The organism is Vibrio rumoiensis, assembly GCF_002218045.2.
GTDB lineage: Bacteria > Pseudomonadota > Gammaproteobacteria > Enterobacterales > Vibrionaceae > Vibrio > Vibrio rumoiensis.
The window spans coordinates 1-53,872 of the sequence record NZ_AP018687.1 but is presented as its reverse complement, the minus strand read 5'-3'; the positions used below and the strand labels follow the sequence as shown (position 1 = coordinate 53,872).

68 protein-coding genes and 4 pseudogenes (1 of these 72 cut by a window edge) are annotated in these 53,872 nt (G+C 48.8%); 59 read left to right on the top strand and 13 right to left on the bottom strand.

The window, feature by feature from the left end; genetic code table 11:
* The 3 genes in view from VRUMOI_RS18115 to VRUMOI_RS18105 are tightly spaced (at most 23 nt apart) and all read left to right on the top strand, a layout consistent with a single transcriptional unit that may run on beyond the window.
* A protein-coding gene (locus VRUMOI_RS18115; RefSeq protein ID WP_011787805.1) for a type II toxin-antitoxin system Phd/YefM family antitoxin crosses the window boundary here: on the top strand, positions 1–213 show its 3' portion. The gene continues 48 nt to the left of window position 1, outside the view; 213 of the gene's 261 nt are visible here — the last part of the coding sequence; its start codon lies beyond the left edge, outside the window; it ends in the stop codon at positions 211–213.
* Entirely contained in the window at positions 213–524 is a 312-nt protein-coding gene (locus VRUMOI_RS18110) for a type II toxin-antitoxin system RelE/ParE family toxin (RefSeq protein WP_011918375.1), read from the top strand. The genes VRUMOI_RS18115 and VRUMOI_RS18110 overlap by 1 nt, the downstream gene beginning before the upstream one ends.
* Positions 525–547: 23 nt before the next feature.
* Positions 548–3,628 (top strand): Tn3 family transposase, encoded by a 3,081-nt coding sequence (locus tag VRUMOI_RS18105; RefSeq protein WP_011787830.1) that lies wholly within the window; start codon positions 548–550, stop codon positions 3,626–3,628.
* Positions 3,629–3,686: 58 nt separating this feature from the next.
* Here VRUMOI_RS18105 and VRUMOI_RS18100 read toward each other — a convergent pair.
* The 3 genes and pseudogenes from VRUMOI_RS18100 to tnpA all read right to left on the bottom strand — a co-directional run.
* Positions 3,687–4,421: pseudogene (locus VRUMOI_RS18100) on the bottom strand (transposase); the annotation flags it as partial.
* 76 nt (positions 4,422–4,497) lie between these two features.
* Positions 4,498–4,830 (bottom strand): IS66 family insertion sequence element accessory protein TnpB, encoded by a 333-nt coding sequence (gene tnpB / locus VRUMOI_RS18095; RefSeq protein ID WP_003121550.1) that lies wholly within the window; start codon positions 4,828–4,830, stop codon positions 4,498–4,500.
* Positions 4,827–5,222: an IS66-like element accessory protein TnpA gene (gene tnpA, locus VRUMOI_RS18090; protein WP_006217728.1), complete on the bottom strand. Its 396-nt coding sequence runs from the start codon at positions 5,220–5,222 to the stop codon at positions 4,827–4,829. The genes tnpB and tnpA overlap by 4 nt, the downstream gene beginning before the upstream one ends.
* Before the next feature lie 62 nt (positions 5,223–5,284).
* On the opposite strand from tnpA, the pseudogene VRUMOI_RS18085 reads away from it, so the two are divergent.
* A pseudogene (locus VRUMOI_RS18085) lies at positions 5,285–6,025 on the top strand (LysR substrate-binding domain-containing protein); the annotation flags it as partial.
* A 126-nt stretch (positions 6,026–6,151) separates the two neighbouring features.
* Here VRUMOI_RS18085 and VRUMOI_RS18080 read toward each other — a convergent pair.
* A complete protein-coding gene (locus tag VRUMOI_RS18080; RefSeq protein WP_055396461.1) occupies positions 6,152–7,681 on the bottom strand; it encodes a catalase in 1,530 nt (509 codons plus the stop codon).
* A 52-nt stretch (positions 7,682–7,733) separates the two neighbouring features.
* On the opposite strand from VRUMOI_RS18080, the pseudogene VRUMOI_RS18075 reads away from it, so the two are divergent.
* The 8 genes and pseudogenes from VRUMOI_RS18075 to VRUMOI_RS18045 form a co-directional block, all read left to right on the top strand.
* Positions 7,734–8,690 (top strand): annotated as a pseudogene (locus VRUMOI_RS18075) (IS630 family transposase); the annotation flags it as partial.
* A 57-nt stretch (positions 8,691–8,747) separates the two neighbouring features.
* Positions 8,748–8,872, top strand: a pseudogene (locus tag VRUMOI_RS19555) (IS481 family transposase); the annotation flags it as partial.
* 239 nt (positions 8,873–9,111) lie between these two features.
* A complete protein-coding gene (locus VRUMOI_RS18070) occupies positions 9,112–10,152 on the top strand; it encodes a DNA-binding protein (RefSeq protein WP_022635565.1) in 1,041 nt (346 codons plus the stop codon).
* Positions 10,152–10,430, top strand: coding sequence for a hypothetical protein (locus VRUMOI_RS18065; protein WP_071681580.1), 279 nt, complete (start codon positions 10,152–10,154; stop codon positions 10,428–10,430). Before VRUMOI_RS18070 ends, VRUMOI_RS18065 begins: the two co-directional genes overlap by 1 nt.
* 8 nt (positions 10,431–10,438) lie before the next feature.
* Positions 10,439–11,950 (top strand): UvrD-helicase domain-containing protein, encoded by a 1,512-nt coding sequence (locus VRUMOI_RS18060; protein ID WP_071681578.1) that lies wholly within the window; start codon positions 10,439–10,441, stop codon positions 11,948–11,950.
* Between the two features lie 110 nt (positions 11,951–12,060).
* Positions 12,061–13,101: a conjugal transfer protein TraF gene (traF, locus tag VRUMOI_RS18055; protein ID WP_071681576.1), complete on the top strand. Its 1,041-nt coding sequence runs from the start codon at positions 12,061–12,063 to the stop codon at positions 13,099–13,101.
* Between the two features lies 1 nt (position 13,102).
* Entirely contained in the window at positions 13,103–14,536 is a 1,434-nt protein-coding gene (locus tag VRUMOI_RS18050; RefSeq protein ID WP_022635567.1) for a conjugal transfer protein TraH, read from the top strand.
* Positions 14,537–14,548: 12 nt separating this feature from the next.
* Entirely contained in the window at positions 14,549–18,166 is a 3,618-nt protein-coding gene (locus tag VRUMOI_RS18045; protein ID WP_022635568.1) for a conjugal transfer protein TraG N-terminal domain-containing protein, read from the top strand.
* 34 nt (positions 18,167–18,200) lie between these two features.
* Here the strand turns inward: VRUMOI_RS18045 and VRUMOI_RS18040 are convergent, their stop codons facing one another.
* A complete protein-coding gene (locus VRUMOI_RS18040) occupies positions 18,201–18,563 on the bottom strand; it encodes a permease (RefSeq protein WP_089140473.1) in 363 nt (120 codons plus the stop codon).
* 719 nt (positions 18,564–19,282) lie between these two features.
* Between VRUMOI_RS18040 and VRUMOI_RS18035 the strand changes: the two genes are divergently transcribed.
* Genes VRUMOI_RS18035 through VRUMOI_RS18020 form a run of 4 tightly spaced genes read left to right on the top strand, consistent with a single transcriptional unit; the run spans position 19,283 to position 21,256 of the window.
* The gene (locus VRUMOI_RS18035) at positions 19,283–19,555 is read left to right on the top strand and encodes a helix-turn-helix domain-containing protein (protein ID WP_023043913.1); all 273 of its coding nucleotides are present in this window, start codon (positions 19,283–19,285) and stop codon (positions 19,553–19,555) included.
* Entirely contained in the window at positions 19,555–20,088 is a 534-nt protein-coding gene (locus VRUMOI_RS18030) for a transglycosylase SLT domain-containing protein (protein WP_071681572.1), read from the top strand. Before VRUMOI_RS18035 ends, VRUMOI_RS18030 begins: the two co-directional genes overlap by 1 nt.
* An 11-nt stretch (positions 20,089–20,099) precedes the next feature.
* Positions 20,100–20,708: a transcriptional regulator gene (locus VRUMOI_RS18025; RefSeq protein ID WP_071681570.1), complete on the top strand. Its 609-nt coding sequence runs from the start codon at positions 20,100–20,102 to the stop codon at positions 20,706–20,708.
* A complete protein-coding gene (locus VRUMOI_RS18020) occupies positions 20,705–21,256 on the top strand; it encodes a FlhC family transcriptional regulator (RefSeq protein WP_071681630.1) in 552 nt (183 codons plus the stop codon). Before VRUMOI_RS18025 ends, VRUMOI_RS18020 begins: the two co-directional genes overlap by 4 nt.
* 59 nt (positions 21,257–21,315) lie before the next feature.
* On the opposite strand, the gene VRUMOI_RS18015 is transcribed toward VRUMOI_RS18020, so the two are convergent.
* From VRUMOI_RS18015 to VRUMOI_RS18005, 3 genes are read right to left on the bottom strand one after another with little or no spacing between them, the layout of a single operon-like run.
* On the bottom strand, positions 21,316–21,735 hold the full coding sequence (locus VRUMOI_RS18015) for an H-NS family histone-like protein (RefSeq protein WP_071681568.1): 420 nt from the start codon (positions 21,733–21,735) through the stop codon (positions 21,316–21,318).
* 1 nt (position 21,736) lies between these two features.
* Positions 21,737–22,030 carry a hypothetical protein gene (locus VRUMOI_RS18010; protein WP_071681566.1) on the bottom strand — a complete coding sequence of 98 codons (294 nt, stop codon included), beginning with the start codon at positions 22,028–22,030 and terminating at the stop codon, positions 21,737–21,739.
* A 16-nt stretch (positions 22,031–22,046) separates the two neighbouring features.
* Positions 22,047–23,030 (bottom strand): ParM/StbA family protein, encoded by a 984-nt coding sequence (locus tag VRUMOI_RS18005; RefSeq protein ID WP_036845016.1) that lies wholly within the window; start codon positions 23,028–23,030, stop codon positions 22,047–22,049.
* A gap of 498 nt (positions 23,031–23,528) precedes the next feature.
* Here VRUMOI_RS18005 and mobI point away from each other — a divergent pair, with 498 nt between their 5' ends.
* The 3 genes from mobI to VRUMOI_RS17990 are packed head-to-tail and all read left to right on the top strand — an operon-like array spanning position 23,529 to position 25,445.
* Complete coding sequence (mobI, locus tag VRUMOI_RS18000; protein WP_161783458.1) at positions 23,529–24,068, top strand: conjugative transfer protein MobI(A/C); 540 nt, start codon at positions 23,529–23,531, stop codon at positions 24,066–24,068.
* A gap of 4 nt (positions 24,069–24,072) precedes the next feature.
* Entirely contained in the window at positions 24,073–24,360 is a 288-nt protein-coding gene (locus tag VRUMOI_RS17995; protein ID WP_041573997.1) for a hypothetical protein, read from the top strand.
* Positions 24,345–25,445: a RepB family plasmid replication initiator protein gene (locus VRUMOI_RS17990; RefSeq protein WP_022635569.1), complete on the top strand. Its 1,101-nt coding sequence runs from the start codon at positions 24,345–24,347 to the stop codon at positions 25,443–25,445. The genes VRUMOI_RS17995 and VRUMOI_RS17990 overlap by 16 nt, the downstream gene beginning before the upstream one ends.
* Before the next feature lie 979 nt (positions 25,446–26,424).
* Here VRUMOI_RS17990 and VRUMOI_RS17975 read toward each other — a convergent pair.
* On the bottom strand, positions 26,425–26,859 hold the full coding sequence (locus tag VRUMOI_RS17975) for a hypothetical protein (RefSeq protein ID WP_041573998.1): 435 nt from the start codon (positions 26,857–26,859) through the stop codon (positions 26,425–26,427).
* A gap of 17 nt (positions 26,860–26,876) precedes the next feature.
* A complete protein-coding gene (locus VRUMOI_RS17970) occupies positions 26,877–27,992 on the bottom strand; it encodes a phosphoadenosine phosphosulfate reductase domain-containing protein (RefSeq protein ID WP_089140471.1) in 1,116 nt (371 codons plus the stop codon).
* A gap of 265 nt (positions 27,993–28,257) precedes the next feature.
* On the opposite strand from VRUMOI_RS17970, the gene VRUMOI_RS17965 reads away from it, so the two are divergent.
* The 20 genes from VRUMOI_RS17965 to VRUMOI_RS17870 all read left to right on the top strand — a co-directional run bounded on the left by VRUMOI_RS17965 (position 28,258) and on the right by VRUMOI_RS17870 (position 39,315).
* The gene (locus tag VRUMOI_RS17965) at positions 28,258–28,866 is read left to right on the top strand and encodes a hypothetical protein (protein ID WP_162598458.1); all 609 of its coding nucleotides are present in this window, start codon (positions 28,258–28,260) and stop codon (positions 28,864–28,866) included.
* A 4-nt stretch (positions 28,867–28,870) separates the two neighbouring features.
* The gene (locus tag VRUMOI_RS17960) at positions 28,871–29,392 is read left to right on the top strand and encodes a hypothetical protein (protein WP_089140470.1); all 522 of its coding nucleotides are present in this window, start codon (positions 28,871–28,873) and stop codon (positions 29,390–29,392) included.
* A 2-nt stretch (positions 29,393–29,394) separates the two neighbouring features.
* Positions 29,395–29,916, top strand: coding sequence for a hypothetical protein (locus VRUMOI_RS17955; RefSeq protein WP_071681555.1), 522 nt, complete (start codon positions 29,395–29,397; stop codon positions 29,914–29,916).
* Positions 29,917–30,014: 98 nt separating this feature from the next.
* Entirely contained in the window at positions 30,015–30,488 is a 474-nt protein-coding gene (locus VRUMOI_RS17950; protein WP_013141668.1) for a hypothetical protein, read from the top strand.
* A gap of 10 nt (positions 30,489–30,498) precedes the next feature.
* Positions 30,499–30,792 (top strand): hypothetical protein, encoded by a 294-nt coding sequence (locus tag VRUMOI_RS17945; protein ID WP_162598457.1) that lies wholly within the window; start codon positions 30,499–30,501, stop codon positions 30,790–30,792.
* 4 nt (positions 30,793–30,796) lie between these two features.
* Positions 30,797–31,648, top strand: a complete 852-nt coding sequence (locus VRUMOI_RS17940; protein WP_071681552.1) for a hypothetical protein — start codon at positions 30,797–30,799, stop codon at positions 31,646–31,648.
* Positions 31,648–32,607 (top strand): signal peptide peptidase SppA, encoded by a 960-nt coding sequence (gene sppA / locus VRUMOI_RS17935; protein WP_162598456.1) that lies wholly within the window; start codon positions 31,648–31,650, stop codon positions 32,605–32,607. The genes VRUMOI_RS17940 and sppA overlap by 1 nt, the downstream gene beginning before the upstream one ends.
* A 15-nt stretch (positions 32,608–32,622) precedes the next feature.
* The gene (locus VRUMOI_RS17930; protein ID WP_071681551.1) at positions 32,623–33,483 is read left to right on the top strand and encodes a DsbA family protein; all 861 of its coding nucleotides are present in this window, start codon (positions 32,623–32,625) and stop codon (positions 33,481–33,483) included.
* A gap of 32 nt (positions 33,484–33,515) precedes the next feature.
* A complete protein-coding gene (locus VRUMOI_RS17925) occupies positions 33,516–33,944 on the top strand; it encodes a hypothetical protein (RefSeq protein ID WP_089140469.1) in 429 nt (142 codons plus the stop codon).
* A gap of 56 nt (positions 33,945–34,000) precedes the next feature.
* Positions 34,001–34,363, top strand: a complete 363-nt coding sequence (locus VRUMOI_RS17920; protein ID WP_089140468.1) for a hypothetical protein — start codon at positions 34,001–34,003, stop codon at positions 34,361–34,363.
* Entirely contained in the window at positions 34,356–35,354 is a 999-nt protein-coding gene (locus tag VRUMOI_RS17915) for a hypothetical protein (RefSeq protein ID WP_089140467.1), read from the top strand. Before VRUMOI_RS17920 ends, VRUMOI_RS17915 begins: the two co-directional genes overlap by 8 nt.
* A 9-nt stretch (positions 35,355–35,363) precedes the next feature.
* Positions 35,364–35,810: a Fe3+-siderophore ABC transporter permease gene (locus VRUMOI_RS17910; RefSeq protein ID WP_000919345.1), complete on the top strand. Its 447-nt coding sequence runs from the start codon at positions 35,364–35,366 to the stop codon at positions 35,808–35,810.
* Positions 35,807–36,325, top strand: a complete 519-nt coding sequence (locus VRUMOI_RS17905; RefSeq protein WP_089140466.1) for a nitrite reductase — start codon at positions 35,807–35,809, stop codon at positions 36,323–36,325. The genes VRUMOI_RS17910 and VRUMOI_RS17905 overlap by 4 nt, the downstream gene beginning before the upstream one ends.
* A complete protein-coding gene (locus VRUMOI_RS17900) occupies positions 36,325–36,555 on the top strand; it encodes a hypothetical protein (RefSeq protein ID WP_089140465.1) in 231 nt (76 codons plus the stop codon). Before VRUMOI_RS17905 ends, VRUMOI_RS17900 begins: the two co-directional genes overlap by 1 nt.
* Complete coding sequence (locus VRUMOI_RS17895) at positions 36,542–37,399, top strand: hypothetical protein (RefSeq protein WP_071681537.1); 858 nt, start codon at positions 36,542–36,544, stop codon at positions 37,397–37,399. The genes VRUMOI_RS17900 and VRUMOI_RS17895 overlap by 14 nt, the downstream gene beginning before the upstream one ends.
* 25 nt (positions 37,400–37,424) lie before the next feature.
* Positions 37,425–37,613 (top strand): hypothetical protein, encoded by a 189-nt coding sequence (locus tag VRUMOI_RS19550; RefSeq protein ID WP_071681535.1) that lies wholly within the window; start codon positions 37,425–37,427, stop codon positions 37,611–37,613.
* Positions 37,614–37,628: 15 nt separating this feature from the next.
* The gene (locus VRUMOI_RS17885) at positions 37,629–38,156 is read left to right on the top strand and encodes a thermonuclease family protein (RefSeq protein WP_071681532.1); all 528 of its coding nucleotides are present in this window, start codon (positions 37,629–37,631) and stop codon (positions 38,154–38,156) included.
* A gap of 68 nt (positions 38,157–38,224) precedes the next feature.
* The gene (locus tag VRUMOI_RS17880; RefSeq protein WP_089140464.1) at positions 38,225–38,650 is read left to right on the top strand and encodes a P-loop NTPase family protein; all 426 of its coding nucleotides are present in this window, start codon (positions 38,225–38,227) and stop codon (positions 38,648–38,650) included.
* 9 nt (positions 38,651–38,659) lie between these two features.
* Positions 38,660–38,932, top strand: coding sequence for an HU family DNA-binding protein (locus tag VRUMOI_RS17875; RefSeq protein WP_013141679.1), 273 nt, complete (start codon positions 38,660–38,662; stop codon positions 38,930–38,932).
* 89 nt (positions 38,933–39,021) lie between these two features.
* Positions 39,022–39,315 carry a chromosome segregation protein ParM gene (locus VRUMOI_RS17870; protein ID WP_071681628.1) on the top strand — a complete coding sequence of 98 codons (294 nt, stop codon included), beginning with the start codon at positions 39,022–39,024 and terminating at the stop codon, positions 39,313–39,315.
* Between the two features lie 28 nt (positions 39,316–39,343).
* On the opposite strand, the gene VRUMOI_RS17865 is transcribed toward VRUMOI_RS17870, so the two are convergent.
* Together VRUMOI_RS17865 and VRUMOI_RS17860 are read right to left on the bottom strand one after the other, a co-directional pair.
* Positions 39,344–39,646, bottom strand: coding sequence for an XRE family transcriptional regulator (locus tag VRUMOI_RS17865; RefSeq protein ID WP_071681528.1), 303 nt, complete (start codon positions 39,644–39,646; stop codon positions 39,344–39,346).
* A 5-nt stretch (positions 39,647–39,651) separates the two neighbouring features.
* On the bottom strand, positions 39,652–40,002 hold the full coding sequence (locus VRUMOI_RS17860) for a type II toxin-antitoxin system RelE/ParE family toxin (protein ID WP_013141682.1): 351 nt from the start codon (positions 40,000–40,002) through the stop codon (positions 39,652–39,654).
* A gap of 439 nt (positions 40,003–40,441) precedes the next feature.
* On the opposite strand from VRUMOI_RS17860, the gene VRUMOI_RS17850 reads away from it, so the two are divergent.
* The 3 genes from VRUMOI_RS17850 to VRUMOI_RS17840 are packed head-to-tail and all read left to right on the top strand — an operon-like array spanning position 40,442 to position 41,481.
* Positions 40,442–40,636 carry a hypothetical protein gene (locus VRUMOI_RS17850; RefSeq protein WP_071681524.1) on the top strand — a complete coding sequence of 65 codons (195 nt, stop codon included), beginning with the start codon at positions 40,442–40,444 and terminating at the stop codon, positions 40,634–40,636.
* A gap of 10 nt (positions 40,637–40,646) precedes the next feature.
* Positions 40,647–41,018, top strand: coding sequence for a hypothetical protein (locus VRUMOI_RS17845; protein WP_071681522.1), 372 nt, complete (start codon positions 40,647–40,649; stop codon positions 41,016–41,018).
* Positions 41,011–41,481 carry a hypothetical protein gene (locus tag VRUMOI_RS17840; RefSeq protein WP_071681520.1) on the top strand — a complete coding sequence of 157 codons (471 nt, stop codon included), beginning with the start codon at positions 41,011–41,013 and terminating at the stop codon, positions 41,479–41,481. The genes VRUMOI_RS17845 and VRUMOI_RS17840 overlap by 8 nt, the downstream gene beginning before the upstream one ends.
* 14 nt (positions 41,482–41,495) lie before the next feature.
* Here the strand turns inward: VRUMOI_RS17840 and VRUMOI_RS17835 are convergent, their stop codons facing one another.
* Positions 41,496–41,837 (bottom strand): hypothetical protein, encoded by a 342-nt coding sequence (locus VRUMOI_RS17835; protein ID WP_071681518.1) that lies wholly within the window; start codon positions 41,835–41,837, stop codon positions 41,496–41,498.
* Positions 41,838–41,933: 96 nt separating this feature from the next.
* On the opposite strand from VRUMOI_RS17835, the gene VRUMOI_RS17830 reads away from it, so the two are divergent.
* From VRUMOI_RS17830 to VRUMOI_RS17735, 17 genes are all read left to right on the top strand, one after another.
* On the top strand, positions 41,934–42,437 hold the full coding sequence (locus VRUMOI_RS17830; RefSeq protein WP_071681517.1) for a DUF1643 domain-containing protein: 504 nt from the start codon (positions 41,934–41,936) through the stop codon (positions 42,435–42,437).
* 583 nt (positions 42,438–43,020) lie between these two features.
* The gene (locus VRUMOI_RS17820; protein ID WP_071681513.1) at positions 43,021–43,953 is read left to right on the top strand and encodes a hypothetical protein; all 933 of its coding nucleotides are present in this window, start codon (positions 43,021–43,023) and stop codon (positions 43,951–43,953) included.
* A 74-nt stretch (positions 43,954–44,027) separates the two neighbouring features.
* On the top strand, positions 44,028–45,491 hold the full coding sequence (locus tag VRUMOI_RS17815) for an AAA family ATPase (protein WP_089140463.1): 1,464 nt from the start codon (positions 44,028–44,030) through the stop codon (positions 45,489–45,491).
* A gap of 61 nt (positions 45,492–45,552) precedes the next feature.
* Positions 45,553–45,945: a hypothetical protein gene (locus VRUMOI_RS19390; protein ID WP_089140462.1), complete on the top strand. Its 393-nt coding sequence runs from the start codon at positions 45,553–45,555 to the stop codon at positions 45,943–45,945.
* A 48-nt stretch (positions 45,946–45,993) separates the two neighbouring features.
* Positions 45,994–46,188, top strand: coding sequence for a DUF2997 domain-containing protein (locus tag VRUMOI_RS19385; protein WP_038268709.1), 195 nt, complete (start codon positions 45,994–45,996; stop codon positions 46,186–46,188).
* Between the two features lie 44 nt (positions 46,189–46,232).
* Positions 46,233–47,369: a hypothetical protein gene (locus tag VRUMOI_RS19380; RefSeq protein WP_231897580.1), complete on the top strand. Its 1,137-nt coding sequence runs from the start codon at positions 46,233–46,235 to the stop codon at positions 47,367–47,369.
* 11 nt (positions 47,370–47,380) lie between these two features.
* Positions 47,381–47,671: a hypothetical protein gene (locus tag VRUMOI_RS17795; protein ID WP_089140460.1), complete on the top strand. Its 291-nt coding sequence runs from the start codon at positions 47,381–47,383 to the stop codon at positions 47,669–47,671.
* 10 nt (positions 47,672–47,681) lie between these two features.
* Positions 47,682–48,029, top strand: a complete 348-nt coding sequence (locus tag VRUMOI_RS17790; RefSeq protein WP_089140459.1) for a hypothetical protein — start codon at positions 47,682–47,684, stop codon at positions 48,027–48,029.
* A complete protein-coding gene (locus VRUMOI_RS17785) occupies positions 48,026–48,454 on the top strand; it encodes a hypothetical protein (RefSeq protein WP_089140458.1) in 429 nt (142 codons plus the stop codon). Before VRUMOI_RS17790 ends, VRUMOI_RS17785 begins: the two co-directional genes overlap by 4 nt.
* A complete protein-coding gene (locus VRUMOI_RS19295; protein ID WP_162598454.1) occupies positions 48,447–49,016 on the top strand; it encodes a hypothetical protein in 570 nt (189 codons plus the stop codon). The genes VRUMOI_RS17785 and VRUMOI_RS19295 overlap by 8 nt, the downstream gene beginning before the upstream one ends.
* A gap of 11 nt (positions 49,017–49,027) precedes the next feature.
* The gene (locus VRUMOI_RS17770; RefSeq protein WP_089140457.1) at positions 49,028–49,594 is read left to right on the top strand and encodes a hypothetical protein; all 567 of its coding nucleotides are present in this window, start codon (positions 49,028–49,030) and stop codon (positions 49,592–49,594) included.
* A 224-nt stretch (positions 49,595–49,818) separates the two neighbouring features.
* Positions 49,819–50,757, top strand: a complete 939-nt coding sequence (locus tag VRUMOI_RS17765; protein ID WP_022635571.1) for a ParB/RepB/Spo0J family partition protein — start codon at positions 49,819–49,821, stop codon at positions 50,755–50,757.
* A 431-nt stretch (positions 50,758–51,188) separates the two neighbouring features.
* Complete coding sequence (locus tag VRUMOI_RS17750; RefSeq protein WP_219921394.1) at positions 51,189–51,557, top strand: hypothetical protein; 369 nt, start codon at positions 51,189–51,191, stop codon at positions 51,555–51,557.
* On the top strand, positions 51,550–52,800 hold the full coding sequence (locus VRUMOI_RS17745; protein WP_071681507.1) for a DNA-methyltransferase: 1,251 nt from the start codon (positions 51,550–51,552) through the stop codon (positions 52,798–52,800). The genes VRUMOI_RS17750 and VRUMOI_RS17745 overlap by 8 nt, the downstream gene beginning before the upstream one ends.
* The gene (locus VRUMOI_RS17740) at positions 52,797–52,997 is read left to right on the top strand and encodes a hypothetical protein (protein WP_071681505.1); all 201 of its coding nucleotides are present in this window, start codon (positions 52,797–52,799) and stop codon (positions 52,995–52,997) included. The genes VRUMOI_RS17745 and VRUMOI_RS17740 overlap by 4 nt, the downstream gene beginning before the upstream one ends.
* Positions 52,998–53,034: 37 nt before the next feature.
* A complete protein-coding gene (locus VRUMOI_RS19290) occupies positions 53,035–53,217 on the top strand; it encodes a hypothetical protein (RefSeq protein ID WP_071681503.1) in 183 nt (60 codons plus the stop codon).
* A gap of 132 nt (positions 53,218–53,349) precedes the next feature.
* Positions 53,350–53,568 carry a hypothetical protein gene (locus VRUMOI_RS17735; protein ID WP_071681501.1) on the top strand — a complete coding sequence of 73 codons (219 nt, stop codon included), beginning with the start codon at positions 53,350–53,352 and terminating at the stop codon, positions 53,566–53,568.
* Positions 53,569–53,872 lie beyond the last annotated feature (304 nt).

The window sequence follows — 53,872 nt, the reverse complement described above, 5'->3', positions numbered from 1 at the left end:
TTGCTCAAAGCTCAACAAGCTCCAATCCAAATTAATAAAAATGGCAAGCCTGTGGCCGTTGTTATTTCAGCTGATGCATACCAAAGTATCGAGACACTAAAATTACATTTGCTTCAATCCAAAGCGGTGAAAGCCATAACTGACATCAAAATGGGCAATTTGGTTGATGGTAATACCTTTTTTGATGAGCTGGCCGCAGGGCAGTATGACTAATGCCGGTAACTTATCATTTAACGCCCGATGCACAATCTGATCTGATAGGTATTCACCGCTTTACGTTAGCCCAATGGGGAACGACTCAGTCGAAGACCTATTTATCAGGACTTAGACAAACGATTCAACTGCTGGCTGAAACACCCACCCTTGGGAAAAATAGACCCGAGGTACGCATGAATGTGTTTAGCTTCCCTTATTCAAGTCATGTCATCTATTACATCCAACATGAGCATCAATTCGTTGTATTTGGGATCTTACATAAAAGTATGGTTCCACTTGCACATCTCGCGGAGCGGGAAATTATTTGATGTAGTGAAATAGGGAGGGCACCATGAAAAATGATGTTCGGCGGCTATCTATTTTGTCAACTGATGAAATAGATGAACTGTTTGGATTACCTCATTTCTCAGATGATGATCGTCGATTATATTTTGACTTAAGTGCTAAAGAGCGCGAGCTATTCGACAATACCCGAACGTTTTCTGTGGCAGCCCATTTAGTATTGCAACTGGGCTATTTCAAAGCCAAACGGCAGTTTTTCAGTTATGAACAAGAATCGTCAGTACTAAATGACTTGGATTACATTGCCGCGCTGTACTTTCCCACCAAAACGCTTTCAAGACTGAAAAGTCCCTCAAGACCGATTAGGGCTGAACAACAACGAGCAATTCTTGATTTATTCCAGTATAAACAATGTGATAATGAGGTAAAAGTTGATTTGGAAGATAAAGCACAGCGGGTTGCGATGTTATCGACACAACCTATCTTTATCTTTCGTGAATTAACCCAATACTTAGCATTACACCGTATTGTCATGCCCAGTTATCGGTATATGCAAGAGATGATTGGTAGAGTGGTGGCTTATGAACGCACCCGTATTGCTCGATTACTTAGCACTTGCATGACTTCACTTATCGATCAGCAATTAGCGGCTTTGCTTCGGGCTGAGTCAGGAGTATTTCGCGTCAGCGCATTAAAACATGAAGCTAAAGATTTCAGTTATAAAGAATTGCGACATGAAGTCGCACGGCGGCAGTTTTTCCAGCCTCTACATGAGTTTGCCAAGCAGTTCCTCATAACAGCGGGGATCTCCAATGAAAGCGGCAAGTATTATGCTTCTATGGTTAAGTTTTATACCACTTATAAACTTCAACGCATGAAAAAAGAGACTGCACAGTTATATCTGCTGTTTTTTGCTTTTCATCGGTTTCAGCAAATTAATGACAACTTAATTGAAGCATTGCTCCATTGGGTCGATCAATACGAGAAACAGGCCAAGCGTGCCGCTGAAGAAGCAATGAATAATGCGGTTACCAATGCAGCGAAAAATTTACAGGCTGCGGGTCATGTATTGAGCCTGTTTACGGATGACACCATCACCGATGACACACCTTTTTCCATTATTAAAGAAAAAGCCTATGCATTGCTTGAACAAGAGAGATTCCCATTAGTTGCTGATTACTTACGCAATATTGCTTTCGACAAAACGGCATTTGAATGGTCACATTACACAAAATTATCCGCCACATTCAAACGTAACTTAAGGCAACTTTTTACTGATCTGGATTTTGCCGGACGTGTAGAAGACTCTCCTTTGCTTGAAGCTATCGCGTTTTTACAAAACTTATTGCGCACAGAAAAATCACCAAGGCAAACTGACCCTAATTCATTTCCGACTGAGATTATTCCTAAAGGTTTACGCCGATATTTGTTTAGTAAAGAGGGCAAAACATTTAAAACGCTTGATGTAGATCGCTATGAGTTTTTGGTCTATCGCCTACTACGCAACTCACTGGAAGCGGGTGATGTGTACGTTAAACATAGTAATGAATTTCGCCGCTTTGAAGATGACTTAATAAGCGATCTTAGATGGCAGGATAAAGAACGAGTATTGCAAGATATTGGTGCACCCATTTTATTGGCCCCTATCCAAGATACTCTGGCTGTATTTCATACTATGCTAGCAGCACGTTATAGTGCGATTAACCAACATATTTCTGATGGGGTCAACAAACATATTAAAGTAATTGGGGCTGCCGAAAAGCGTCGTTGGAAGCTGCTTTATCCGAGCAGTGATGAATCCGTTAATAGCGATTTTTACAGCCAGTTACCAGGAATTGGTATTGCGGATCTACTGTGGTTTGTTGCGGGTAATACTGGATTTTTAAATGCATTTACCCATGTATTAGATCGTTATGTAAAGCATGAAGCTGATCCCCGTGAAATTTTCGCCTGTATTGTTGCGATGGGAACAAACATGGGGTTAGCAAAAATGGCTGAGGTTTCAGGCCTTAGCTCAGCATCAATGGCGGGGACATCAAGAAATTATCTACGCTTGGAGACATTACGAGCGGCTAATGATGCGATTAGTAATGCGACCAGCCAGCTACCCGCATTTCATCTCTATGATATTCAGGACACACTTCATTCAAGTAGCGATGGTCAGCGGATAGAAACGCAAATTAACACCCTTAACGCTCGATATTCTCCCAAGTATTTTGGTTTACAGAAAGGTGTCAGCGCCTACACGTTGGTTGCAAATCATGTTCCTATAAATGCAAAGATTATTGGGACTCACGAACATGAAAGCCATTACGTTTTCGATTTATTGCATAACAATACCTCTGATATAAAGCCAGAACGGCATTCCACTGACACCCATGGCACCAATCAGGTTAATTTTTGGATTTTGCATGCATTTGGATATCATTTTGCACCTCGTTATCGTGATTTGCATAAGAAAATGGATACGTTAGTCGGCTCACAACATCCCAATGAGTGTGGTGACTGGCTAATAAAGCCTGCCCGAAAAACCAACGATGAATTGATTGAACGTGAATGGCCCAATATTCAACGGATCATGGCATCGCTAGCTCAAAAAGATGTTACTCAAGCCACGATTGTTCGCAAACTCTCGAGCTATTCGCGTCAGAATCAGACCAAGAAAGCATTATGGGAGTTGGAAAACATATGCCGAACGCTATACATTCTCGACTTTGTCGACGATGTTGGCTTACGTCAATGTGTACAAAAAGCATTAAATCGTGGCGAAGCCTATCATCGTCTTAGACGAGCAGTTGCATTTGTTAACGGTGGAAAATTCAGAGTAAAAACAGAAGAGGAGCAGCAAATATGGAATGAATGCTCTCGGCTCATCACCAACGCGGTCATTTACTACAACACAGTGCTGCTATCTCGTGTCTATGAACAGAAGCAAACAGTAGGAGATCAAAATGCACTGGCTCAGCTTCACAGTATTTCGCCCGTTGCATGGCAGCACATCAATATGTATGGCAATTTTGAGTTTAGTCCATCAACCTCAAAAATAGATATCGATGCATTGGTTGCTCGATATGCTGAACCAGAATATTGGAAGCAAGCGCTGATTGAGAACGAGAATTCAAGTGAGTGATTTTAGAATTTAAAGCTAACTTTACATTTTTGGCGCGTTGGGCAAATTTAGCCTCTGTCCTCATGGCGTCAACCAGTGGCTGCAACTGCACGCCACACGAGCCCACCCATTGCGCCAGCGTGGAGCGGGGGATGGCTAGGCCGGCGCGGCCGAAGATCGCTTCCTGGCGGTACAGCGGCAGGTGGTCGGCGTACTTGGCCACCAGCACTTGCGCCAGTAGCCCAGTGGTAGGGATGCCTTTGTCGATGATGTGAGGATCGACAGGCACCTGGTGAATCGTCTCGCACTGGGCACAGGCCCACTTGCCCCGGATGTGGCGCTCCACCGTGAACACGCCGGGCGCGTAGTCCAGCTTCTCGGCCACGTCCTCGCCGATGCGCTTCATCTGGCAACCGCAGGCGCAGGTGGTGGACTCGGGCTCGTGGCGGATCTCGCGCCGCGACAGGTTGGCCGGCAGGGGTGCGCGTTTGGGGACTTGCTTGTCTTGGCGGCCTGCCACTGGCGGCGTGGCCTGCTCGATCTCATCGGCCACCGCCTGCAGGTCCTCATCCAGCGATTCATCGAGCAGGCTCTTCTGCTCGGCGCTGAAGCGCTCCGACTGTGCGGCGAACTTCATGCGCTTGAGCAGTGCGTTCTCGTGCGTGAGCTTGTCGATCTGCGCCTGCTTGAAGACCGCCTCTTGGCCCTGGCGTGCGATCACGCCGTCTCGCTCGGCCAGCTCACCCATCAACGACAGCAGGGCCGCTCGCATCTGCTGCGGCTCCAGGGTGTCAAGGTGGTCTGCGGTGATCACGGGAGAAGATGATGCGGCTAACATCACATTCGCGCATCGGTGCAAGCGCTGATTGCCTGGCCAACGACCGGAGCACTCAAAGTACAGTGATGACTCCAGCCTCGCCGACGTTCTTCCAGGGCAGGCCCAGCACGAGCGCATCGAACTGCGTTCGGCTGAGTGTGGCGGTGGTGGCGGCATCGCGCGGCCAGACGAACTTGCCGCTATTCAGGCGCCGGGCCGCCAGCCAGACACCGATGCCGTCGTGCACCAGCACCTTCATGCGGTTGGCTCGTCGATTGGCGAACAGATAGGCGTGGTGTGGGCGCGCTGCGCCAAAGACAGCCACTACCCGGGCGAGCGCCGTCTCGGTGCCTGCTCGCATGTCCAGCGGCTCGGTGGAGAGCCACAGCGCATCAATGCGGATCATCGGAGCCAGTCGCGCAGCCACGCTGCACATGACGCTGCATCTTCCAGGGGCCAGTTCACGGTGACTACGCTGGCGCTGCGCCGAACATCAACGCGAATCGCACGCGACACGGGCGGCGAGCTGGTCTCGGTTGCTGGGAGCTGTTCAACTGGTGGAGGCAGATTCAGCGCAACGAACTCATTCCGGGGCGCTGGCAACAGGGAGTCTGCTTGCTCGCGCATCCAGCGATGAACGATGTTGGCGTTGATTCCGTGTGCAAGCGCTACGCCGGCCACTGACGCGCCGGAGACCTGGCATTCGGCCACGATCTGGCCTTTAAGTTCCGGGGAGTAGTAGTGCCGCTTGGGGCGCTGGGCGATCGTGTCGTTCGCCATAGTGTGCGTGATGTTCATCGTGCACACGATGCCTCGACACTGGGTCTATCTCAAGATGGGATTGCCGGACGCTTACGACGCTGTTTACCCGTTCGCAAACGGGGCTACTACCCACCGAGGCGGCGCTAGCGCTGCAGCCGTTTGCCCTGACCATGTACAGCGCTGCCGCTGCGCTGAAGCGCGCGGCCGAAAGCCAAGGCTCAGGTATCCAAGGCACAGTGCGAGTTACGGCCAGCGAGGTGATAGGGCAAGAGGTATTACCACCTATCCTGGCGAAACTGCAGGACACACACCCGGACCTGACGGTAGAACTGGTGCTGACCAACAGGGTGCAGGACCTCCTGCAGCGCGAAGCCGACATCGCCGTGCGCATGACACAGCCCAGACAGGAGCAACTAATTGCCCGATGCGTTGGAGTGATGCCACTTGGCTTTCATGCGCACAAACGCTATCTGGACAAGCACGGGACTCCCAGCTCTCTGGCTGATCTGGCTCAGCACGCGCTGATTGGCTTTGATGAAGAGACGCCGTTCGTGCGTGCCGCACGCAAGGCATTCCCAATCTGGAACCGCGAAAACTTTGCGGTGCGTACCGACAACGACATGGCACAGATTGCGCTGATCCGAGCTGGCTGCGGTATTGGCGTGTGCCAAATGCATATAGCGGCGCGCGACCTGAATCTGGTGAACATATTGCCTGGCAGCATTCCGCTGAGCCTGGAGACCTGGCTCACCATGCACGAAGATCTGCGCAATAACCCGAGCTGCAAGGTGACATTTGATGCACTGTTGAAGGGGCTACAAGACTACGTGACTCCCTAGCAAGTCGACATCGATCTGACCAGATGAGGTTGCTTGCCAATGACTGAAGAACCTGACTTAGTTGACGGTGTGAGAAAAGAGCCTTGGCGTCTACCAAGGCTCTTTTTCATACTTCCGGCGCTTTTACTACGCAGGCAGGGCGACCAGTGGGTTTCCGTACATAGGGTCATCCTTTTTTGAGGCCAGTGCCTTTTCAAGGTTGATGCCCAGGGCCTTGGCTACGCCTGCACCGTATGCAGGGTCTGCGGCGTGGCAATTGCGGATGTGACGGAACTTGATGAACTCTGGAGCGTCGCCCATGGCTCTGCCGGTGTTGCCAAAAAGCGCTTCCTTCTGACCGTCGTTCATTAGACGGAACAACTTGCCAGGTTGCTCGAAGTAGTTGTGGTCATCTTTGTCGTAGCTCCAGTGGGCTGCATTGCCGGTGAGCTTGAGCGGCGGCTCCGAGAACTGCGGCTGGCCCTGCCATTGGCCAAAGCTGTTGGGTTCGTAGTGCGGCAAAGCACCATAGTTGCCATCGACCCGCCCCTGACCATCGCGGTGGTTGCTGTGCACTGGGCAGCGAGCCTGATTGACAGGGATCTGGTGGTAATTTACGCCCAGTCGATAGCGCTGAGCATCGGCGTAGTTGAAAAGGCGTGCTTGCAGCATACGGTCCGGACTGACACCGATACCAGGTACCAGATTGCTAGGGGAAAAGGCCACCTGTTCAACGTCGGCGAAAAAGTTCTCGGAGTTTTTGTTCAGCTCGAACTCACCAACTTCGATGAGCGGATAGTCGCCCTTGTACCAGACCTTGGTCAGATCGAACGGATGCAAGGCGTACTTCTCCGCATCAGCCTCTGGCATGACCTGAATAAACATCGTCCACTTGGGATATTCGCCACGTTCGATGGCTTCATACAGATCGCGCTGATGGCTTTCACGATCCTGGGCGACCAATTCGCCGGCCTCTGCATCGGTAAGGTTCTTGATGCCCTGCTGGGTCCGGAAATGCATCTTGACCCAGAAACGCTCGCCGGCCTGGTTCCAGAGGCTGTAGGTGTGCGAGCTGAAACCGTGCATATGACGGTAGCTGGCAGGGATGCCGCGATCGCTCATGACGACAGTGACTTGGTGCAGAGCTTCGGGCAGAAGCGTCCAGTAATCCCAATTGTTGGTGGCGCTGCGCAAGTTTGTGCGAGGGTCGCGTTTGACGGCCTTATTCAGATCAGGGAACTGGCGAGGATCGCGGATGAAGAACACCGGAGTGTTATTGCCCACCATGTCCCAGTTTCCCTCTTCGGTATAGAACTTCAGAGCAAAACCACGGATATCGCGCTCGGCATCGGCCGCACCGCGCTCCCCAGCTACCGTAGTGAAGCGGGCAAACATCTCCGTCTTCTTTCCTACCTCGCTGAAAATCTTAGCGCGGGTGTACTTGGTGATGTCGTGCGTGACCGTGAATGTGCCGAAGGCACCCGATCCCTTGGCGTGCATGCGGCGCTCTGGGATGACCTCGCGCACAAAACCGGCCAGCTTTTCATTCAGCCAGACATCCTGAGCCAATAAGGGGCCGCGAGGACCTGCAGTGAGGCTGTCGCGGTTAGTGACCACGGGGGCGCCGAAGTCAGTAGTCATGTGGGTTACGGGGCACTTTTTGGTGTCGTCGCTCATAAATTTCTCCTAATTGGTTGTGGGGCCATCAACAATTATAGACTAGTCTGACGGCGAAGCCAACAGCTCGATCGCCGAGCGCCTGCAACTGACCAAGGCCACAGTGGGCAAGTGGCGCGCTCGTTTCATCGAGCGCCGCATTGCGGGGCTTTACGACGACATGCGTCCCGGCCCGCCGCGCAGCATCGACGACGAGCGCGTGGCCAGCCTGATCAAGACGACGCTGCACACCAAGCCGGCCGACGGCGCGACGCACTGGAGCGTGCGATCGGTGGCCGCTGAGACTGGCATCTCCAAGAGCAGCGTGCAGCGCTACTTCCAGCTCTTTGGGCTTCAGCCGCATCGCACCGAGAGCTTCAAGCTGTCCAACGACCCGTTCTTCGTGGAGAAACTGCGCGACGTGGTGGGCCTGTATCTGAGCCCGCCCGAGAACGCACTGGTGCTGTGCGTGGATGAGAAGAGTCAATGCCAGGCGCTGGAGCGGACGCAGCCGATGTTGCCCATGGGCCTGGGCTACGTCGAAGGCGTCACTCACGATTACAAGCGCCACGGCACAACCACGCTGTTCGCGGCCCTGAATGTGCTCAACGGCGCGGTGCTGGCCGCTTGCAAGCCGCGTCATCGCCATCAGGAATTCCTGTCGTTCCTGCGCGAGATCGACAAGGCCGTGCCGGCTGAATTGGACGTTCATTGCATCGTCGACAACTACGCCACGCACAGCCATCCGAAGGTCAAGGCCTGGTTGGCGGGCCGCCCGCGCTGGCACATGCACTTCGTGCCAACCTACAGTTCTTGGCTGAACCAGGTCGAACGCTTCTTCGCGCTGATCACCGACAAGGCCATACGGCGCGGCTCGTTCACCAGCGTCAAGCAGCTCGTCAGCCGCATTCACCAGTTCGTCACCCACCACAACACCCACTGCCAACCCTTCCGCTGGACTGCCACCGCCGATTCGATTCTTGAGAAGCTGCATCGACTTTGCTCACGTATCAGTGGGACAGGACACTAGGTGTTTGATCGCAAGTTTTGATGGTGCAATCTTTTACCTTGAATAGAAGGAAGCACTATGGGCCAGATTCTGCACGGAAGTGCCACAACGACAAAGGTTGTCCGTCGATCAATACAAAATAGTCAACGCTTTCTGCGCGCCATGAAATCAACCTGAAAACGATAGTGAGGTGGAAGAAACGGACCCCGATCACAGGTCGGCCTATAGGGTCGCATGACTGCTTAGGGTCGATAGCGCCCTCCTGCATGTCATGCCTCGCAGGTGCAGACTTGCACTGCTGCTAGGTAAAAGCCGTCGCGCGCCTTAGCGTGCTATTTTTCCCGTTTTCTGAGACGACCCCTATCTTGCTTTAATATATAATTACGATAATTATCATATTACGGTAATTATCGTAATTACCGAGAGAAAAAGGAACGTTATTATGGCTAGAAAATTAGTTGAGTACGACGATGTAGCAGCAGCGGCACAGCGGCTCAAAGACGCAGGTAAACGTCCAACTCTCATCGCGGTCAGAGATCTGATTGGCAAGGGAAGCTACACCACCATATCAACATTTCTAAAACAGTGGTCAGAGGAACATTCTCTCGATGATGAACCCGTAGAAGTGATTCTACCTGAATCGGTTATGAGTGATGCTCAGCTCTTTCTCCAGAAAATATACACTGTTGCAAAAGCCAGTGCTGATGATCAGCTTGAACGCGAGCGAGAGCTTCTGCGCCAAAAAGAGATTGAGTTCCAAGAAGACATGCAGCAAGCCGTGGATATGGCTAATGATGCCACAGAAAAATCTGAGCTTTTGGAAGAGCAGCTTGAGGCTATAACCAACAAAAAAGCAGAAAGTGATGCTGCTCTTGCTAAAACTGAGAGCTCGTTATCACTCAAATCTGCGGAGTTAGAACGCTCTCTAACTGACATAGAAAAACTAGAAAAGCGGATCATGGATTTGGAAGGAAAGTTGGAAGCGAAATCCACCGAACTTACCCGAGCTCAGGACCACTTAGAGCAAGCTGAAATCGAAAATCGCTCTTTGAGCCAAAAATTGGCAACTACAGAGGGTGAGTTAGCTGCTCAAAAAGGCAAAAGTATAGAGCAGACTGAAAAACTCCGGGCAGCTCACGAGCAAAATAAAGCGTTAAAAGAGCAGCTCGAAAATACACAGGCCAAATTGGCCCAATCACAGGACTCCCTCGCCACAGCCAAAGCTCATGGCGAATCCTTAGAACGAGAGTGCCAGCGTCTATCTGGTGATGTCCAAAAGCTGGAATCTAAACTCTCTAGCGCCGAAGCGGAAGCTCGCTCTCTTGTTCAAGACAAAGGCGTTATTGCTGGTCAGTTACAGGAAAAAGACCAGCAGACCAGGAACCTTGAACAGAGACTCAATGAGGCGCTGACCAAAATTTCGGGGTTAGAGTTAGAACTCGTTAAAGCTGGCAAGGGAGGGAAAAAGAAAGAGGAAAACTGATGGCGCGTAAGGCTAAATATTCAGAAGAGTGGCGAAGCAGAGCGGCTGCTCTTCAAGCCAATATCGAGGAGGCTATGAAACTAGCCTCTGCGTCTATTGGTGACGATGGCTGGTTACACCGGCTGCATGTCTGGGTTGCAGAAGTGGCCCAGGGTAACGCCCCAGACTGGTGGACAGATCTGGATTGTGAAGTATCACTCCCCCGAGAAGAAAAACGGGTCAGCACCTTCATCTCAACACAAAGGAAACGCATCACTTTTCAGATGTGTTTGGCGTAGGAGGTTTCATGAAGCAACTACCTCCTGATACACCCGAACAATCACTGATCACTCAGTATAAAGGGCCTCGACTTGTCGTTAAGGCTTACGCTGGTACGGGTAAAACAACTACGTTGGTTAAATATGCCCACAACAACCTCAATTCCAGAATCCTCTATTTGGCATACAACCGAGCCATCCGCGACGAGGCCAGAGAGAAGTTTCCTGCAAACGTGGACTGCAAAACATCCCATCAGCTTGCATACGCCACTATTGGAAGAAGCTATCAGCATAAACTCACCGGCAACCTAAGACTTACCGATATAGCGCAAGCGGTAAATACGAAGAACTGGACCTTTGCCAAAGACATTATTGACACGCTCAACGCCTTTATGTGCAGCGCTGACACGCGGATTCTTTATACTCATTTTGCTCGTGCTGACACTGGCAAGTTGCTTACATCCAAACAGGAGAGATACCAAATACAAGTGATTGAGGGTGCTGAGCTTATATGGAAGCGCATGACCAACGCCGAAGATCCGTTCCCTACTGTCCACGACTGCTACCTAAAGCAGTATCAACTAGGTATGCCAAATCTTTCTCGCCGGTACACGACTATTCTTTTTGACGAAGCTCAGGACGCAAACCCTGTCACAAGCAGTATCGTTTTGCAGCAGAACTGCAAGGTAATATTGGTTGGAGACCGCCACCAGCAGATCTATAGGTTCAGAGGAGCAAACAACGCTCTTGATAGCAAAGAGCTTATGAACGCCGATCAACTCTATCTCACTCATAGCTTCCGCTTTGGTCCCAACGTGTCGCTTGTGGCAAACGCTCTTCTTGAACTCAAAGGTGAAACTCGCCCAGTCATTGGCCGGGGGCCAGCAGATCAGGTAGTTATGTTTTTACCAGGCGATGTAGGCCATCGAGCAATACTTCACCGAACCGTAATGGGTGTCATTGAAACTGCTCTATCTGCTACCGAAGCAGGTTCACAAGTTTTCTGGGTGGGTGGAATTGACGCTTACCAGATTAACGAGCTCCAGGACTTGTATTGGTTCTCGATGGCTGAACCTGAACGGGTCAAAAATAAGAAACTGCTTGATGAATATGAAGACTACTTTGAGTATCAAGAAGTAGCCAAAGCGACAAAAGACCCCGAGATGATGAGAGCTGTCAAAATCATCAACAGCTACGATGAAATACCTGAGCGACTCACTGTTCTTCGACGAAATACAGTCAAAGAAGAGTTTGGTGCCGATATTACGGTTTCGACTGCCCATCGCTGCAAAGGGCTTGAATGGGACTTTGTTCAGCTCTATGACGACTTTCCTGATGTCCTTGACCCTGAACTCGACCCTATGGCTCGTGATGACGAAATAAACTTGCTCTACGTCGCCTCCACCAGGGCGATGCGTATCCTCGCCTTGAACAGCGCTGTAGAGATGGTTATCCGCTACATTACCCAAAAGCGATTAGTCGAAAAGCAGATAAAGATGGCTGCTGAGGCCAAAGAAGTTGAAGAGGACACGTCCAAATAGCTTGGTCAATTCTTTCACATGTGAAAGTTGACAAATAAAACGCTCTAAGCGCCCTAAATGGGCGCTTACACCTGCCTAATTTCACGCCGCCCACCTCTACCATAACCAACATGGGAAAATACGTGCGTGAGACTATGAAAAAATCACCTTTGAACTTACTGCTCCTAGCATCGCTCACGCTGGGGGCATCACACCAGGCTTGGGCTCAAGATAGCACTAGCTCAGGTTTTTATGAGCGAAAAGAAGAGGGTTGGTTCTGGTACAAAGAAGAGCCAAAAGAACCAGAGAAGAAACCCGAAAAGCCTAAACCGAAGCCGGTGGCAGAAGCGAAGCCAGCGCCGTCGAAGCCTACCGATCCACAGCCGAGCGGTCCAGAAATGTTTTCGGCAAAATGGTTCCGAGAGAACTTACCCAAGTACAAAGATCTAGCTTGGAACGACCCGACTGTTGAAAACGTCAGGACGTTCCTCTACTTGCAAAGATTTGCAATAGACCGCTCAGAGCAATTTTCTGATGCAACAGAGCTTGCTGTTGTGGGTGATCCCTTTTTGGATGAGATAACCAGACGCCCAGCGGCCACGTTTGCTTCACAGCAGGTGGATCGAGATGCTGGCAACGCCAAAAATATGCTGCTCAAAAGTGTTGCCGACCGTGTGGGGATATTCTTCTTCTACAAGTCAGATGACGACTACAGCGAATTACAAGCTCCGCTCATCAAAATGCTTGAACAAGGAGAAGGCTTCTCGATTATCCCTGTGTCTATGGATGGTAAACCTCTCCCCAGTGGAATCTTTCCTAATTACAAAACCGATGAAGGCCATGCCAAACAACTTGGCATCGTAACTTTCCCTGCTGTTTACCTAGCGTCTCCGGATGGTCAATTCGCCCCGATAGGACAAGGACCAATGTCACTTCCTGAGCTGAACCACCGGATTTTGGTCGCAGCTAAACGCAACGGCTGGGTATCAGACGAAGAGTTCAACCGTACTCGTCCGGTGCTCAACCTAGAAAACAACATAGCCGAACGCTTGGCATCACCAGAGTTGGGGTCTGACCTCCAACAGCTATCACAAGCGAGCGGAGACAAAGACAACTTCGTACCACCGGAACAACTAATGAAGTACATCCGGGACAAATTACAGGAGAACTAAAATGGTCACGCACAAGACATTAAAAAGGAGCCTGATTGCCCTAAGTGTGGCGACCAGTCTCTTTATTGCTCCAACAGGAGCTATGGCATCTAACGGCCTACAATCTCAGATGGACAAGCTGTTCAATGAAATGAGTAATACAACACCGCCTGGTGTTTATGAAAGCCAGCGGCGCGGTGTGTTAGCTGGTGGGCGATTCACTGCCAAGACTCGTATCTTTGACGAGAATTTGGTGAGTTTTGCACCTCCATCATGGAAAGCAGGTTGTGGTGGTGTGGACCTATTCGGTGGGTCACTTTCATTTATTAATGCCGATCAAATCGTCCAGCTTCTTCGTGCTGTCGCAGCAAATGCCAAAGGCTATGCCTTCCAGCTTGCACTGGATAACGTTTTCCCTGATGGGGCTAAATGGATAGAGAACTTCCAAAAGAAGGTGCAAGCACTCAACCAACATCTAGGAAATTCCTGCCAACTAGCGCAAGGGATCGTAAACGACCTAACCAGCAGTATGGACGTTAAGCACAAAACCGATGCTTCTATCACCGCCACAACTTCCGGCTTGTATGAAGACTTTTTCGGGTCCAAACAGGAAACCAGCGGTAAGAGCCCTCTGGAAGAACTAAAAGCCAACAAGCCTGATGAATACAACAAAATGATTGGCAACATTGTTTGGAAGCAACTAAAGGGCAACAACGCAAACACCTGGTTCCAGTACGGGGATAACACTCTGCTTGAAGCGATCATGTCTTTAACTGGCACGGTAATCATTGGTGATCTTGTCAACGACCCTAGCTCAACCGGAACTGGCGCAAAAACTACTCCTCTGACGACGCTACCTGGCAACAAGATTACCCTTTCAGACTTGATTTCAGGTGGCTCTGTTGAGATTTACTCTTGTGATAGCGATACGACCAATTGTTTGAATGCCGGAACCTCCAATAAAACGGTCGCGCTCAAAGGGATTAAGAACCAGATCACGGATATGCTGCTAGGAACCAGCTCTACTCCGGGAGTTATCTACAAATACGCAACCAACTCAGGAACCTTGACTGACCCGGAAAAAGCCTTTGTATCTAATCTTCCAGGAGGCATAGGCACCATTGTCCGTAACTTGTCTGTCCTTTCGCAAGACGGAGCTAACCTTTTCGCCACGGAGTCATCAGGAGCAATTGCTCTGGCAATGATGTATAGCTTTTCGGAAGAGTTTTTCCGTGCCGCTCGTATTGCAATGGCAAACAGCAACTCACCCTATAAAAAAGAGGCTCTAGATCTTCTCTCTCAATCACAACAGCAAATCCGTGGCGAGTACACAATCCTTGCCTCTCAGTATGGCGACCTAGCGAGCCAAATTGAGAAATATAACAACCTACTGGACAACATCCGCAAGCAAAAATACATGCTGGCAACTTTGTCCAATCCTCCTAGCACAAACTAAGGGGCAATAGGAATGGGAGCTTTTTCAATCTACTCTATTGGTGACTCTGCTTTTCTGGAGCAAATCCTGATTGCAGTATCAATGATCACCGGAACTGGAGACTTCGAGAAAATGGTCAGTATCGGCCTGCTTCTTGGTGTCTTAATGGTCTGTATTCAGTCTGTCTTCCAAGGCGCAAAGCAAATAAACATTCAGCAGGTTCTGGTCGGCTGGATTCTGTATGCTTGCTTCTTCGGCCCGACCACAACAGTGACTATCGAAGACGCTTATACTGGGCAAGTTCGGGTCGTAGCCAATGTACCTATTGGTGTAGGTTTTGCTGGTGGCGTCATATCCAATGTGGGATACACCATCACCAATTTGTTTGAAACCGGGTATGGCGTGATCGTCCCTAATGTTACGGAAAGCCATTTCTCCGAAACACTGAAACTGCTTAACGACGTCAGAAGGCGAGCCTATGACACAGGGGTGTTCACCGCTCTTAACTCTGCAAATGGCGGAGGCTACGTTGACGTGAGACGCTCTTGGAACAACTACATCAGGGAATGTACGTTGACTAAAGTCGATCTTAACCTCATGTCACTTGATGAGTTAATGAATCGTTCTACTGATTCTGCTTTACGTTTCAACTCGCAGCTCTACGGTACTCGCTTGTATTTATCTACGTCAGACCCAGATGGAGCAGATTACACCTGTACAGACGGATGGGTGGCAATTAGTTCTGCCACCGCAAACCTGAGCAGTCCCGTTGTTGTTGATGCCCTGAACAGCTTGCTTGGCATAGACACTTCAACCGGCGATAACGCACTAACGAAGCTGACTGATTCCCTTCAAGCTATGGGAGCCACCACTACATCATCAATCGACTACCTGAAAGCCGCCGTTCTGGAACCTCTCTATTACGAAGCCGCAGCAGGTCGCTATCAGGATCTCCAGGATTACGGTTCTGCTTTGATGGTCAACCAAGCGATCCAGCAACGTAACACTCAATGGGCCGCAGAACAGTCTATGTTTATGACGGTCGTTCGCCCAATGCTGACGTTTTTCGAGGGTTTCATCTACGCTATCACCCCGATAATTGCTTTTATCATTGTGATGGGCAGCTTTGGGCTCCAGTTGGCTGGTAAATATGTTCAAACCATACTCTGGATTCAGCTCTGGATGCCGGTTCTCTCGATTATCAACCTCTTTGTTCACACAGCCGCGTCAAACGAGATGTCTAGCCTCAGCGCTTCTGGCCTCAATTCTATGTACGCACTATCTTCGACTGGGGATGTGTTGCAACACTGGATAGCTACAGGCGGGATGCTTGCAGCGGCCACCCCTGTAATTTCACTGTTTATCGTCACAGGTAGTACCTATGCCTTCACCAGCTTAGCATCAAGAATTAGTGGCTCTGACCATGTTGATGAGAAGATGCAAACACCAGATCTCCTCAAGCAAGGTCCGGTCATGCAGAGTCAGCCAGCTTACAATCACAATCAGTTCAGTGGAGCGATGGCGAACGGCGCAGAAAGCATGATCAGCACCTTCTCTCTTGGTTCCACATTGGCCTCAGGAGTTAGTTCCGCTCAAGCGTTACAAAGTCAGAAATCAGAGGCATTCCAGAGCACCTTAGGGCGAGGTTTTTCTGATGGAGTGAGCCAGGATCAAGCATATTCGAGACTCTCCAATGTAGGGCGCAATGTATCTTCGCAAAACACAGCTCAGAGCCAGCTCGTCAACCAGCAAGCCAAGAACTTTATGGATAAGTTCCAGGTGGACGATACTCACTCCGATGCTGTAAAGGGTGCGTTTGCCATGCAGGCTATGGGCACTCTCGATGTTGACGAGGCGGCGTCCATGCTCATGCCTATGGTTGGCAAAGCGAGAGCAGCGATGAAGGCTGCTGCTGGAGTTAAATCTAGTAGTACAGCTCTTGTTCCCGCCGGAGGTGAAGGTCAGTCTGGTGGTGGCGGTAGTGATCTCCTTGACATCAAAGCACAAGCAAAGGGATCAACAGAGTCATCCGCGCAAGACTCTTCAAGCTGGTCTGCAAGTGATGTGTCTCAGTTCATGAAAGGTGTTAGTTATTCGCAGACCGATAGCCAAGCGTTAACGAATCAATTAGCACAGGGTTTCAGCCGCTCTGGTAGCGAATCATTTAAGCAAACATGGGGGGATAACCTTTCACAGAATCTGTCCAAGTCGGCTTCTGAGTTGGTTTCTGCGTCAGATACATTCACGACAATGAGCCAGCTCCAGAATCAAATGGGGTCCATGACGAACACCGACTTTAAAACTCTCGGTGGCGCTGTCGCGCAAACTCCAGCGGCTATGAATCAACTGAACGACTACTTCCGTAATGCTGCACCACAGTCTGTGAAAGACGAGGCTTCTTCACTACAACAAAGATACCAGTCTTACGGAATGTCCCCTCAAGTGGCTCAAGCAGCAGCGCGAATGACTGCAATGACTAACTCCAAAAACTACGAACCTGGTAAGGAGCTTGGTGGGTATCAAGCAGCACTACAGGCTATTAATACCGCATCAGGTCGCAATGGAGCGTTTAATGGCGATGCTTACGGAAATAACGGCATTGAAGGTCCTAATGTTCAAGGGCTGCCTTCCCAGGTTCAAGGAGCTGTTGGCAGTGGCCCCAACTTACAACCTGGATTTCGTGAGAATGTGGCGGGTATGGCAGGAACCAATCCTGCGTCAGAAGCCAGCCAGTTACCAACAGACAGTCCACTTGTTCAAAATGACAATGCTATCGGCTCAGCAGCTCTTAACAATAAAGCACAGCAAACTGAGCGTGATGTGTCAGCTCCTGAATTGAAAAAATCTCAGGACAACCTTATGAACTCGCTTCCAGAGATGTCCAAGAGCGCATCTTCATGGGGCGCGTGGGATAACTCCTCTGATTGGATGGGCCGTAGAGCTGAGCAAGCTGGCGGAGCTCTAATTGCTGGGAGTCAGGCTGGCGCAGATGCTTTTTCTAAAGCGATGGACCAAATGAGAACGATGACACCTGAACAGCGAGATCAATTCATTGCGGCGACTCAACGGGGAGATGAAGCGGTAAAAGAAGAGTTTGGCTGGGCCGGTGATGCTTTGGTTGGGATGGCTAAACTTGGCCGCAACGTCATGGGAGCTGCGGCCAGCGGATATGATGCAGCCAAAGAATGGTTAACAGGTAAATCCGACCTGTCAGAAGCGGCCAAAGGAATGAACATTGAGGAACGAGGAGCGTTCTATGCAGCCGCTCTTGCCTCAGCCTCAGAAGCAGGTGGTGGAGCGGCTCAGCAGTTTATGAGCCAGTACGGTGATGAGTTTAAAGAGACTATGCAGTCTATTGCTCAAAGCCGATACGGGCTGACGGAATCCCAAGCTGCTGTTTATGCTGAATCTTTTGATACCAACCAAGGGCGCATGGACCAAGCTGTTCAAAACCTGAAAATGGAATACGCAGAACGCAACCCAGATGGCTCACCAATGATGCAAGATGGTCAACCTGTTCTTTCTCAGCAGAACGAACAATTTACAGACAAGTTGGTAAACGTATTGCAAAACTCGACAGACGCCGGGGATCGTTCAGGAAGCTATCTGACAGCCATCAGGGGCTACAACATAGCAAACCAGCGGTTCTAAAAACAAGCAAACAATAAGGGGGCCATCGGCCCCCTTATTCGTCTCCAGCTCCAATATGATACTTCTGATCAAAGTCGTAGGAATCTTGAAAACCACCAGCATGTTTCTTTTTACGTCGAGTAGGCGGTGCCTCTTTGTAAGCTGACCGAGCAGATCGGACTAACCATGTCATTCCAAACAGGGCTCCGACCGCTAAAGCAACTTGCCACTGGAAGTAGGCGATCCCCCCCCAAAAAACCACAGCAGCCCAAAGGCTTTTGTGAATAAAAAATAGGAACCGAGCCCCCCAAACTGCAAAAGGAGCCAATGCCACACCAAGCCCCCAAGGGGTATCAGCCATCATAGCTATTCCAAGAAGAACCATTCCCAGTAGCAGAATATTGATCACATGCTTCATACAAAACCCCTCACTCAATCTTTAAATCAAGTTTACCACAGCATCAAAAAATGCAACTGTGAAAATTTGACTATTTTTTGCTAAGAAAGCATTTCATCAAGAAAATTTATGATTAAAATGCGCTCCGAAACTTTCACATGTGAAAGTCAGACCTTACGGAACAAGGCATTTGTTGACAAACCATTACATAGTTGAACATGTCAAACAGATCGCATAAACTATGCTACAGGCCATTGCTAACGTTTTGGTCCCTATCTGCAACATCGCAGAGTCTTTATTTCCAAATATCTCATTTTGTAAACTCCATCATCCTTGTGTGGTCGGGGCGCTCCTTTGCCTTCCCTGCCCTCCTCAGCTCCTGCTGTATTCGCAATTTCAGCCCTCGCTGTATCCATAAAATCACTTATACCAAAACGCTATTATATATCCCAAAATATCGCACCTCCCGTGCGCTATTTCCGTCATTCCATTGGCGCACTTTCTAATACTATTTCAAAATAATTTGTATCTTATTTATTACTAATAATATTGTAACTTTGTACTGTCGGTACAAAGTTAAGTGTATGTTTTTAAAGGTTTTCTATTGTTTACAGCATCATTATTTGGGCTTATAAAGGGCGCAAAATATGTCAGTTTGTGACAATAGAGAAACTCTAAAAGCGTTCATTTAATAACGCACTTTTAGTATTGGTAATAACGCAGTTTAAGGGGTGGCAACAATGGACAAATGCCAAGTAATAGACATCCCAATCGACCCGGAGAAAAAACGCGAATGGATCAAGTACAAATTAAAGATCCAGGGGCTTTCTCTGGCCGCATTGGGTAGAAAACACAAAACTTCTCGGCAGGTAGTGTCTACAGCACTCTACAAGCCCAGCCCACGTTGGGAGCACGAGATAGCGACAGCTTTGGGTATGAAGCCGTCTGAGATTTGGCCTGAGCGGTATGACGAAGAACACGAAATACCCATTAAACATAAGGAGGCAAGCTGATGAAGAACAAAGCAAAAGTATTGGTTCTTTCTGCGGCTCTCTTGTCGTCAACAGCAAATGCTATTGACCTGAGTGGGACGGTCTTCGACAAAGCTGCGAAAGCACATAACCTTGATCCTCTTCTGGTGTATTCGGTCGCATTGGCCGAATCTGCCTCTGGACGAGGTAACGGCGCTATAAGTCCTTGGCCTTGGACGCTTCGCGTTCCGGGGCTTCCTTTCTATGCCAAGTCGGAAGACCAGGCCAAGGCGAAGCTGGCTGAATTTCAGCAACAGTATGGACGGGCAATTGATGTTGGGTTCATGCAAGTGAACATCCGTTGGAATGGTCACAGAGTATCTTCACCAGCAGAACTTCTTAACCCTGAAACCAACGTAATGGTTGGTGCAGAAGTGCTTTCAGAAGCCATTCAGTCATCTCCAAATGATTTGGAGCTTGGTATTGGCCGTTATCATGCATGGGAAGACGAAATCCGAGCCAGAAACTACGGTAGTCGAGTCTTGGCTATCTATCGCAACCTTCGTGATTTGTGAGGGGGAGCGAAATGTTAGAACTAGACATTATTGGGGCTTGGGATGCTAAAGCGGTCAACCTCGATCAAGAAAAAGCAGACAGAAACGTCTACGAATTCGATCTTACACTTTGGAATCTGCTTTGCTCTCTGGCAAAAGAACGTCCAGAGGACGCGGCCTCACAATTTGCTTTGGGCATGGGCACGGTACAAAAATTATCACTGGCGACACCTTCCCAATTAGAAGCGCTTGCCTCTGGCGTACTGATTTCTTTCAAGCTGGAAACAGCAGAACAGAACATCTTAACGCGGCTATCAGGAGCCTATGATCCCGTTGTTTTCATCAATCATAGCGTCGATGAGTTTGATGCGGCCTATTGGTTGCTATTTAACCGCGTTGCTTCGAGAGACCCGGAGATGGCTAAAGAAGTTTTCGGTGTATCGAGAGAGCTTTCGGAGCTGGTGGCAAAAGCAACAGATAGTCAATTGCGTCATATGTCTGGAACAACAGTAACGCATTTTACACTGCGTTTCGCTCCCAGCATCATTGAAGAAATCCTTGATGATAGTCGGGATGAGGTAACACACCCAGTATTGAAAAAACTGCAACAGTCTCTACAGGGACGTGGGAGGTGGAGATGAACATTGGCAGCTCTGGTACATTGGGTCGGTGGGTTACAGCTAGACACATGGCCCTCGCCGGATACATCACAAAAATTATCATGATCGAGACAGGGCTGACCTATAAGCAGGTCCGACGGCTTTATCAAGATTTGGAAAGAGATGGATACACTCTGGAGCGAAAGTCCAGGACGTTCAGAGGTGGTGCGACACTTATCCATAGCCATACGTCCAAGATACAGGCATCACTTTTGATGCAGCTCTATTTCAACATTGGTGGGGAAGCAGTGTTACGTTCTGTGAACATAAAAGCCCTAAATAAGGCGTTCAGAATGTATCACGCTATTCGCAAAGAAGTGCCAGGAATGAAAGGTGCGCGATGGGCTCCGTTTGATATTACCGACGCTTGGTGTCTTGCTTCTGAGTTACGAAGTGGGGACGCAATGCTGGAAGAATGCGATAATTGCAAATGCACATACTTCACTTCTGTCAATCAAAGAACCTGCGTTGAGTGTCCGTTCTGCAAGGAACAAGGAAGGCATGGTGGTGGGGAGAAAGAGTGTGCTTGAGTAGCCTATGACATTTTCAACTAAAAGATGAGCGCCTCAACTTTGCGGCGCTCATTTTTTTACTTTTTCTGCGGTATACGAAAGCGTTCTAGCTCAACACGCCCCAACCCCTTAAAGGCATCGGGGCGACGGCCTTGACCGCTCCAGGATACGCCGTCTTTTGAATATTTCGCATTATCAGGTTCTGATTTGCTTGTGTACATCTCATTGAGAAGATTGATGTCCACTCCACATGATTCCATGTCACTCATTATTCGCTCGGCCTGAGCTCGCTTTTCTTTTTCTTCTTCTTCTCGCTTTTTGTACTCTTCCTCCAGTTCATTAAGAACACCTTTCATTCTGTCTATGATCTCCCGAACTTCATCCAGCGGGAGACCTCGTAATAGAGTGCGTATCCGGCTTTTTCGCTTTAACTCTGCGATTATTAATTCTCTACGTTCAGCCGCTGATAGCGTAGAGAATTCCTCGTGGTCTTTCATGTTATACGGAGCCCATCAGTTTTCCTTTAAGTTGATCACGCTTGGAGTCCAGTTTATCTTCAACCTGCAACTGCTCAGGTTGAGACTTAGCAATTTGATGCTCTGAACTCGGTTGCCCAAAAGACCCAATGTTGCCAGAAAAACGAAGAGAATAAAGCCCCAATAGAGCAAGTGCGCGCAGCCGATCACTACGCGCCTTGTGCTGCATCTGGGACAGCTCACGATATAACTCCGGAAATCCTTGCTCCGAAATATTCAGATTAGATATTTTCCCATCCCATTTGCTACCAGCCACTACGACCTCCTATCTATTAGCCGCAGTACCAGAAGCCTCTGGCATTGGATGCCACGGATTCTTTGGGTAGTACGATCCTACTCTTAGGAAAAAGCTCTTTGGCTGCATCCTGGTATGCTTCGGCACCACCACCAGCCAGCAGAACAACATCAGCATCCATCCCGTCTTCCCGCATTGACTTACGCATAGGGACTAATGCGTTTTGAGCCACCTTGGCTGAAGCCTTCTTAAAGTAATCTTTGATCGATACCTTCTCACCATAGAGAAAAATTTCAGTCTTACCGGCGCGAATTGCTTTTTCGATCTTTTCTATGCCAGGCGCACCACCGTGGTCTTCTTGGATGAGTCGATTAGTTTCTTGTAGCAACATCGACATGGCCTTTAGGCTGGTGCCAGATGAGTGATAACGAACTTCACCTTCTTCAAGCGCAACCCAGTCAACAGAGAAAAATCCGGGGTCAATAACAACAGTTTTCCCTCCCTGAATAATTTCGAGTAGGTCATCATCCTTTGTAGAGCTGACAATATCCATGTAAGCACCGGCAGGTTGAGGCACAACCACGACAGACTTAACCGTTACCGTTCGTTTAGGTGTGATCTGGTGCTCACCCTCCAGCCGAGCTTTCAATGCCTCTCTGAGTTCCGCTTCCATGTACTGGCTTACTGGAAGACCTGTCACCAGCACATCAATTTCCTTCTGTTCCGACATCAGAAGTGCAGCGTAAAAAAGAGCCTTATACGGTTTCGTTGATGGGTAGTCACCGTGAAGCTCTCGCTCCCACCCTTGCAGACGGTCAGGTTCAACACCAGCAACCCACTTCTCCCCATCAATCACAACCTGAATACAGGTCCCAGCGCCACCAGTTAACTGCTGTGGCATCAGTTCCAGTGGACCAGCGCCAACAGGCATAACAACAGTACGAGCTTCTTCACCTTTATGACCCATAGCCATTTTCAGGTTGGAGTAGCCAATATCCAAACCCATAACAAACTGATTCATGAAATCCTCCAAAGATTGCTTTTTGATTGCTTTTCGATTGTCTTTCTCTTGTTGGAGAGAGAATACAGCCTGACTAAGGCCTATATAGCCTCTGTAGTTGCCCAAAAGGGGCGTTTAGATTGCTTTTCGGTGGCTTTTGGGTTTTATAACCGGCCATACATGTGGGTATGCTGCACGGATAGATAAATTAATGACGACAGCACCCCACCACATATCAAGCACTCCTTTACCAGTACCCATAGTGATCTCGTAAATATTTGGAATCTTATGGTTTTTTATCCAATCTATCTGGAATCTTGCCTAGTGGATTCACATAGAAATTATGGGCATCTGAATTAAGGCTGTAAGATTCCAGATAGATAGAGGGGTATTTGACAAATTCCAAAGATGGGGTAGCCTAGTAACAGGATTAGATTCCAATATTGGAATAATCAGCTTTAAATTCCAGATAGATAGTTATGTGGATAGGAATTGGATAGGAATTGGGAGGGTTTTGAAGTGAGTCTACCAAAAGAGCGATGGTTGGATCTGCTAGATCCTAAGCTCGAAGAAGAACGATCCGAGATAACAGAAGATCTGCTTGAGGCAGAAGGTCGAGAGTTTGTCACGGAGTTACGGAGCAAGCTGGATCACGCTATAGCTGTTCTTGCTGTCGAAGCACAGCAGGAAGCAGATATGTACTGGAACGCGCACAGGTCTGCGCGTGAAGAAGCATCGGAGGACGAACAAGGGCGTGTTGGTACACGAGTTCGCATTCTAGGTGTATCACTCGTTGCAGAGTGGTATCGCAACAGATTTGTCGAACAGGTTCCAGGTCAAAAGAAAAGGGTTCTATCAACACATATCAAGAAGGGCCGAGGTCACGCCTACAGCATGTCGCACTTCAAGAAAGAGCCAGCTTGGGCACAAGAGCTTATCCAGCAAGTAGAAAGCAGGTATGCCGCGTTAAGACAAAGAGCGACAGCGTTAGCAAAAATTCGCCGGGCGCTTAACGAGTATGAGCGACTGCTAAACAAGACTCATAACGATGAGGTGTAATAACATGACAGTATCTGTAGCGGCCACTGAGCTGGCGAAGCTCGGCAAATGCGAAACGATGATAAAAAGATTTGCTAAGCATCCTCGCCCTGCCCCAGCAAAACGCCCACAATCGCCACAGGGAACCGATAACACCCTTAGAGGTGAGTTCGCCCATTTTCGGTATGAAGCTGCTGCCCTGCGCTTCATGAACAGTGCTGCGGGGGCTAAGCGTCGCATCTACCAGTTAGTGTTTGCAGCAACGGTAGCAGCGGGAGTATTGACACTGCTGGCGGCATGGACCACCAGCTAGATAGTATCGACGGAACAATCATGAGCAAGAGAACCAAAGACAAAGACGTGGAGAAACTAGACGTAATCAAAGACTCACCACAAATGAGCCTGTTTGAGATCATTGAGTCTCCGGCCAAAAAGGACGACTACTCCAACACCATCGAAATTTACGATGCGCTGCCCAAGTACATCTGGGACCAAAAGAGAGAACACGAAGACCTTTCTAACGCTGTAGTGACGAGACAATGCTCAATCAGAGGTCAGCAGTTCACAGTAAAAGTGAAACCAGCCATCATCGAGAAAGATGACGGTAGAACCGTTCTGATCTATGCAGGACAGCGAGAGGAAATCCTTGAGGATGCGTTACGCAAGCTCGCGGTGAACGGCAAAGGACACATGATCGAAGGCAAAGCCGGAGTTATGTTCACTCTGTACGAACTCCAAAAAGAGCTGTCAAAGATGGGTCACGGTTACAACCTGAACGAGATCAAGGAAGCCATTCAAGTTTGTCGCGGTGCAACACTCGAATGTATTAGTAATGACGGCGAAGCCTTCATCAGCTCCAGCTTCTTCCCGATGGTGGGCTTGACCACCAGAGGTGAGTTCCGTAAGAAAGGTGGTAACGCCAGGTGCTATGTGCAGTTTAACCCTCTGGTAAACGAATCGATCATGAATCTGTCGTTTCGTCAGTACAACTACAAGATCGGAATGCAAATCCGCTCCCCTCTCGCCCGGTACATCTACAAAAGAATGAGTCACTACTGGACTCAAGCATCCCCAGATTCGCCATACACGCCATCACTTATCAGCTTTCTGACCCAGAGCCCTCGTGAGCTCAGCCCACGTATGCCAGAAAACGTCAGGGCCATGAAGCTCGCGCTGGAAGCTCTCATCAAACAAGAGGTCATAAGTGATTACGACGCGAACCAGATTAAGGATGGCCGCAAAGTCATCGACGTGCGTTACGTCATAAGGCCTCACGAGAACTTCGTGAAGCAGGTAATGGCATCCAACAAGCGTAAGCAGCAAACAGAACTAAGAGCCATTAAGCAAGGCATGATTGATCACGACATCATTGATGAGCGCCAGCGTAAGGGACGATAGCTGCCAGCATCTCCTTGCTGAGGGATCATGAAAAAGGCGCTGATGCGCCTTTTTTCATGCGTAGAGGAAATTCGATCTCCAAGGCTTCCAGTCAAATCCAGAAAACGGGATGACATCGGCATATGGGAAACCTGCACGTATACAACGAACTGGAGACCATATGCAGCGGGGACTTTCGCTCTATATATGGGTTTGTTGCACGTTAAATAACGGTGCAACCTTAAAACCGTGCAAGCTCGGTAGAAACTCTGCAATAGGGAGTCTCGCAAGACTAAGGCTGAACTTGTAAGACATTGATACTTAAAGGACTGATGTGTGGGGGAGCTGCACGTTATGGGGTTTGATATATGGGAGCGTTGCACGATTGACAAAGCAGAACAAAGATTGACAGGACAGGACAAACACTAAAAGTGGTCAAAATTACCCTGACAGTCCAAAGTGTGACCATGTTCACGCTGAGAAAGGCTAAAAGTTATCCACATTTCCTGTGTATAAGCACGAGGTTGGTATGTGGGTACGCTGCACGGCTACATGTGGGTATGCTGCACGGTGCAAAAAACGACCAAATTTGATATGTGGGTACGTTGCACGTTAGTAGAAAATATATGGGGCAACTGCACGTTTAAGGGAAAACATATGGGTACGTTGCACGAACGACAACACAAATATATGGGAACGCTGCACGAACGGTATGTTTTTTAAAGATTTTGTGGAAAAAAAGGGGGTTCCGTGTGGATAACAGTGGATAAGATCCAGAGGCATATGGGAACACTGCACGGCAACCTATGGGAACGCTGCACGTAACTATGTGGGTTCTTTGCACGGTACAAACAGGGGATTCTCAATAATATCAAGGCGTTGACGGCATATTTAGAGCGGCTAACCTATCTTTAACCGCTTTTAATCCTTTATACAAAGATCAAAGATCTTTATATTTATCCTTATGATCGCTGAACAAAAAGTAATCACCTTTGTTTTTTTAGAAAAAAGTCTCGTGCAATAGGCCAAACACGATTAGTATCACCAACAATGCAAACATAGACAGCACAAAGTAACCCGACTCATACAGCACAGTTTTGATCAATGAGGTAATGCGTATAGATCTTCCAGAGATCCGCCCAACGATCCATTGATATGCAACGAACGAACCTAGACCACAGAGCAACACTACCACCACAGAAACAAAAGAATGATCCCTCAGAACAGACTCACTCAACAGACCGTACTGGATACTTAAAAATACGAGTTTGCCTATTCCAAAACCCAGACCTAAAGCAACGATTCCTCGCACCAGCACTACCTTAAAAGACTGAACCCATGTCAAATCAAGATCCATTGCCTTCCGCGAAGAACGGCGCACCAGCACAGTGGATATAACTAAGCCCAAAAACACCAAAAGAACAAAATCAAACATTGCCACCTCAGCACAAATCAATCAGAACCACAGGCCTCTCGGCCAAACGCACCACCAGGAAGAGCCCACCTCTGACCCTCAGGTACGAAAATAGGGAGTGTGTAACTTTCTCTGGATACCTGCTCCAACGCTTCAATATCACTTATATGTATCGGCGCAACAGCAGAACCTAAATCAATAACGTCAATTTTTTTCCTTGATACCGTTACACCAAAGGTTTGTTCATACCGAGCAATATTCCAAGCTCTATCAGGCCAGTAGTGACGGATCGTGGACCAAATCCGTTGTGAGTTGTAGATACAAGTCATACATGACGACCGGCTCCAGCCAAGCCGATATGGAACAGGAGCCAGGATACGATGACGCTCTATCACCTCCCAGACTTGCTCCTCGCTCCAGTGGAGAACTGGTCTCCAAGCATCCACTAACCGTGCAGTCTTCCCATATCTTCTGTCACAAGCATGGGCTTCGAGCTGGTTATACTTCGATCTGTTTGCACTTTCCTCACGTCTCTCACCAGTGATAAAAAGGATCTTCTTCTCCTTAAAGCGCTCCTGGTTATTAATCGCCCTACGGCCCACATCAATCTTCAAGGCAGATGAGCACCAACGTGTTTGCAATGACGGCGATTGCTGTGGAAAACGAAGGCGTGTGCCAGGCTTAGATCTATTATGGTCTCTAGGCAGCACCAGAAGCCCCTCAGGCGTTTCTACGCGATGGGGGTGGCTGTAGGTATTCTCCTTGAGCATTTCCCCCTCAAAACCGCCCTCAAGCCATGAGAAGTACATTGGGATACCCAGTGCATCCCCAAGCTGACGGCAGTAATCACGCATAAAGGCCCAATCCATCAAAGAACTACCTTCCTGCCCGTCAACGTCATGGTGCCAGAATTCCACCTTTGACTTATCAACCCCCATGTCTACCAGTCGCAGATACGCAGCAATTGAGTCTTTGCCACCTGACAGACAAACAATGATGTGGTCGTACAAACTCAAGTCCACATCCGGAGCAGAGAAGTACGTTGTTCTTTCATCACAAACCTGCTTTGAAGACATACCGGTAAGAACCGATTCCAAGGATGGCAAGATCACATGGTCATCGAACAGATCTCGTTGATTTTCTCGTTTTAACATAAGCCGATTTTTTTCTTTACTGGGTTGTTTTTATGATTTACAGTATTATAAAATGATACTGTAAAAAGTAAAGTTTTCAGATCGACTAATCACTCAGGAGAACTTGAGAAGCACCAAAAAGCAATCTAAAGGTGGTTTTTCGGTGATTGGTGTTCAGGTGGCACCTGTCGCAATTAGTTAAAAGTCATTAGAAAGTGGTTTTTTGGTGGGTTTACAGTTTGGAGATGAGTATGTGGGAACATTGCACGGATAAAGGGGGCCGCACATGAAAGCGATTAAGCGGTTCATCATATGGGTTAATTACGGGCTTGAGGGCTGGAGCATTTTTGGTTCAAGCGATGACTGGGATGAAGCTGTATCCATCCGCTCAGAAGCTATAGACGAATGCAGTATTGATGAAGATGACATCATCCTGGCTGAGAACAAAAACGAGCTGGTGGTGAAGCCAGTGGCTAAACAGATGACAGAGTGGCACCGAGAGCTGGAAGCTGTCCTTATGACACTTGACGACTGCCAAATGGAATGTGACGGCATGACATGGGCGGTAAGTCACCTACTGAACGAAGCTGGTGTCCCGCATGACTGCATGTATGGATTTGTGCGAAACGAACAGACCAAGGACATCGTTACACCTCATTTTTGGGTTGTCCTGGATGATGGTTGGCTGGTGGATCTTAGGCTTCGCATGTGGCTTGGCGATCACGACAACATTCCTCACGGGGTATTTCATACCGATAACGAGCCCGGATTTTTCTACAAGGGAGACCCTGTTCAAAACCATAAAGGGATGAGATTGGGCAAAGCTGTCCTGGACATCATGACCGACGGAAAACTTTCACATGTGAAAGTTCCTGAACGACAAGACGGAGAATAATAGCGTGGAATTTGATTACGACAAATCAGTGTCAAACGCACATCTTGAGGCTGCTGGCTGGGGTATGGATGCCTTTAACCACTCCAATCCATTTGAGAGTCATGTCATCTATGTACGTGATTATCGTAACGATCACATCCGTCTGTTCACAATCAAGCAGGCTGACTTCGACACCATAAAACTCCCCCTTCACCTTACCTCCGACATGCTGGCTTCGGTGATCGCTGAGTTCGTATCAAAGGCTGCAAAAGGAAAATTGAATGCTAAGGAGTCCGATACGCTGGCTCCGGCCTTGGTCGGCTATGCCAAACCAACGGAAACTTACCGGAGCTGGCGAAGAGTGTCAGGGGCAGCAGAGCGATTGCACATGGTAATCAACATTTACGCCGGTTCTGGATTGTTGAGGCCTTTCATTGCTCGGGCTCCTAAGACCGTCCTGACGAGCCAAGAGGTGTTGGCATTCTCATCGCAGGTTAAAGGCATGGATGTATCTAATCATCCTGAGTGGTTTAGGGGTCGGAGGTAGTCATGAAGGCAGCTCTCTGGATATTCGTCCTGATCATCGCCCCTTTCGTCATTGCGAAAGTGGACCAGTGGCGCAAGCGCGGTATTGGAGACACCTGGGCGTGGTGGAAATCAGAGAACATGCCGCCGGAGCTACGATCAGCCACTTTGTTTCTGTCCGAGCAGGATGTATCAACCACTCTGCCGGTGCCAATGCACGGCAGGGTTGATCAGGTGTACCAAACAAAGAGAGGAATTCTCATCCCCCTGGACACAAAGTTACGTCAGATAAACCACATCTATGAGTCAGACATTATCCAGCTCTCTGTTTATCAGGTAATTCTGTCACACAAGTACAAAGTGCCCGTTGCCAAGTACGGCTATGTCCGAACCGTTGTGGAAACAGCAGACGGAGATAAAGTCCGTTACATCAAAACAACCCTTCTTAGCGAAAAAGAAGTGGTCAAGCTGTGGCACCGCTACCAATCGATCCGTTCTGGTCAGGTAAAACCCTCCTGTTCCTGTGGCGGAAAGTTTCACATGTGAAAGTTTTTTTTGTGAAAAATCGGTTGCCCGAATTGGGCAGTTAGGCGGGGTTGCATTTTTAAAAAGTCCTGTACGCTGGTTGGCATAGGAGGTGAATCGTGGCTCAACTTAAACATAACCGCTTAGTCATGTTGGGGTCCCTGATGGCAACAGTTGTAGCTGCCGCTAATGGGTTGAGCTTTATCACCCTTATGGCTGGTGGAATAACCCTTCTCCAGTTCTTGGCTTGGAAGCAACAAGATGCTGTCCAGAGTCGTTTCAAGGCTGCGAAGAATGCTTTTGAAACGTTGAACGTCATTGCGTTCGACAAGCACTGGGTAGGTTCAACCGCGACGGTTGCAAAAGTGTCGAACATGCTTACCCCGGCAGAAAGACTTGATAAACCTTGGGCGGTACAAGTTCTGGCAGTAGCCGAAGGTGGAACCTGGTTCGCAGTTGACCTGCAAGTGACTGGTACTAACAAAGTTCAGATGCTCAGTCTCCACCAGCTCAGTGAAAAGGCAGCAAAGACTATGTTGGCCTTTGACCTCGAAGTGTATGAGAAATTTTTCGGAAAACCTGATGTTGCATGAGGAAAATGTGATGGAAAAAATCAAAAACGTAGATGCTGTGGAATTCACAGTTGAAGATAAAAAAGCGATGACCCATGCGGCATACGCCCAGTGTATCTTCATTCTGGCCCAAGCGCTTGCTTTCCCTTCCCAGGGGATGGCTGGCGCTATGGTTGCAGCTTTATGCGGCATGATGCCGTGGCTGACTAAATTCGCTAAAGAAGCCCCGTCGAAAGCCTTTGGTATGGTGATGGCTTCACTCTGTATTGCACCTGTTTACGGGAAGCTCTGTGAGCTTGTGATCCACGCGATTCAGGGGGCTTGAGCTTATGGGGCTAGTACGAGCTCCCTATCTCTTGGCTGAGCTTAAAGAACGCGGCGGTGATGAATCTGCTCTGGCTAAGATCATGCAGCCCGGTTGCAGGATTGGAGAGGAAGACCTGCGAGCGTTGGCCTCCAAATTAGGGATTGAAATATCCTCTCTGGCTCCAGCGCCAGAGAATGCGGCCAATACCCGGTTCAAAGCAAAGCTGAGAGGAGGTTTGGCCTCCTTTCTTTTTGAGTATGACGGGTGTTTTCGACATGCAGAAGGCTCCAGCCATGCAGAAATGCTGGGTATCGAGCAAGAAGATGATATTGGTCTTCCGAGTCGAGCTGCTGATGCCATGCTCTTGGAAAAGACTCTCTACCAAGTGATAGCTCGGGCCAAATATATGCTGAGCAAGATCGACAGCAAATTTGTTCGGTCAGAACAAGCAATAGAGTTCCGTGAACAACTTGCTCCAGGGATCTTCAAACCTGGTTACAGAGGGTTCCGGTTCAAGGAAGCGGCTTCTGGTGATTTGCCTACTGTCATGATTGATGGTCGGAAATTCAATTGCATTGCCAGTATAGCCAGAGCACATGGACTTGATCCGGTTACAGTGCGGAGACGCATTGCGGATACCGGAAAGACCGCAGAAAAACTCACCAATGATGAGTGGAAACTCATCCTCTCCAAGAAAAAAGGTAAAGGAAAACCCTTCACCTACCAGGATAGAACCTACAGCAATATTGCTCAGTTCTGTCGTGAGCATCAGCTCAACAGCAACCTTGTTTACCAGAAAGTCAAAGATCGGGCTGATAGCACTGATGAGGAGTTCTGGGGACAGATTATTGAAACATGCAAAAGGAACGACTAATGGCAGAAAACAAAGAAATCCCCTGGGAGAGAGAACTCATTGAGAAATACATGTTCACCCTTCACAAAGAGCAAGTGAAAGATCGTCGCTGGCGGACAATGTTGCGTGTGCTTCGTGCATCAGGCTTCGTACTTCTCATGGTCGGCTTCATCATCCTAGCTTCCAATCCAGGTGGAATGCCTTGGCAAAGCGCCAAAGCAGCAGCTCCCCATACCGCCTACATCAACATCCGTGGCGAGATTGCAGCAGGAACGCTGGCAGACGCGGACCATCTTATTCCGTCCATTCAGGCTGCATTCGACAACCCTAACTCTCAAGCGGTAGTTCTTCGCATAAACAGCCCAGGAGGTAGCCCTGTTCAGGCTGGACGGATTTATGAAGAGGTGAAGGCGCAACGGGCTCTGCATCCGGAGAAAAAGGTTTACGCCATCATTGATGACATTGGTGCCTCAGGCGGTTATTACATCGCCTCTTCGGCGGATGAAATCTATGCAGACCGCGCCAGTCTGGTTGGTTCTATCGGCGTTATCAGCTCCGGGTTCGGGTTTACCGGCTTGATGGACAAGCTCGGCATTGAGCGACGGGCTATCACCTCCGGAGAGCACAAAGCACTTCTCGATCCTTTCTCCCCTCTTACCGCTGATATGAAGACGTTCTGGGAAGGAGTTCTATCAAAAACCCACCAGCAGTTCATCGAGCGAGTGAAGGCTGGTCGGGGGGAACGACTGAAAGACGACCAAAAGGTGTTTTCTGGATTGCTCTGGAATGGTGAGCAGGCCAAAGAGATTGGTTTGATTGATGGGCTGGGTAGTTTGAACTCAGTGGCGCGAGACGTCATTCACCAGACCAGCCTAGTGGATTACACACCAACCGAAGACATCATCCGGAGACTGACTCAACGAGCCAAGCTCGAAGCCAACTCGTTCGTGCAAGAACTCAGCGCTGTGAAAGTTTACTGATAGGAGCAATTTGATATGACAGAACAAAGTACCAAAACACTACGCATCGGGGTTATTGCCGCCGTTTTTTTAGGGCTTGTAGGAACCGGCTTCGGGATTTACCAATTCGTGAAAGAGAAAGAGCTGGCGCAAGAAATCGCCAGCGTGAAATCCACTGTGAACCAGGTGAAGGATGCCGAAGGCGTCACTTTCAAGAGCAAAGCCGAGTTTGATGCGGCTGTGGCGGCAAGCATCAACAAGTTTGTCGAGCAAAAACAGCAATCGGACATCGATCAAAAGTATGCCCAGTTTGAGGGGGCTCCCGAAAAGGTTGAGGATGGCAAGCACATCTATGGGGACCTTGGTGCCCGATTCACGCTGGTGGAGTTTTCTGATTTGGAGTGTCCGTACTGCAAGCAATTTCATGACACACCAAAACAGATTGTGGATGCCAGTAAAGGGAATGTGAACTGGCAGTGGAAGCACATGCCCCTCGATTTCCATAACCCGGCTGCTCACAAGGAAGCTCTGGCCGCTGAATGTATTGCAGAGCAGAAAGGCAACCGAGGCTTCTGGGTCTTTATTAATGATGTATTCCAGCGTTCCCAAGGTAACGGGCGCGGCGTTGAAGACCTTGCTTCCGTTGTCACTGGCGTAGGTGCTGATCTGGATGCTTTCCGTGAGTGCCTCAGCTCTGGCAAGTACGAAGATAAAGTTCAAGCTGACATCCAGAAAGCCAAGAGTTACGGCGTTAATGGTACTCCAGCCACCTTTGTTGTAGACAACCAGACAGGTAAGAGTCAGTTACTTGGTGGTGCTCAACCAGCACAAGCCATCATGGCGGTGATGCGAAAAATGATGATTGAGTCGCAACAAGACGACTCAGCGAACCAATAAAACTTTCACATGTGAAAGTGGAGTGAGAACAGATGATCAATACAACAACTAAATTGGGATGTTTGCTTGGGGGGCTGCTTGTCCTGTCGGCTTGTTCCAGCGCCCCTCAGCCAAGCAACGAATACAAGATGGCTCTGGATGATACAAAACAGTTATGTGAGGCATGTGCTTTGGTTGGTAATGACCTGCTGGTGGCCCTTAACAAGTCATGCAATACCCCGATGACCCCTGAGAGTTTTACCGGAGTCATGAATAGCAACCCGATGTTTGCAGCAATGATGGCAATTAACTCCATTGGTGGAACCGATCTCTATCAGGTTTATCGTGACGCAGCCATAGACACCCTGCGTTGCAATGAGATGGACTCTTGGCCTGAACGGACCAAGATTCGTTTCCAGCAGCCCGATATGCAAAAGGTGCTGGCCTTGAAGGTTTCTGCCAGACAGCAGAAAGCAAATTAACTTTCACATGTGAAAGTCAGGCTCTCCGGGGCCTGATTTCACTATGAGGTGAACCTATGGAGTTACAAGAAGCAAAAGAGGCTCTCGATAGCCTTCATCCTCACAAGGCCTCAGCGCCTTTGAGGTTAGTCATCCACCAGCCTGGAGGGATCGGTGGAACCCCTACCGTAGGGGTGAAAGCAATTCATGCTGGGTTTGATTGGGACAGCAACACCATCCTGATCTACCCGGAAGAGCAGCTCACCCGGTTAACGCCGGATGAGGTCGCCGCCATCACGAAGTCAGTATCGAATGGACAATCCTGGCATTCGCAACAGAAGCTCAAGGAGTACCGGGAGAAGCTGATGGAAGCAACAAATGAAAATAGTAGGCTCAAAGCTGAGCTGGAGAAATATTCCAAGGGAGTGAGACATGATTAAAAGCCTAATTCATCAGGGAGCTCGTCAGTTTGGCTACATGCCGGTGGAAAAGCTCAACTACGCGAGAAACATTGCCAAACGTCTTGATGAGCATCGGGAACTGGTCGAAGCCATAGCCAGCAAGACCACCTTATTGTCGCAGTGTGAATGGCACATAGGGCATCTTGCTACACAGGACGACTTCCTGATGCGACTCTACTACCAGGTGCATTCCAAGTGGCCTGAGGAAGATCCATTTGTAAGGCAGAGGCCTCCAATTCTTGGGCCTTCGACCCTCCCAGAATATCCCAGCGAACTTAATACTTACCTCCTTAATAGGGAAGGTAAAAAAAACTCGCACTTGGCGCAGGAAGCAGAATTTGACTATGGCGAAGCCAAGCAGGGGCACTTCTACTTTTACTACATCGGTGATGTGAACGGTTTTGCTATTGGAAAGCGTGACTGGGTTCCTGTCAGCGTTCTGATCGGTTTGGTATCCGGTCGCCAATGGCTGCTCCAGAAGCTATCTGATGGGACTTGGATAGATAGAGAGTCTCCACTCTGGGTTGACTGGGTTAATGCCAATCTCGACGCGGTGATGAGGACTGTAGCCCCGAGCAGGGAAAGGTTCTCTCGCAACATTCCTGATGAGCTGCGCTTAGCAGAGGAGAACTATTACGCCGATGTTCAGGATGTTGATGTCGAAGAGCGCGTGATGGCCCACACCCGGTTCGACACAATGACGCATGAATACCTTCGAGTGATGGCAATTACGTGCCCTGTAAAAGCCACTACAGCATTCGCTCTTGCGGTCCCTCCTGAAATTTATCGTTATCAGCAGACAGCGACGTCAAAGGCCCTGAACAAGGCCACTGGTGAGGCAATCGTCTCTGTCAACAAGATGGCTGTTGCCTGGTTCAAGCATAACGGTTTTGAAGTCGATGAAGAGCTGCAACTCGTGAAGGTCCCAGACTACCAGCCACTGTTCTTTGTCGGCAGTCAAGATTTATAGGAGAGGGCAATGCTAAAACGCGGAATTATCAATCTCGCTGCTAGTTACATCATTGTTGATGCCCTACTCCGGAATGCAGCAATTTGGATTTTTGGCTTGTCTTTCTCCGTTGGTGGCACTTACGTCACTGGCGAGGCCAGTACATGGGTCGTTTACCTAGCCACTTCTGGTGCAATGACACTCTGTTCTGTCGTAACAGCCTACCTGCTCGTGACCTATCACCGCTGGGGACTGATGACGGCCAGGGTCTGGTTGCTATTGAGTGCCTGCCTAAACGGCTATGCCGTCTATTTGAGTAGCCACAACATCCAGTTGGTGGTGGCACTGCTTTCCAGCCTGTTTATTGCTTTGTGGATGCTCAAGACCCTTGAGCAACCAGCCGTGAAGGGGACGTACAAGGTAATCGCTGATCTTCACCGTCAGCTATGGGGAATGTTGAAGGGGCAAACACAATGACGACGAATACTCAAAACGCGAACGCCAACCAGGTTCGGTCTTTACGCGACATGCTTGTCCCCGCCCTGTTGTTCTATGTGGTGATGACGGCCATGTTTGTGGGTCTTGACGCATTCATGGATAAACCCACCAGCATGAACCTGCCATTTATGCCGTTCCTTGTCTCGATGGTGATTTTTACCAGTGACGCACGTCGAGCGTGGGACTGGCGAAACGGGACCAAGGTTGTAGCCGTATTGACTGCGGTAGCCATGCTGTTGGCATTCATCTATCAGCTCGCGGTCGGAGAGATGAATCTCTTAGGGGTTGGTATATACCCGGCCACAGCCATCCTTCTGTTGGCAATCACCTGGGTGATTCGCGCTATCGGAAAGACGGCACCTTTCCAGTTCCTGGGGGGACACCTGGCGCGGTTTGGTACATCGAAGTGGGTCCAGCGTACCGCCGCAGTCATTGTGCTCGCGGGAGGCCTTGCCATCACTGTCTATGCCTACTGGCTTAACCACGGGAGCTGATGATGATCATTGCAACGAAGAACGGCTTGCTGGTGGCCGCAGAACTAATCAAGGAAGAGGCCGGGTACTGGCTACTACAGCCTCGTGACCAAAAGACGCCGGTCATGGTGAATAAGCAGGATGACAATAAACGCGCTTTCACGCATATGGGAGACGCCCTTCGCTGGGCCGGTGATCCTGAGCTTGCAAAGCAGTTCGATGACGTGAGGGAAGAACATGCAAATTCGTGACTACATGACAAAGTTGTTTGACGCATTCGGTGATGCACAAGAAGTCACCCGAGAAATGCTTCTGGAGCAGGCAGAGCTCATTCATACGATTAGCGACAAGTGTCAAAGCACAGGCCTGTTTCTGGACAGTCAGGCTCGTTTCAACCAGTTCGTTCAAGAGATTGAGGCTGACGACAAGGTGGAGGATCGGTTGCTTCATGCTTGGTGCTGGGTGATAGACAGGATAGTGAAGGCACCAACATCCTTTCATATGGATGGGGCTGTGATTTTGACAATGCCTCTGGTCGCAAAATACCTGCCACCTGTTGAACGGGAGCCGGAAACCATCGTGGTGAATCTCGATGAGGACTACAAGGCTCCTGTAGGCAACCAAACACTCTGCGAGCTCATTATGGAACGGAGGCATTGGCCGCAAGGTGCAACGTGTGCGACCCAAGATGCGGACGGGGGAGTTCTCTACTGGGACGCCCCGGTTGATTTGGTAGAGGAAGGCAGAAAGGTTGCCGGTAAGCACGGCATGATGGCCGAGGTTGGATTAAAGCATCAAGTCGATGCCTGGTATGCTGACATGAACGATATACGTCTAGCAACCGATTGGAATTCCTCTGTCATCACGCCTCACTGTTTGCTGCTTGCCTATCTTGATGTGCTCCAAAAGAACAAAGTGCCGTTTGATGAGGGGGTGCGACTCGCTGCCGAATGGGTAACGCAACTTGGTGGGGAGTCTCATGAAGATACCGAGGAAGAGCCAGAAGCTGAGGCTACGGTTCTTTCTCTGGGGAGAGCCACAGCTCATTGCTTCAAGCCTTACCCGGACACGAAGAATTTCTATTACGAGGCATAAGCCTCAATCAAACAGGAGAAACAACATGCGATACCATGTATTTAAAACGAAGGAAGGTGGGCAGCCGGTGTTTACTGCACCTTGGTACTGGTTAGCCTCAACCATAGCAAACTGGTCATCACTTAAATGGGATGCTTGTCGAATCGTAGATAGCAAGGTGAATGAGACAAGGCTCTGCTGGGCCAAGGCATTGCCTGCTGAAAAAAACAATTAATTTGGTGGAGTGACTATGACTGTGGGTTTTGTGAAAAAGATGAGGATTTCAGCGTTCCTATCAGCAATGCTGGTGCTGGCTCCTCATGTGTGGGCAGAGACCTTCACTGCAAAGGTTGTGGGGGTGTCTGATGGTGATACGGTCAAAGTGCTAACGGAACAAAGCTGCGATACCGGGAAAGACTGCCGGAGTGGCAAGATCCAGTACAGAGTAAGGCTCGCGGAGATCGATACCCCAGAGAAAAAGCAGCCATACGGCTCAAAGGCGAAGCAGGCCTTATCAGATCTGGTGTTTGGTCGAATGATCAAAGTGGAGCAAATCGACAAAGACCGCTATGGCCGCCTGGTTGCCAATCTCTATGTCGATGGCAAGTGGGTCAATGCGGAAATGGTTCGCTCTGGTAGTGCGTGGGTATACCGGCAGTACGCCAAAACACCGGAGCTGTTCAAGCTGGAGGCCGAGGCTAAAGCAGATAAGCGAGGCCTTTGGGCGTTACCAGAATCAGAGAGAACCCCACCTTGGGAATGGCGTAGGAAAGACTAAGTTTTTGATGCGCTGTACCTGATGGTCAAAGTTTTAGTCGATTTTATTCACGAATGCAGGAGTTAAGAATGAGAAAATTAATACAGGAAGCTGTGGCCGATATAGATAGCAGAAACCCTGGGATAGAAAATGCGATAAGCATAGCTCTTAATCAAGGGAAAATTCCGTTACTGGTCGGTAGCTCAGGAACAGGAAAAAGTGTCCTTGCCACAAGAGCTCTTGGATTGCCTTACGAATCGGGCGACAAGATAATTGAACTCTATTGGGAAAAAAAAGGACAAAAGCTCTCCAGTAGAGACTATTTTCAACCGACGGAAAATGGAACGTTATTGATAGACGAAATTCATTGCTACCAACAAGGCGATGAATTGGATCATGTGCTGGCGCTGGCTATTAGTCATGATATGAAGGTAGTCATAACATCACAAAACATTGGGGATGTAGATCCTCAAATATTGAAAAACAAACGAATTGTTCAAATTAATTTGCACTAAGGGGACGATATGAACAAAAGCGAACTGATTATGAAAGTGGCCGAAGACGCTGACATTAGCAAAGCAAAGGCCGAAGCTGCGGTGAATGCGCTGATCAACTCAGTGACAGAGGAGCTTAAAGCAGGTGGAACTGTGGCGCTCACTGGTTTTGGTACTTTCCAAGTCAAGGAACGCGCTGCGCGAACCGGGAGAAATCCCCAGACTGGTGAGAATATCCAAATCGCTGCGGCCAAGATACCTGGGTTTAAAGCTGGTAAGGGGCTAAAAGACTCCGTTAACTAGCTCTTAATCATGTGACACATGAATAAGATTTACATAAGGCTCCTTTTGTGGGAGCCTTATTCATATCAGACATGAATAAGGGGGGCGGCGTGAGACTGTCGTCAACGCAGAAGGATGTTCTGTTCATTCTATACGCAATTGAGGCTGGTGGAAAAGCCCAGCCTGTTCCTGGCGTGAAAATACTGGAGATGATCAACTCATCGCGTCATAGCGGTATTCATGGAACGAATTTCCGAACATCATGCCACACGCTGGTGGAGAATGGTTTATTGAGTAAGTACAGGAACCCTTCTCTAAAGCTGGCTTTTAAGCTAACCGAAGATGGTAGGGAACGTGCAGGAGAGATATACCGCAAGCGGCTAGAAGAAGATCAGGAGAAGTAATACGCCCCGCTCCGGGGCGTAGTGCATGTTAAACAGAAAAACCGTAGTGGGTGCCGTCCGGCAGTTCCACATCGAGTCGCAGCTTACCGCCGGATGCCTCAACGTAGCGCTTAATGGACGAAAGTTTTAGATCTCGTCCAGGTTTCTCCATATCAGAGACTGTCGGTTGTTTAACCCCCAGAGAAGCAGCAATTTCACCTTGGGTGAGTTTCATGCGAGAGCGAAGCTCTGCTAGGTGGATGTTCAGCAACATTTCAGTCGCCGCTTTCTGTGCTTTGGCAACAACATCAGGCTTTTCTGTTGCCAGCATTTGGTCAAGAGTTCTTGCCATAACGTTTACTCCTTCTTTAATTTATCCAAGTGCGCCGCAAATTCACGGTCTGCAATTGGGATCATTACTTCATAAAATCGTTTCTCATCCCCAGTCTTATTACCGGCACAGAGAAGAATCCCCTTACGCTTTGGATCGAATGCAAAGAACGCTCTGAGAGGATCTCCTTTGCTTTGAACCCGTAGCTCTTTCATGTTGCTGTAGGATGAACCGTTCACAGTGTCAGCGTATGGCCTCGAAAGCATAGGACCTCTGTCACGAAGTACCATCATCGAAGCAAGGACGTTGGCTCTATCAGTATCATCCAGAGCATCGAACCACTCATCAAAGGTGTCGGTTGTCTCGATGGCCCACATGATTCCTCCTTACTTAATATAGGTGCAATACTATATAGATTCAAACCTATAATCAAGAAAAATCGACGACTGGGGTTTGATCCAAGCGAGCAGGTGTAAACAAGAAAACTTTCACATGTGAAAGTCTTGCAAGGCGTCTTTTTATTGTTTACAGTATCATAAAGTGAATCTGTAAAGGTGCGAGATGAATGTGCTTCCAACGAAAAGCTGGCCTTGGGCGTTATAACTCAGCCAGACCTGAATGGCTGGCGGCGTACCGAAACGCAAGATGTATGAGAAACTCAGGTAAAGAGCCTGATGCTTCTCTTTCCGGGATAGCTTGGAAGGCGCAACTCATTGTTGCCCACGAAAGAGACGGAATTGACAACCTGGCAGTCCCTTTGGAAGCCAGATTGATAGCAAAGAACCTCATCAACGAGATTCTTGCTGAGGAGAACTGATGGACGAAAAAATCACCTACGAAGAAATGATTGAACAACTCGATCAGAAAGGCATCCGCATTACCAATGGTGCGCGACGGCTTTATGTCGCGTTGAACAATGGAGTAAAAGCTGAGGTGCTGGGTAACTGCGGTCCCGCGACAATCAGCTTGGTTGACGGAATAATTGTTGTGGAAGAGCAAACTCTCCACTAAGGGCAGCAGCATGGGCAAAAAAGTACATATCATTTGCGGAAAGTGTGGCAGTGACGAGATGAACTTTGTCATCAATGAACACTGTCCAGACGATCCACAGAATGTTGCCAGTATGTCCTGCTCAAACTGTTGCGAACTGACAGGCATAGCCGAGTGGTCGGAATTTAATGGCCGGGAGTTGAAAGGTGAAGCAGTCGCCCTATCAGCATCGGCAAGCGTGAATGCTCTTCTGGGATTGCTTCGCCAGGCGATGGACAGCGTTGAGTATCGCCTCTATGGCGGGGACATGTCATTGAGCGGTCATGATGCTGCCGAACTGATAGACCTCCAGGAGCGAGCAGAAAAGGCCTTATCTGCTCTTCGGAGTGATCAGCATGAGTGATTTATACGAACCGCTTGAGTTTGTGTTCTGTGGATTTAGGAAAGGGGACGCTGGGCTCTTTATCTCGGTAGCTACTTTGCGCGATGGCGTTTTAGGCCGTGAGATGTATTTCTCAAAAGCCAAAAGCAAAAGGCGCTGGGTTGTCGGTGGCATTTACTCAGGGGCCTCTTTTTCAGACAGCGGAGCAAAGGGTCTGGATGATGCTCGTTACGTTAAAGCATGGGAGGTGCAGGGCGACCAGATAGAGTGGCAAGCAAAAAGCGAGCAAGCCGAAGCCTTGGCGCGGAGCGAGAAACTTGAAGCCGACGATAGGAAGCGCAATGAACTCGAAGAGGTGATGTTACCCATCAGGAAGCAATATGGGGCATTAATAAAACGTCGTGATAGAGCAGGGGCCGCAGCTCTTGAAGAAGCTGTCCTGAGAGCGCTGAGAGCGCCCATCAGGAAGGCTGAGGAGAAATAACCGTGGAGCCAGTCTTAGCTAAAGCATTCGCCGGTTTTAAAGTCGTAGCTATACGTGCCCATCAGATTGGCTTTGCGGCTTTTCTTGCCATTGGTGTTTGCTGGAGCTGGCGCTTTAGGGGTAGCAAGTACGCCATAGAACAGGATACCAGCAAGAGCCGCTTGCCATGCGAAAACAGCAACCAGAACCCAAAAAGCAGCCGCCAGAACCGGCAGTTTGTGCAGAAGATTAAGCACTGGTTTGCTCCAAACAACTACCGGGATAGCGAGCACTGCGTAACCCCAGTTGGTCGCCTCAAGCATAGCTAGTCCAAGAACAACAATAGCCATCAGCGCGATATTCAGTACATGTTTCATGGTTATTTCTCCTTTTCAATTTACACTTTAATCCTATCACAGCATTAAAAAATGCAACCGTGAATAGGCGTTTTTCAGACAAAAAGAGGTGATATTTTGAGTGCAATTATCAGCAAGTGCGGCATGTACCGATACCGTCTTGAAAGGGATGTGCAACCCGAAGGCCTTGTGTTTGGTTATTTTGGTGTAAACGGCTCTACGGCCACGGCCACCGAGGACGATCACACAGTTAGAAAGTGGATAGGGTTTACCAAGGTCAACGGAGGGAGGCGATTCATAGTCGGTAATGCTTTTGCTTTTCGGGCGACCGACGTTCGTGAGCTGGCTACGGCGGTTGATCCTGTCGGGCCTGAAAATGAAATTCATCTGGAAAGGATTATTCGAGATGCTGATGTGCTGGTGCCCTGTTGGGGGAGCCGAACTAAACTGCCTAAGCCTCTCCACATTCATCTGGATAGACTTTTTGAGCGGCTGGTTGCATCTGGTAAGCCGGTCATGACATTCGGTGTTACTGGATCAGGAGATCCGAAACATCCTTTGATGCTTGGATACTCGACACGCCTTACCCTCTGGGAGGGAAATAACTATGGTAATGATTGAAGCTCATGTAAAGAAGTAGCTAAAGGACAACTATTTTGTAAGGGCGGCTTTGGCCGCTTTCTTTTTAATATTTACAGCATCACATAATGATACTATGATTGTGTGAATTTATTTTTGGAGGCGATTATGCTTACGGCGAAATGTATAGGGTGCGGATGCACAGATGATCATGCTTGTGTTGAAAATGGTCAACCATGCCACTGGCTTCGTGTAAATCGAGTGGAAGGGTTGGGGGTTTGCTCATCGTGCCCGGACGCTCTCGATCAATTTGTATCAACAGGACAGGAACAAACAACTACACAGGAACACTACCGAAACAGTCCTGAATGGAAGGATTTTTCGTCACGCATTGGTAATGCGCTATGCGGGGGAAGGAGCAAAGGAGAGTAACGTAAATCGGCTATGCCGTTTTTATTTGTTTATTATAGGGTCACTTTATAACCCTATAACAATTGAGCCTGTAATTGCCCAAAATGGGCGTGAACAGGAAGGGGATAAGGTGTGGTACTGAGGCAAAATACTTTGTACTAGCAGAACAAAGCAAGAATGAACTTTCACATGTGAAAGTTTTGGGGGGAACTGGATGGAACAAGAGATTCAAAATTACTTGGCTAAAGACCAGCAATACCTGGATAGGATTGCCAGTGCCCTTAGTCAGGTTAAAGAAAAAGGGGGGGAATACGATGCGTTCTGTCGGCAGCGCGCATCGTTGGGGTTCTGGCAAAAAATCAAAACATTCTGGCAGTTTCGCAGGGACATCGCCGTTATACGGTCAGCACTGAAAGGCTGTAACAGCAATTTACGAAATTTGCATCGGGAGAGGGAAAGCCTCAAGGAGGCTCTGATTGCTCGGGTTGTTAAGCAAGCGATTGATGGTAGCCAAATTCTGGAACGAATCACCCAAGCTCAGGATAGGCTTGACGCTGCATCTCGGCTCCACGAGAGCAATAAGCGACTGGTGGACATGGGGCAAAAAGCCTTACGCGAAATCAGTGAGGCCTCCTCCAGTGTTTCGTCAGCACAATCAATGGAAGTTCTCGACCTTGTGACTGACAACAAGGGGATTTCCGTCATGTCGTCGATGTCCAACTCCTCGGCCAGCAGTGAAATAAACGATGCGAAAAGAGCTGTGAAAGCCTTCGCAAATACCCTGGGGGAGCATCGTGACATTGTGGGCTCGCTGCACCACTCAATGGCAACAGAGTTTATCGATCTAGGCATGGACTTTGCCGGTTTGAATGATGGTTTCGACTTTGGGAGCGTCTTCTCGCTGTTCAGCTTGTCGTCTGCTAGTTCGTCTCTGGACAAAGTAGAGTCTCGCGTTGAATCACTGATGCCAGATCTAAAACGAGCCGCCTCCAATTCGGCAGCAGAGTATGCCCGTGTTAACGAAGAGTTCTTTGGCTTAAAACAGCAGGTTTGTAGCCAGTGGCGTGAGCTGCTGGTGGCAAGTGGTGTAGACGTATCTGTCAAGCTGTTTGAATCCTCTGTAGACCGCTACAGAGTTGGAAATTGAATATTTACAGTATCATAAAGTGATATTATGATATGAAGTGATGAACAATCCGAAATTTATTTAAAGGATAGGCGATGAGCGATATTACACAGCAAATGGACAAACTTGAAATCCCAATCAAATTGTCCTTTCCGGTCATAAACGTTAGCACCTTTGAGCTGGGCCGCGCAGAGAGCGTTTTCTCTGAAATTGCAAAAAAAGTCGGCAAGCACTTTATCGTGATGCCATTCAAGAAGCTGCCAGATCCAGGCACTATGAAGGCAATGGTAGATGAGGCCAAGAAAGCCTCGAAAAACGGCGTTGTCGTGTTCGACACTTTTTTCTTCGACCGTCAACGAGCAAACCCAGAAACACTCCCAGCGCTCAAATCATCCCTGACTTATCTGGAGAATGAAGGGATCAATTACATCATCGCTGGCAAAGATGTCTTTAATGAAGAGTTTGTCTATCACATCGACCTCCCGGCCATGAGTAATCAGGAAATCCTGACACTGCTCCAAACCTGTGAAGATAATGTGAAAGAGGGCGGTGTCTTCGAGAGCAACGAACGTTCTGTCATCGCAAACCATGCCCTTGGGTTATCACACACACAGATGAAAAATGTCTTCACCTACTCTGCTTACCTGAAATTCAAGGGTGAAGAATATCTGGGAGAAATTCGGAAAGAAAAAGCTCACATCTTGCGTGATGTAGGTCTTGATGTGTTAGAGGCCATTGATATTGGCAACGTGGGCGGCCTCGAAAACCTCAAAGAGTTCCTCCGGATTCGTAAAGCCGGTTGGGACAAAGACCTTCCCGTGAAAGGTGTGCTTCTGGCCGGTGTGCCTGGTGGTGGTAAATCGCTGACCGCCAAAGCCGCTGCTGGGGTACTTGGCACTACTCTGGTTCGCTTGGATATGGGCCGTTTCTACAGCAAGTATCTCGGTGAGACTGAGCGCCAATTTAACCGTGCATTACAGACCATTGAGCAGATCGCGCCAGTTGTTGTGTTGATTGATGAGATGGAGAAGTTCTTTGGCAATGCCGATGGTGAACACGAAGTATCCAAACGCCTACTTGGATCTTTCCTTTACTGGCTCCAGGAGCGAAAGAAGAAAATCTTCATTGTGGCGACGGCCAATAGAGTCCAGTCCCTACCTCCCGAACTGATGCGAGCTGGCCGTTGGGACCGGGCGTTCTTCATTGACCTACCGAGTGTGGCCGAGCGCCAGAAGATTTTTGAGATCCACCTTGCTAAGCAGAAAGCAGACATCGCCGAGTTCGATATGCCTACGCTACTCCGTACTACCGAGGGATACACCGGGGCAGAGATTGAACAGGCCGTAATTGACGCTATGTATCTGGCGAATGCCCAAGATACAGAACTCAATAATGAATCTCTGGTGGATGCGGTCACACGAATTACCCCAACCAGTGAAACTCGCCGGGAAGACATTAACCAGATCCGCAGCTTGCGAGATCAGGGCTTCTATCCGGCCAACAACTTCGATGTTCAAGAGCAGAATGGCTCTGGCCGCAAACTCGCCATCGAGGACTAAACGATTAACTTTGTTATGTCAGAACGTGGCATAACACCAGAAACAACTCAGGAGTGATGAGATGAGCCATATCGTAAAAGGAAAGGTGCAAGTCGCCTACAAAGATAAAGAGTTGCTTTTGAAGGCTCTGGAAGGTGTTGGCGTCGTTGTTGAAAACGAAAAACTGTATCGCGTAGGCGCTGGCTACACCTTAGAGAAATACCCGATTGTTCTGATCGACCAGAACAACAAGGAGCACCGGATTGGTTACAAGGAAAAAAACGGTGTCTGGGAGCAATACCAGGAAAACTACGGCTCTTATGGCCGCTGGACGCAGCAGGCAAGCAGCAAGGTGCAGGATCGCTACATTGCCTTCCACTACGAGCAACAGTTGAAAGAGGAAGGTTTCAGCGTGACGGTGAAGCAGCATCACGATGGCACTTTGGAACTGGAAGCTGAGGAAGCTGTTTGGTAATAGCGCCAAGGCAATCAGATTGGTTGAACTTAATAACGAGGTGACAAAGTGAAAAAGGTAAACATCAAAATCAAGGGTGGCAAGATTGCTGCCGATTTCACGGGATTCCAGGGTAAGACCTGTGAAGCGCTGGAGCAGCGTATTCGCCCGGAAGAGCTCGAAGTCGAAGAAAAAGAGCTGAAACCCGAGTACCACTTCAACGCTGGTCAAACCCAGCACGAAACGGAAAAGAACGAATGGTGATGAGAAGGACAGGGCGCGTCCCCCTTCTTTTGCTGGTTGGTCTCATGGTCGCAGCTCCTGCGGCCTTTGCCAGTGACTTTGTTACTGGCGTAGCTGTGGGGCAAATGCTCTCAGATGACTCAGGCAGCAAGAAGGCAGAGGACACTGGCCCAGAGAGTAAAACTGTCATTGATTACCATGACGGCCAGCCGGTTGTAACCAAAGTGGAGGCCTTCAAAAGTAACAAATGGCGCAAGTTGGACGGCCCTCAAGGCGGTTATTTTGTTTGCCCAGGTGAATACCGTAGCTACTCGGGAAGACTGCGCTGTCGTATTAATGATGATGGGTTTAATGGCTTTATGGGCGGTATGACCGATGCTCAGGAGCTGCCGCTCCAAGACGCCCTGACTAAGATGGAAGGTAAGCCCATCTCGTTACAAACCATTGAGGTCCACGGCAACAACCTGGCAGTTAAATACCAATTAGCTCCACCAGCACAAACACACGTCAAAACTCAGGATCTGGGGGTGGTTAAGCAAGAAGGTGAAGTGCAGAAGGTCGCTAGTCAGCAACCAGCGCCAGCTAATTTGAGCGTTCCAAAGGCCGACGCTACTAAACAGAAGATCACAACCCAAAACACGGACGGCAATACCAGTGCATTTCAAAGTCCATTCGAGGACGCCAGTGACGCCATGATTGGCTTTCTGGATAGCACGTTGATGAGGGTGCTGGCTATGACAATGCTCTTGTTTGGTATTGTAACTGGAATGATGAGACAGAGCTTTTCGGCTCTTGTGATGGGGATAATGCCTCCAATAATGATCATTACTGCCCCAACAGTCCTTAGTTCTATGTTTGAGAATACTGGCGCGGCCAGCGCCAATCCCGTTGAAGATAGCGGAAGTTCGTTTCCTTTCCTATTGGTGTTATTGCTGCCTGTACTCATTTTCTTTGCCTATCGGGCATTCATGAACAACCGGAGAGATTCAGAAATTGATGAGTTATTGAGGGAGGCTCGACTTTCTGAAAGAACAGAGCGTCCAAGTAATGAACCACCATCAGTGGATGAACTCCGTGAGCGCCAGCAGCAAAACACAGAAAGAGAACCTGTGGTTGTCAGTTCTTCGGCTCCAGCACCGAAAGTGCAAAAGGAAGAACCAATCGAAGTGCAGCCAGGCAAGCGCAAAATTATTTTGGATTAGTGAGATAGGGTATGAGCAATTTGAAAAAGGGGTTCTTTTATTTAGGTGGTTTTTTACTTCTTGCATGGGTTGGTAAAGCAATCTGGTTTGCAGTGCCCTCCAGTAGCGAGGTTTTTCAAAACGAAAAATTAGCGTTTGATTTCTCACACATCCAGATAAATGAGAAAGGCTGTGAGGTGACAAATGAAGACGGCAAGAAGTTGGTTTTCAAAGAAGGTGAAAAGTTAGTGCTTATTCCTAAAGGGACATTAATCACTGGAGAGTGTTTTGTAACTAAAAAAATTGAAGACTCAGAAGATTAATGGGGGTTTTATGAGCAAGAAGCGTATCGTAATCAAAAATGGTGAGGTCTGCGGATTTGCCGATGAGGTTTCCTTCAAAGGCCTCGATGTGAAGGAGTACAGTAAAAAAAGGGTTTCGCGCATCGTGCCAACAAACGGCTTACTCATGGTCGCGTTCTACGTTATTCGCGGACTTTGTTCCGACGAGTCAAAAGTTGCGGCATGGACTCGTGTGTGGCGTTGCCAGTGGAAAGTGCTGATTGATGGTAAGAGCTATGGCCCGTTCAGCAGTCGTTCGGATGCTATCGCGTTCGAGAAGGATGAAATCTACAAACAAGGTAAATTTTTTGCCGCCAACTCTCAAGAGGCAGCAGCATGATGATACGGGCGGTGATGGCCGCTCTATTATCGGTGTCGGTCTTGGGCTCTGCGTCTGGTTTGTCCGCACAAGAGCTGGTGGTAAGTCAGGTTGCTTTAGATAAGCCCATTGAGGCGCAGAAAGAAGCTACCTTCCACAATCGCAAGTGGACGTTAAGGACAGGCCAAGTTAGTGGATTCTTTATCTGTCAGGGGGATAGCAAAGACATTTACTACCGGCATGATAGGGTTGGCGCTCACTGCCAGAAGACATCGACTGGGTGGCGCAATGTACTGGGGCTCAGGGATGATGTTCCGGAAGTTGAGCTGAGCGTGTACCTGAGGACCGTTGAAGGCGTCCCAGTGAAAGTGCTTCACCAGGAAGTGGATGGTTACGATCTGAAAGTGCTGTACGTGGTTGCACGTAAAGGGCCAGCAGATGAGTGAGCAGGAGCGCCAGCCGCCACAGGGAGCGAAGATAAAAACAATGCCGTGTATAGCTGGCATCCCCTTACTGTCGGCGCTACTTATCGGTGCAGGGCTCTTCATTGGTCCAGCGTGGGGGGTAGCTGCTTTTATCTTGCACATAGCCATCAAGCGGCACATCTACAGAGAATATCGGGAGTTGCCATATCCAATGCCAACCAGCTCAAGAGCTATGGATCAGTTGAATGTTCTTCTTGTAAAGGGGATTCCTGAGGATTTTTTCCAACAGCTTGAGGCCGCTCGTGACTCTGGCGTGTCAGTACAAATCACCTGCCCGAAGAAACACCGATTGCTACAGATGTCGTTGAATCGCTATGCCAACCGCGTTGGTTGCTACCCGCAGTTCCGAGAAGGGGATGAGATAGCGATTGCGGTAACGGAACCCAGACCAAGAAGTGCTGGAGCTGGAAAGAGCTTGCCAAACATTCAGGATCTGAAATCGCCCGAGGATAGTCATGTTCTGTGCGAACCTGAACAACCGGTCGAAATTCAGAAAGATAAGCGCAAGATTATCTTGGATTAGGGTAGGTTGGAATGCGGTCATTTCTATACAGAATAGTGCTTCTTTGCTTAGTCATTATCATCCAGATAGGGTTAATCACCATTGATGCGAGCCCATTGGTTGTTGCCTTGTTCCTCTCGGTAACGGTTTTGGTTGCAGGCATGTGGATGGCATACCTTCATTCTCGATTTATGATGGCTATGACTCCAGTAGTCGTAGCTGTGCTGATGACGGTCATCGCCATAAAAGTGTTTGAGCCGAGATTCTTTGTTCCTGCCAACGAAAAAGGCTGGTTTCCTTTGTCATTATTCGTCTCGATACCGTTTTACATCTACTTGAGTTACCTGCTTGAGGTTGAGGAAAAGAGACGTGCATTCCGTGCCAATGTGATTGGCTTTTTGCGCGGTGCTGCGGAAGAGATCCGTCGTTCAACCAGAGAGCAACGAGAAGCAGGGAACAGTCACGATACAACAGAACAGGTCAGTCTTGACGAGCTACAAAGCCGTGAGGGCAAAGAGCCGGAAGTTATCAGCCCCACAACGGACCAGGAAGAACAAGGAGCTCCCAAGCGAGACAAGAGAAAGATCATTCTGGATTGAACATCCTGGCGCTTAGAACGATCAACACCAAAGCAAGATGTTAGGGGGGCCGATTATGCGTGAACATTTAGTCGAGTAGTTGTACTTGAGGTATGTGGCTCGTTTAGTGGTGAGAAGCAATTGATAACCCGGTACTGTAAAGCACTGGGTTTTTTTATACCGCACTGTTTACAGTATCAAAAAGTGATGCTATAAAGTGAGGAAGTCACAAGGAGAACCAACGAATGGCTGCTATCAATTCACTCCGCGCTCTTAAAGGCGTTACCGCCCCCGAAGAACTTAAAAAAGGGGATGGATTCACTATCGCTCCTCAGCTTCTTCTTGAAGAGGAAGGGTTTAACACCCGTGGTGCTTTCTGCGAGAACTACTACGAGCGCCCGGATATTAAGGCTGGAATTCGAGTTCTGGCCGATGCTTACAAGCGTGGCGACTATGTTCCGCCGATCATCGTCAAGGTTATCGACGGTAAGGTATATGTCCGTGAAGGGCATCGCCGTCGCCGTGCCATGTTACTCGCTATCGAGGAAGGCGCGGACATCCAGTTCGTGCAGGTCGTAGAGCACAAAGGCGATGAAGCTGAACAGAGCCTTCTGATCGCCACCAGCAACGATGGGCTCCCTCTTTCTCCACTTGAGCGAGCCGTGATCTACGCCCGGCTTGCAAACTGGGGTTGGAGTGACCAAATGATTGCCCAACGTGTTGGCCGCTCGGCTGAGCACGTTCGCATTGCTCGTGCCCTTCTGGAGATGCCGTTGGAGCTGAAACGGATGATTCAGGAAGGGGCAGTGGCCGCTACCTATGCTCAGGAGCTCTACAACGAGCATGGCACCAACGCCGTTGAGATCTTGAAAAAAGCACAGGAAGAACAAACCACTGGCAATGACGGTAAGAAGACTCCAAAAAAACTGACCAAAAAGTCTGTCGAGAAAGGTCCTCGTCTGGGAAAAAAAGTGGTTGAGGCTATGCACCGAGGCGTGAGCTCTATCACCAGTCGCCTGGATAACATCAAGCCGAACGATGACGGGGAAACGTTCACTCTGACTCTTAGCCGGGAAGATGTCGATGCGTTTCAGGAACTGAAAGCCAAGCTGGCTGAGCTGGAGCCAAAGGCCGAAGAACCCAATGAGGACCAGCAAGAGCTGGATCTGGCGGGTAATCAGTAATGGGGCGCTGTACTGTTGAGGATGCCATCCAGTTGCTGGAAGGAGGAACTATTGTTGCGGTAATAGCTGCTTCATCCGACTCAGGTGCGCTGGTAGTTTCCTCTATCAGGCTTGAGTCTGGACTGACAGTACAGTTTTCCCCTCCAGCGGCAGTAAGTGTCAGTGTTCAACTTTCGGAGACTGATGATGAACAGTGACCAAAGATCGTCTGAACTAACCAGACTAAGGCGTCAGCATAAGCTAGTTTGCACTGTCATCGCAGCCGTACTCATCTGTGCAGGTATATATGGGATCGTTGCACGTTTGGGCTTCATCCTGATGGCACCATTTTTTGTTATCGCCTTAGGAGTGTTGGTCGATGCGTTTCTGCCAAAAGTAAGTTGGTTCTTCTGTGTGCGGGACGTGAGAGACATCTTTGGGTGGAGAAAACGATGATTGTGAAAAGTGTTTTTGTGTGGTTAAAGGCCGGGGCAATACTGGCTTTCTTGTTCATCGGCATTATTGGTGCTGCTAACAGGATTTATTGGGTTAACAGCGAAGGATTGAGTCAGGGAGCGATGTCATCCGCATTGGTTATAGAAAAATTTGACCTAGATCTCGGTGAAATGTGCCGTTATGACAAACCACAGCATGTCGAGTTCAAAGTCCTTTATAACCAGACAATCCAGTTTCGCTGCTCTTGGTTTGAAGGTGGTGGGTTAACCTTGTGGCCTTTTTACACCGAGCATAACGTAAGTAGTGCCGAAGCAACCTCTGTGTTCAATGGCATATTCCAGAATATGGAGGGACATGATGAGTAACCAGTTAGAGCTCTTCCATGTCCAAGAAGCGTATGCCAAGGCGGATAAACCTTTATCCAATGACGAACTCTACGATTCAGTGGCGGAGCTCGCAGGGATTCCTAAAAGCGCTCTGAATGAACAAAGTGAAATTGGCAAGGCAAAGGTCAAGCGAAGCAAGCTGAAAAGGCAGATCCGCTGGTATCAGCAAACCCTCAAGTCGATGAACCTTATCCAAAAGGTAGACGGCGAGCGGGGTGTCTGGGAGCTATCAAGCAAAACCAAGAAGGGCCTGCATGAGGCTCTTGGCGGCGTTCGACTTGTCGCCTATTCAACAAATCTTGGACTGGCAGTGTGGTCAAACAACAGGAGCTTTTTCTCTGACCTCGATGAGCCGGTTCATCTGTGTGTTACATCGCCGCCGTTCCCGCTCCGGATACAGCGTGGCTATGGAAACGTTGATGAAGCCAAATGGGTGGATTTCATTACTCAGGCGCTCGAACCGATAGTCAAGAACCTTGTGCCTGGTGGAAGTGTTGTTCTGAATGTCAGCAATGACATCTTCGAGGCCAAGAGCCCCTCCAGATCTCTCTACGTTGAGAGAATGGTGCTGGCGCTCCATGACCGGCTCGGGCTGTCTCTCATGGATAGATGGCCGTGGATCAATCTGTCCAAACCACCAAGTCCTACCCAGTGGGCTTGTGTGAATCGTTACCAGTTGTGTTCCGGGTGGGAGCCTGTTTATTGGTTTACCAACGACCCTGACAGGGTGCGCTCAGACAACAGAAGGGTCTTAATCCCTCATACAGAGAAACATCAGAAGCTGATGGCCCAAGGCGGTGATAGCAGGGTGGTTAGTTATGGTGACGGGGCCTATCGACTGAGAGGGAACGCATTCTCTAATGTTACCGAAGGACGGATACCGAAGAACGTTATCCAACGCGGACACCGTTGTGCGGATACGCTGGAGCTTCGCAGGATCGCTAAAGAACTGGGATTGCCGCCGCACCCGGCCATGTTCCCAACAGACATTCCTGAGATGGCTATCCGCTTCCTGACAGAAGAGGGGGACCTGGTTGTTGATCCGTTCAGTGGGTCGAATAAGAGCGGGTTGGCCGCAGAAAGGAATAACCGGCGCTGGATCGCTTGTGACATCATCCTTGAGTACATTCGCACCCAGGCGGAAATGTTCACCGGCTTTGATGGATTTTGGATGAACCCAGCAATAGGAATGGTAGGAACGGGAGCAGGGCAATATTCATGAAGCGTGATTTATTAGAATCAATAGGGCTAGATGCTAGTCCCTTAGAGTTGGCGGCCAAAGCTGTGCTTCGTGAAGAGCTAGACCGTGTAGAAGTTCATCCTTGTGATGAAGGTGATGATGTGGTTGCTGCCAGGCATTTAACACAAGAGATGAAAATTTTGCTATCCGCTCTCACGGGCTATAAATTGTCGAAATAGCTTAGTTGATATTATTTAATAACAAAAAGAGGTTTGTATGAACGTAACAAAAGTCCTTCTTATTGCATTGATTGCTTCTGTATCAGCACTGCTCACGCTTTGGGTGGCGGGAGGTTTGACTATGAGCGGTTGGTATATTCCAATTGTTTTTTTGGTAATAGCTAGTGTCATTTCTGACAGGGCTGGCTTGGGGTCAATATCTGAGTTTTTTAAAATCTAAATGAAGGGAAATCGTATGTCAGCACAGCAATTGGCCGCTTTACTGGGGCAGCCACTTTGGAAAATTGAGCGAGCTCTGGCTGCGCTACGAGCCAAAGGCCTTATTGAAACCAACAAGTAAGGAATCCGCAAAATGATTCTGAGTTTTCTGGATTTCTTAATCATAGCGCTCATCATTCGTGGGCCTGAGTTGCTGCGCCTGTTTGTGGAGGTTTTGCAGTTCGGTTGTAGGCTTGATAAGGCGCAGTACGCGCTTGCCTGTGATGACCATGCTAATTTTCACTACAAAGAGAAGCCTTGCGTTTGGTTTAGAGCAAAGCTGGCAGTAAAAGCATTTGTTCTAAATAAGTAATAGGATACCGAACATGGCAACATGCTGACAGAAACGCTGTCATGTGTAATGGCTTACGCCGGAACGAGGCTCTGCACTGCCAAGCAGTTATTGGCGAATGAGCTTGGTGCTGCCCTGCTACAATTGCGCTGACAGTACAAACCTTCTAAAAACGCGGCCTTTATGGCCGTTTTTTGTTTCAAGTTTGTTTTAACAGAACCATAATTAGATATTGCAGTATCATTTTATGGTATGTACAATCTTTCACATGTGAAAGTTTGGGGGTGATATAAATCACCTGAAAGTAACCAAAATTGAGGTGGGT

Bases quoted from the DNA above. Each gene is read 5' to 3' on its own strand.
- VRUMOI_RS18045 (WP_022635568.1), top strand. From the start codon at position 14,549: ATGGGAGCTTTTTCAATCTACTCTATTGGTGACTCTGCTTTTCTGGAG.
- VRUMOI_RS17815 (WP_089140463.1), top strand. From the start codon at position 44,028: ATGAGCGATATTACACAGCAAATGGACAAACTTGAAATCCCAATCAAA.
- VRUMOI_RS17880 (WP_089140464.1), top strand. From the start codon at position 38,225: ATGAGAAAATTAATACAGGAAGCTGTGGCCGATATAGATAGCAGAAAC.
- VRUMOI_RS17860 (WP_013141682.1), bottom strand. From the start codon at position 40,002: ATGTGGGCCATCGAGACAACCGACACCTTTGATGAGTGGTTCGATGCT.
- VRUMOI_RS17750 (WP_219921394.1), top strand. From the start codon at position 51,189: ATGATTGTGAAAAGTGTTTTTGTGTGGTTAAAGGCCGGGGCAATACTG.
- VRUMOI_RS17970 (WP_089140471.1), bottom strand. From the start codon at position 27,992: ATGTTAAAACGAGAAAATCAACGAGATCTGTTCGATGACCATGTGATC.
- VRUMOI_RS17770 (WP_089140457.1), top strand. From the start codon at position 49,028: ATGCGGTCATTTCTATACAGAATAGTGCTTCTTTGCTTAGTCATTATC.
- VRUMOI_RS17905 (WP_089140466.1), top strand. From the start codon at position 35,807: ATGACGACGAATACTCAAAACGCGAACGCCAACCAGGTTCGGTCTTTA.
- VRUMOI_RS17820 (WP_071681513.1), top strand. From the start codon at position 43,021: ATGGAACAAGAGATTCAAAATTACTTGGCTAAAGACCAGCAATACCTG.
- VRUMOI_RS17895 (WP_071681537.1), top strand. From the start codon at position 36,542: ATGCAAATTCGTGACTACATGACAAAGTTGTTTGACGCATTCGGTGAT.
- VRUMOI_RS19550 (WP_071681535.1), top strand. From the start codon at position 37,425: ATGCGATACCATGTATTTAAAACGAAGGAAGGTGGGCAGCCGGTGTTT.
- VRUMOI_RS17920 (WP_089140468.1), top strand. From the start codon at position 34,001: ATGGAGTTACAAGAAGCAAAAGAGGCTCTCGATAGCCTTCATCCTCAC.
- VRUMOI_RS18030 (WP_071681572.1), top strand. From the start codon at position 19,555: ATGAAGAACAAAGCAAAAGTATTGGTTCTTTCTGCGGCTCTCTTGTCG.
- sppA (WP_162598456.1), top strand. From the start codon at position 31,648: ATGGCAGAAAACAAAGAAATCCCCTGGGAGAGAGAACTCATTGAGAAA.
- VRUMOI_RS17965 (WP_162598458.1), top strand. From the start codon at position 28,258: ATGAAAGCGATTAAGCGGTTCATCATATGGGTTAATTACGGGCTTGAG.
- VRUMOI_RS17885 (WP_071681532.1), top strand. From the start codon at position 37,629: ATGACTGTGGGTTTTGTGAAAAAGATGAGGATTTCAGCGTTCCTATCA.
- VRUMOI_RS17790 (WP_089140459.1), top strand. From the start codon at position 47,682: ATGAGCAAGAAGCGTATCGTAATCAAAAATGGTGAGGTCTGCGGATTT.
- VRUMOI_RS17910 (WP_000919345.1), top strand. From the start codon at position 35,364: ATGCTAAAACGCGGAATTATCAATCTCGCTGCTAGTTACATCATTGTT.
- VRUMOI_RS18070 (WP_022635565.1), top strand. From the start codon at position 9,112: ATGGCTAGAAAATTAGTTGAGTACGACGATGTAGCAGCAGCGGCACAG.
- VRUMOI_RS18110 (WP_011918375.1), top strand. From the start codon at position 213: ATGCCGGTAACTTATCATTTAACGCCCGATGCACAATCTGATCTGATA.
- tnpB (WP_003121550.1), bottom strand. From the start codon at position 4,830: ATGATCCGCATTGATGCGCTGTGGCTCTCCACCGAGCCGCTGGACATG.
- VRUMOI_RS18050 (WP_022635567.1), top strand. From the start codon at position 13,103: ATGGTCACGCACAAGACATTAAAAAGGAGCCTGATTGCCCTAAGTGTG.
- VRUMOI_RS17740 (WP_071681505.1), top strand. From the start codon at position 52,797: ATGAAGCGTGATTTATTAGAATCAATAGGGCTAGATGCTAGTCCCTTA.
- VRUMOI_RS19380 (WP_231897580.1), top strand. From the start codon at position 46,233: ATGGTCGCAGCTCCTGCGGCCTTTGCCAGTGACTTTGTTACTGGCGTA.
- VRUMOI_RS18005 (WP_036845016.1), bottom strand. From the start codon at position 23,030: ATGAATCAGTTTGTTATGGGTTTGGATATTGGCTACTCCAACCTGAAA.
- VRUMOI_RS17930 (WP_071681551.1), top strand. From the start codon at position 32,623: ATGACAGAACAAAGTACCAAAACACTACGCATCGGGGTTATTGCCGCC.
- VRUMOI_RS18065 (WP_071681580.1), top strand. From the start codon at position 10,152: ATGGCGCGTAAGGCTAAATATTCAGAAGAGTGGCGAAGCAGAGCGGCT.
- VRUMOI_RS17840 (WP_071681520.1), top strand. From the start codon at position 41,011: ATGAGTGATTTATACGAACCGCTTGAGTTTGTGTTCTGTGGATTTAGG.
- VRUMOI_RS17735 (WP_071681501.1), top strand. From the start codon at position 53,350: ATGATTCTGAGTTTTCTGGATTTCTTAATCATAGCGCTCATCATTCGT.
- tnpA (WP_006217728.1), bottom strand. From the start codon at position 5,222: ATGAACATCACGCACACTATGGCGAACGACACGATCGCCCAGCGCCCC.
- VRUMOI_RS17975 (WP_041573998.1), bottom strand. From the start codon at position 26,859: ATGTTTGATTTTGTTCTTTTGGTGTTTTTGGGCTTAGTTATATCCACT.
- VRUMOI_RS19290 (WP_071681503.1), top strand. From the start codon at position 53,035: ATGAACGTAACAAAAGTCCTTCTTATTGCATTGATTGCTTCTGTATCA.
- VRUMOI_RS17875 (WP_013141679.1), top strand. From the start codon at position 38,660: ATGAACAAAAGCGAACTGATTATGAAAGTGGCCGAAGACGCTGACATT.
- VRUMOI_RS17850 (WP_071681524.1), top strand. From the start codon at position 40,442: ATGGACGAAAAAATCACCTACGAAGAAATGATTGAACAACTCGATCAG.
- VRUMOI_RS17995 (WP_041573997.1), top strand. From the start codon at position 24,073: ATGACAGTATCTGTAGCGGCCACTGAGCTGGCGAAGCTCGGCAAATGC.
- VRUMOI_RS17835 (WP_071681518.1), bottom strand. From the start codon at position 41,837: ATGAAACATGTACTGAATATCGCGCTGATGGCTATTGTTGTTCTTGGA.
- VRUMOI_RS18015 (WP_071681568.1), bottom strand. From the start codon at position 21,735: ATGAAAGACCACGAGGAATTCTCTACGCTATCAGCGGCTGAACGTAGA.
- VRUMOI_RS18060 (WP_071681578.1), top strand. From the start codon at position 10,439: ATGAAGCAACTACCTCCTGATACACCCGAACAATCACTGATCACTCAG.
- VRUMOI_RS17785 (WP_089140458.1), top strand. From the start codon at position 48,026: ATGATGATACGGGCGGTGATGGCCGCTCTATTATCGGTGTCGGTCTTG.
- VRUMOI_RS19295 (WP_162598454.1), top strand. From the start codon at position 48,447: ATGAGTGAGCAGGAGCGCCAGCCGCCACAGGGAGCGAAGATAAAAACA.
- VRUMOI_RS18020 (WP_071681630.1), top strand. From the start codon at position 20,705: ATGAACATTGGCAGCTCTGGTACATTGGGTCGGTGGGTTACAGCTAGA.
- VRUMOI_RS18025 (WP_071681570.1), top strand. From the start codon at position 20,100: ATGTTAGAACTAGACATTATTGGGGCTTGGGATGCTAAAGCGGTCAAC.
- VRUMOI_RS17865 (WP_071681528.1), bottom strand. From the start codon at position 39,646: ATGGCAAGAACTCTTGACCAAATGCTGGCAACAGAAAAGCCTGATGTT.
- VRUMOI_RS17795 (WP_089140460.1), top strand. From the start codon at position 47,381: ATGAGCAATTTGAAAAAGGGGTTCTTTTATTTAGGTGGTTTTTTACTT.
- traF (WP_071681576.1), top strand. From the start codon at position 12,061: ATGGGAAAATACGTGCGTGAGACTATGAAAAAATCACCTTTGAACTTA.
- VRUMOI_RS17765 (WP_022635571.1), top strand. From the start codon at position 49,819: ATGGCTGCTATCAATTCACTCCGCGCTCTTAAAGGCGTTACCGCCCCC.
- VRUMOI_RS18040 (WP_089140473.1), bottom strand. From the start codon at position 18,563: ATGAAGCATGTGATCAATATTCTGCTACTGGGAATGGTTCTTCTTGGA.
- VRUMOI_RS17845 (WP_071681522.1), top strand. From the start codon at position 40,647: ATGGGCAAAAAAGTACATATCATTTGCGGAAAGTGTGGCAGTGACGAG.
- VRUMOI_RS18035 (WP_023043913.1), top strand. From the start codon at position 19,283: ATGGACAAATGCCAAGTAATAGACATCCCAATCGACCCGGAGAAAAAA.
- VRUMOI_RS17955 (WP_071681555.1), top strand. From the start codon at position 29,395: ATGAAGGCAGCTCTCTGGATATTCGTCCTGATCATCGCCCCTTTCGTC.
- VRUMOI_RS19390 (WP_089140462.1), top strand. From the start codon at position 45,553: ATGAGCCATATCGTAAAAGGAAAGGTGCAAGTCGCCTACAAAGATAAA.
- VRUMOI_RS17940 (WP_071681552.1), top strand. From the start codon at position 30,797: ATGGGGCTAGTACGAGCTCCCTATCTCTTGGCTGAGCTTAAAGAACGC.
- VRUMOI_RS17990 (WP_022635569.1), top strand. From the start codon at position 24,345: ATGGACCACCAGCTAGATAGTATCGACGGAACAATCATGAGCAAGAGA.
- VRUMOI_RS17745 (WP_071681507.1), top strand. From the start codon at position 51,550: ATGAGTAACCAGTTAGAGCTCTTCCATGTCCAAGAAGCGTATGCCAAG.
- VRUMOI_RS18080 (WP_055396461.1), bottom strand. From the start codon at position 7,681: ATGAGCGACGACACCAAAAAGTGCCCCGTAACCCACATGACTACTGAC.
- VRUMOI_RS17925 (WP_089140469.1), top strand. From the start codon at position 33,516: ATGATCAATACAACAACTAAATTGGGATGTTTGCTTGGGGGGCTGCTT.
- VRUMOI_RS17915 (WP_089140467.1), top strand. From the start codon at position 34,356: ATGATTAAAAGCCTAATTCATCAGGGAGCTCGTCAGTTTGGCTACATG.
- VRUMOI_RS17945 (WP_162598457.1), top strand. From the start codon at position 30,499: ATGGAAAAAATCAAAAACGTAGATGCTGTGGAATTCACAGTTGAAGAT.
- VRUMOI_RS17900 (WP_089140465.1), top strand. From the start codon at position 36,325: ATGATGATCATTGCAACGAAGAACGGCTTGCTGGTGGCCGCAGAACTA.
- VRUMOI_RS18105 (WP_011787830.1), top strand. From the start codon at position 548: ATGAAAAATGATGTTCGGCGGCTATCTATTTTGTCAACTGATGAAATA.